The 42,690-nt window shown below is 71.1% G+C and carries 33 protein-coding genes and 1 pseudogene; 11 read left to right on the top strand and 23 right to left on the bottom strand.

Annotated features, from left to right (window positions below):
- From ABZZ79_RS36740 to ABZZ79_RS36670, 15 genes are all read right to left on the bottom strand, one after another.
- Positions 1–617 (bottom strand): adenosylhomocysteinase (locus tag ABZZ79_RS36740; protein WP_356696522.1); only part of this gene is annotated, 617 nt, incomplete at its 3' end.
- Entirely contained in the window at positions 607–1,473 is an 867-nt protein-coding gene (metF, locus tag ABZZ79_RS36735) for a methylenetetrahydrofolate reductase [NAD(P)H] (RefSeq protein WP_356696520.1), read from the bottom strand. The genes ABZZ79_RS36740 and metF, both read right to left, overlap by 11 nt.
- On the bottom strand, positions 1,470–4,973 hold the full coding sequence (metH, locus tag ABZZ79_RS36730) for a methionine synthase (RefSeq protein ID WP_356696518.1): 3,504 nt from the start codon (positions 4,971–4,973) through the stop codon (positions 1,470–1,472). Before metH ends, metF begins: the two co-directional genes overlap by 4 nt.
- Entirely contained in the window at positions 4,970–5,953 is a 984-nt protein-coding gene (locus tag ABZZ79_RS36725) for a carbohydrate kinase family protein (RefSeq protein ID WP_356696516.1), read from the bottom strand. The genes metH and ABZZ79_RS36725 overlap by 4 nt, the downstream gene beginning before the upstream one ends.
- Positions 5,954–6,214: 261 nt before the next feature.
- Positions 6,215–7,426, bottom strand: a complete 1,212-nt coding sequence (gene metK, locus ABZZ79_RS36720) for a methionine adenosyltransferase (RefSeq protein ID WP_356696514.1) — start codon at positions 7,424–7,426, stop codon at positions 6,215–6,217.
- Positions 7,427–7,789: 363 nt separating this feature from the next.
- Positions 7,790–9,376: a class I adenylate-forming enzyme family protein gene (locus ABZZ79_RS36715; RefSeq protein ID WP_356696512.1), complete on the bottom strand. Its 1,587-nt coding sequence runs from the start codon at positions 9,374–9,376 to the stop codon at positions 7,790–7,792.
- A gap of 447 nt (positions 9,377–9,823) precedes the next feature.
- The gene (locus ABZZ79_RS36710) at positions 9,824–10,819 is read right to left on the bottom strand and encodes a class I SAM-dependent methyltransferase (protein WP_356696510.1); all 996 of its coding nucleotides are present in this window, start codon (positions 10,817–10,819) and stop codon (positions 9,824–9,826) included.
- Positions 10,816–11,973 (bottom strand): DegT/DnrJ/EryC1/StrS family aminotransferase, encoded by a 1,158-nt coding sequence (locus ABZZ79_RS36705; RefSeq protein ID WP_356696508.1) that lies wholly within the window; start codon positions 11,971–11,973, stop codon positions 10,816–10,818. The genes ABZZ79_RS36710 and ABZZ79_RS36705 overlap by 4 nt, the downstream gene beginning before the upstream one ends.
- A gap of 5 nt (positions 11,974–11,978) precedes the next feature.
- The gene (locus ABZZ79_RS36700) at positions 11,979–12,536 is read right to left on the bottom strand and encodes a cupin domain-containing protein (protein WP_356696506.1); all 558 of its coding nucleotides are present in this window, start codon (positions 12,534–12,536) and stop codon (positions 11,979–11,981) included.
- A gap of 31 nt (positions 12,537–12,567) precedes the next feature.
- The gene (locus ABZZ79_RS36695) at positions 12,568–13,635 is read right to left on the bottom strand and encodes a type III polyketide synthase (protein ID WP_356696504.1); all 1,068 of its coding nucleotides are present in this window, start codon (positions 13,633–13,635) and stop codon (positions 12,568–12,570) included.
- A gap of 380 nt (positions 13,636–14,015) precedes the next feature.
- A complete protein-coding gene (locus tag ABZZ79_RS36690; protein ID WP_356696502.1) occupies positions 14,016–14,372 on the bottom strand; it encodes a DUF3099 domain-containing protein in 357 nt (118 codons plus the stop codon).
- Between the two features lie 463 nt (positions 14,373–14,835).
- A complete protein-coding gene (locus ABZZ79_RS36685; RefSeq protein WP_356696500.1) occupies positions 14,836–16,596 on the bottom strand; it encodes a ubiquinol-cytochrome c reductase cytochrome b subunit in 1,761 nt (586 codons plus the stop codon).
- A 331-nt stretch (positions 16,597–16,927) separates the two neighbouring features.
- A complete protein-coding gene (locus tag ABZZ79_RS36680; RefSeq protein ID WP_356696498.1) occupies positions 16,928–18,403 on the bottom strand; it encodes an FAD-dependent monooxygenase in 1,476 nt (491 codons plus the stop codon).
- 438 nt (positions 18,404–18,841) lie between these two features.
- The gene (gene pcaB, locus ABZZ79_RS36675; RefSeq protein WP_356696496.1) at positions 18,842–20,281 is read right to left on the bottom strand and encodes a 3-carboxy-cis,cis-muconate cycloisomerase; all 1,440 of its coding nucleotides are present in this window, start codon (positions 20,279–20,281) and stop codon (positions 18,842–18,844) included.
- Positions 20,278–22,278: an FAD/NAD(P)-binding protein gene (locus tag ABZZ79_RS36670; protein WP_356696494.1), complete on the bottom strand. Its 2,001-nt coding sequence runs from the start codon at positions 22,276–22,278 to the stop codon at positions 20,278–20,280. Before ABZZ79_RS36670 ends, pcaB begins: the two co-directional genes overlap by 4 nt.
- A gap of 523 nt (positions 22,279–22,801) precedes the next feature.
- Here ABZZ79_RS36670 and ABZZ79_RS36665 point away from each other — a divergent pair.
- From ABZZ79_RS36665 to ABZZ79_RS36615, 11 genes are all read left to right on the top strand, one after another.
- Positions 22,802–23,431 (top strand): hypothetical protein, encoded by a 630-nt coding sequence (locus ABZZ79_RS36665; RefSeq protein WP_356696492.1) that lies wholly within the window; start codon positions 22,802–22,804, stop codon positions 23,429–23,431.
- Positions 23,428–23,613, top strand: a complete 186-nt coding sequence (locus ABZZ79_RS36660) for a hypothetical protein (protein WP_356696490.1) — start codon at positions 23,428–23,430, stop codon at positions 23,611–23,613. The genes ABZZ79_RS36665 and ABZZ79_RS36660 overlap by 4 nt, the downstream gene beginning before the upstream one ends.
- Positions 23,614–24,046: 433 nt before the next feature.
- On the top strand, positions 24,047–25,039 hold the full coding sequence (mvk, locus tag ABZZ79_RS36655) for a mevalonate kinase (protein ID WP_356696488.1): 993 nt from the start codon (positions 24,047–24,049) through the stop codon (positions 25,037–25,039).
- The gene (gene mvaD / locus ABZZ79_RS36650; protein ID WP_356696486.1) at positions 25,029–26,081 is read left to right on the top strand and encodes a diphosphomevalonate decarboxylase; all 1,053 of its coding nucleotides are present in this window, start codon (positions 25,029–25,031) and stop codon (positions 26,079–26,081) included. Before mvk ends, mvaD begins: the two co-directional genes overlap by 11 nt.
- Positions 26,082–26,083: 2 nt before the next feature.
- Positions 26,084–27,196, top strand: a complete 1,113-nt coding sequence (locus tag ABZZ79_RS36645) for a phosphomevalonate kinase (RefSeq protein WP_356696484.1) — start codon at positions 26,084–26,086, stop codon at positions 27,194–27,196.
- Positions 27,193–28,287, top strand: coding sequence for a type 2 isopentenyl-diphosphate Delta-isomerase (gene fni, locus ABZZ79_RS36640; protein ID WP_356696482.1), 1,095 nt, complete (start codon positions 27,193–27,195; stop codon positions 28,285–28,287). Before ABZZ79_RS36645 ends, fni begins: the two co-directional genes overlap by 4 nt.
- On the top strand, positions 28,284–29,345 hold the full coding sequence (locus ABZZ79_RS36635) for a hydroxymethylglutaryl-CoA reductase (protein ID WP_356696480.1): 1,062 nt from the start codon (positions 28,284–28,286) through the stop codon (positions 29,343–29,345). The genes fni and ABZZ79_RS36635 overlap by 4 nt, the downstream gene beginning before the upstream one ends.
- Before the next feature lie 3 nt (positions 29,346–29,348).
- Positions 29,349–30,524 (top strand): hydroxymethylglutaryl-CoA synthase, encoded by a 1,176-nt coding sequence (locus ABZZ79_RS36630; RefSeq protein ID WP_356696478.1) that lies wholly within the window; start codon positions 29,349–29,351, stop codon positions 30,522–30,524.
- Positions 30,525–30,666: 142 nt separating this feature from the next.
- Positions 30,667–31,656: a ketoacyl-ACP synthase III gene (locus ABZZ79_RS36625; RefSeq protein WP_356696476.1), complete on the top strand. Its 990-nt coding sequence runs from the start codon at positions 30,667–30,669 to the stop codon at positions 31,654–31,656.
- A gap of 45 nt (positions 31,657–31,701) precedes the next feature.
- On the top strand, positions 31,702–32,076 hold the full coding sequence (locus tag ABZZ79_RS36620; protein ID WP_356696474.1) for a hypothetical protein: 375 nt from the start codon (positions 31,702–31,704) through the stop codon (positions 32,074–32,076).
- A 95-nt stretch (positions 32,077–32,171) separates the two neighbouring features.
- Complete coding sequence (locus ABZZ79_RS36615) at positions 32,172–32,762, top strand: malonic semialdehyde reductase (protein WP_356696472.1); 591 nt, start codon at positions 32,172–32,174, stop codon at positions 32,760–32,762.
- Here the strand turns inward: ABZZ79_RS36615 and ABZZ79_RS36610 are convergent.
- The 8 genes and pseudogenes from ABZZ79_RS36610 to ABZZ79_RS36575 form a co-directional block, all read right to left on the bottom strand.
- On the bottom strand, positions 32,749–33,054 hold the full coding sequence (locus ABZZ79_RS36610; protein ID WP_356696470.1) for a DUF6059 family protein: 306 nt from the start codon (positions 33,052–33,054) through the stop codon (positions 32,749–32,751). The two genes, ABZZ79_RS36615 and ABZZ79_RS36610, sit on opposite strands and share 14 nt — an antisense overlap.
- A gap of 83 nt (positions 33,055–33,137) precedes the next feature.
- Positions 33,138–33,278 carry a hypothetical protein gene (locus ABZZ79_RS36605; protein ID WP_356696468.1) on the bottom strand — a complete coding sequence of 47 codons (141 nt, stop codon included), beginning with the start codon at positions 33,276–33,278 and terminating at the stop codon, positions 33,138–33,140.
- A 168-nt stretch (positions 33,279–33,446) separates the two neighbouring features.
- Complete coding sequence (locus tag ABZZ79_RS36600; protein WP_356696466.1) at positions 33,447–36,881, bottom strand: condensation domain-containing protein; 3,435 nt, start codon at positions 36,879–36,881, stop codon at positions 33,447–33,449.
- Positions 36,882–37,263: 382 nt separating this feature from the next.
- Positions 37,264–38,220: an aromatase/cyclase gene (locus tag ABZZ79_RS36595; protein WP_356696464.1), complete on the bottom strand. Its 957-nt coding sequence runs from the start codon at positions 38,218–38,220 to the stop codon at positions 37,264–37,266.
- A gap of 177 nt (positions 38,221–38,397) precedes the next feature.
- Positions 38,398–39,147, bottom strand: coding sequence for a thioesterase domain-containing protein (locus tag ABZZ79_RS36590; protein ID WP_356696462.1), 750 nt, complete (start codon positions 39,145–39,147; stop codon positions 38,398–38,400).
- A gap of 388 nt (positions 39,148–39,535) precedes the next feature.
- Complete coding sequence (locus tag ABZZ79_RS36585; RefSeq protein ID WP_356696460.1) at positions 39,536–40,357, bottom strand: AfsR/SARP family transcriptional regulator; 822 nt, start codon at positions 40,355–40,357, stop codon at positions 39,536–39,538.
- A 271-nt stretch (positions 40,358–40,628) separates the two neighbouring features.
- Positions 40,629–41,428 (bottom strand): annotated as a pseudogene (locus ABZZ79_RS36580) (AfsR/SARP family transcriptional regulator).
- 104 nt (positions 41,429–41,532) lie between these two features.
- Positions 41,533–42,246: a ScbR family autoregulator-binding transcription factor gene (locus ABZZ79_RS36575; RefSeq protein WP_356696458.1), complete on the bottom strand. Its 714-nt coding sequence runs from the start codon at positions 42,244–42,246 to the stop codon at positions 41,533–41,535.
- Positions 42,247–42,690 lie beyond the last annotated feature (444 nt).

Raw genomic sequence — 42,690 nt, 5'->3', positions numbered from 1 at the left:
AGCAGAACCCCGTCCCGCTGCATCTCGTACAGACGGTGCACACCCGTCGTGGTCTCCTCCGTCACACCACGGATCTCCGACGCCAGCTGGGTCCAGTCGAGGGGGCTGTTCTCCAGCAGGGCCCGTACGACGGCCAGTTCCTCGTTCTCGGCGGCGGGCAGCTCGCCGGTCTTCTGGTACTCGACGCCCTTGTGGACCAGGAGGGTGGCGTCACCGCCGTCGTCCAGGATCATGTTGGGGCCGTCGTGGCCGGGCCAGGTCAGCGCCTGCTCGGTGCACCACCAGTACTCCTCCAGGGTCTCGCCCTTCCAGGCGAAGACCGGGATGCCGGCGGCGGCGATCGCGGCGGCGGCGTGGTCCTGGGTGGAGAAGATGTTGCAGGACACCCAGCGGACCTCGGCGCCCAGCGCGACCAGGGTCTCGATGAGGACGGCGGTCTGCACGGTCATGTGCAGGGAACCGGTGATGCGGGCGCCGGCCAGCGGCTGCGTCTCGGCGTACTCCTCGCGGATCGCCATCAGGCCCGGCATCTCGTGCTCGGCGAGGGTGATCTCCTTGCGGCCGAACTCGGCCAGGGACAGGTCGGCGACCTTGAAATCGGTGAACTCAGCAGGCATTGAGGATCCTTGCACTCGGAGAGGCCAGTACGTTGCGGTGGATGTCCAGGGCCGCCGTGGACCTGTTGAGCGTGATGTAGTGCAGGCCGGGCGCGCCTTCGGCGAGGAGGTGCTCGGCCATCTCGGTGGCGTACTCGACGCCGACGCGGTACCCGTCGAGGGCGTTGTCGCGGGCCGCGTAGAGGCGGTCCGCGAGGGCGGCCGGGAACGCGGCGTCGGACAGTTCGGCGAAGCGGGCGATCTGCTTGTGATCGGTGGCGGGCATGATCTCGGGGATGATCGGGATGTCGCAGCCGGCGGCCGCGACCCGGTCGCGCAGCCGCAGGTAGTCCTCCACGCGGAAGAACATCTGCGTGATGGCGTAGTCGGCGCCCGCGCGGCACTTGGCGATGAAGTGCCGGATGTCGGTGTCCCAGTCGGGTGAGCGGGGGTGGCGTTCCGGGAAGGCGGCCACGCCGATCCTGAAGTCGCCCAGTGAGCGGACCAGTTCGACGAGTTCGTAGGCGTTCCGGAAGCCCTGGGGGTGTGCTGTCCAGGGGCCCTTGGGGTCGCCCGGCGGGTCGCCGCGCAGCACCAGGACGTCGCGGATGCCGGCGTCCGCGTAGTGGCCGATGATCTGGCGCAGCTCGGCGACCGAGTGGCCGACCGCGGTGAGGTGGGCGACGGGGCGCAGGGTGGTCTGGGCGGCGATGCGCCGGGTGACCTCCACGGTGTGTTCCCTGGACGATCCGCCCGCGCCGTAGGTGACGGACACGAAGTCCGGCCTGAGCGGTTCGATGCGGCGGATTGCCTCCCACAGGGTGCGCTCTCCCTTGGCCGTCTTCGGCGGGAAGAACTCGAAGGAGAACGTCGTCATGACCGGCCTCCGGCGTTGAAGTAGTTGGCCTCGGGGTGGTGGACGACGATGGCGTCGGTGGACTGCTCGGGGTGCAGCTGGAACTCCTCGGAGAGGTGGACGCCGATGCGCTCGGGCCGGAGGAGGTCGGCGATCTTGGCGCGGTCCTCCAGGTCGGGGCAGGCGGGGTAGCCGAGTGAGTAGCGGCAGCCCTGGTACTCGGTGCGGAGCATGCCGTCGAGGTTGTTGGGGTCGTCGCTGGAGATGCCGAGTTCGCCGCGGACGCGGGCGTGCCAGTACTCGGCGAGTGCCTCGGCGAGCTGCACGGACAGGCCGTGCAGTTCGAGGTAGTCGCGGTAGGAGTTGGCCTCGAACAGCTCGGCGGTGACCTCGCCGATGCGTGAGCCGACGGTGACGACCTGGAGGCCGACCACGTCCACTGCGCCGGACTCCTCCGGGCGGAAGAAGTCGGCCAGGCACAGGTGCCGGCCGCGGCTCTGGCGCGGGAAGGTGAAGCGGGTGCGTTCGCTGCCCCGCTCGTCCAGGATGATCAGGTCGTCGCCCTTGGACACGCAGGGGAAGTAGCCGTGGACGACGGCCGCTTCCAGGAGGTTGTCGGTCTGCAGGCGGTCCAGCCAGCCGCGCAGCCGGGGCCTGCCCTCGGTCTCGACGAGTTCCTCGTAGGTCGGTCCGTCGCCCTTGCGGGTCTGCTTCAGGCCCCACTGGCCCTTGAACAGGGCGCCTTCGTCGAGCCAGGAGGCGTACTCCTTGAGCGGGATGCCCTTGATCACGCGGGTGCCCCAGAAGGGCGGTGTGGGCACCTGGTTGTCGGTGGCCACGTCCGAGCGGGTGTGGCCCTCGGCGGGGCGCTCCTCGACGAGGAGGCCGGCGGTCTTCTTGACGCGGCGCTGCTTGAGCTCGGGCAGCTTGGCTCCGGGCACTCCGCGCTTGACGCCGATGAGGGCGTCCATCAGGCGCAGGCCCTCGAAGGCGTCGCGGGCGTAGCGGACCTCGCCCTCGTAGATCTCGTGCAGGTCCTGCTCGACGTAGGCGCGGGTGAGGGCGGCGCCGCCGAGGATCACCGGGTACCGGGTGGCGAGGCCGCGGGCGTTGAGCTCCTCCAGGTTCTCCTTCATGATCACGGTGGATTTCACCAGGAGACCCGACATGCCGATGACGTCGGCCTTGTGCTGTTCGGCCGCCTCAAGGATCGCGGAGACCGGCTGCTTGATGCCGATGTTGACGACGTTGTAGCCGTTGTTGGACAGGATGATGTCGACGAGGTTCTTGCCGATGTCGTGGACGTCGCCGCGGACGGTGGCGAGCACGATGGTGCCCTTGCCCTCCGCGTCGGACTTCTCCATGTGGGGCTCCAGGTGGGCGACCGCGGTCTTCATGACCTCGGCGGACTGGAGCACGAACGGCAGCTGCATCTGGCCGGAGCCGAACAGTTCACCGACGACCTTCATGCCCTCGAGCAGGGTGTTGTTGACGATGTCGAGGGCGGGGGTGTCCCGCAGGGCCTCGTCGAGGTCGGCCTCCAGGCCGTTCTTCTCGCCGTCGATGATGCGCCGCTGGAGCCGCTCGTCCAGGGGCAGGGCGGCCAGTTCCTCGGCGCGGCCCGCCTTGAGGGACTTGGTGGTGGCGCCCTCGAACAGGGCCATGAGCTTTTGCAGCGGGTCGTAGCCCTCGCTGCGGCGGTCGTGGATCAGGTCGAGGGCGACCTGGACCTGTTCCTCCTCCAGCCGCGCGATCGGCAGGATCTTGGAGGCGTGCACGATCGCCGAGTCCAGGCCCGCCCTGACGCATTCGTCGAGGAAGACGGAGTTCAGCACCAGGCGGGCGGCCGGGTTGAGGCCGAACGAGATGTTCGACAGGCCCAGCGTGGTCTGCACGTCCGGGTGGCGGCGCTTGAGTTCGCGGATCGCCTCGATGGTGGCGATGCCGTCCTTGCGGGACTCTTCCTGACCGGTGCAGATCGTGAAGGTCAGGCAGTCGACGAGGATGTCCTCCTCGCGGATGCCGTAGTTGCCGGTGAGGTCGTCGATGAGCCGCTCGGCGATCTCGACCTTCTTCTCGACGGTGCGGGCCTGGCCCTCCTCGTCGATGGTCAGGGCGATCAGCGCCGCCCCGTGCTCCTGCGCCAGGCGGGTGACCTTGGCGAAGCGGGACTCGGGGCCGTCGCCGTCCTCGTAGTTCACCGAGTTGATCACCGCGCGGCCGCCGAGTTTCTCCAGGCCGGCCCGGATCACCTCGACCTCAGTGGAGTCCAGGACTATGGGCAGCGTGGAGGCAGTGGCGAATCGGCCGGCCAGCTCCGCCATGTCGGCGACGCCGTCCCGCCCGACATAGTCGACGCACAGGTCCAGCATGTGCGCGCCCTCGCGGATCTGATCCCGCGCCATCTCCACACAGTCGTCCCACCTGCCCTCCAGCATGGCCTCTCGGAACTTCTTCGACCCGTTGGCGTTCGTACGCTCGCCGATGGCCAGGTACGAGGTGTCCTGACGGAACGGGACCGTCTGGTACAGCGACGCGGCGCCCGGCTCCGGCTGCGGCGTGCGCTCGGCCGGGGTCAGGTCGCGCACCCGCTCCACGACCGCCCGCAGATGGTCGGGGGTGGTGCCGCAGCAGCCGCCGATCAGGGACAGGCCGTAGTCGCGGACGAAGTCCTGCTGCGCGTCGGCCAGGCCTTCGGGGCCCAGCGGGAAGTGCGCGCCGTCCTTGGTGAGGACGGGCAGGCCCGCGTTGGGCATGCACAGCAGCGGAATGCGCGAGTGGCGGGCGAGGTAGCGCAGGTGCTCGTTCATCTCGGCCGGGCCCGTGGAGCAGTTCAGGCCGATCATGTCGATGCCGAGCGGCTCCAGCGCGGTCAGCGCGGCGCCGATCTCGGAGCCGACCAGCATCACGCCGGTGGTCTCGAAGGCCAGCGACACCAGCAGCGGCAGGTCGCTGCCGGTCGCCTCCAGGGCTCTGCGGGCGCCGATCACGGCCGCCTTGGTCTGCAGCAGGTCCTGGGAGGTCTCCACGATCAGGGCGTCCGCGCCGCCGGCGATCAGGCCTTCGGCGTTCTGCTGGTAGCCGTCGCGGATGACGGCGTAGGAGATGTGGCCGAGGGTGGGCAGCTTGGTGCCCGGGCCCATGGAGCCGAGCACCCAGCGCTGCTGTCCGGTGCGGGCGGTGAACTCGTCGGCCACCTCGCGGGCGATGCGGGCGCCGGACTCCGACAGCTCGATGACGCGTTCGGTGATCTCGTACTCGGCCATCGCCGTGGCGTTGGCGCCGAAGGTGTTGGTCTCGACCATGTCCACGCCGGCGTCGAAGTACGCCTCGTGGACGGAGCGCACGATGTCGGGGCGGGTGACGTTGAGGACCTCGTTGCAGCCTTCGAGCTGCTGGAAGTCCTCCAGGGTGGGGTCCTGCTCCTGGAGCATCGTGCCCATGGCGCCGTCGGCGACGACCACGCGGGTGGCGAGGGCCTCCCGCAGCGCGGCGACCCGCTCGCGCGGTGCGGCGCTCATGACACACCCTCGAGATGCGGTGCGACGGTACGGGCCACCTGGTGGCCGTACGTGGTGTCGAGGCGGGCGAGAAGGTCGGAGGCGAGCAGCTTGTACTCCTGGGTGCCGACCGATTCGAGGACGGTGGTGGCCAGGACGCAGCCGAGCTGGGCGGCCTGCTCGTCGGTCAGCTGCCAGGCGAGGCCGGCCAGGAAGCCCGCGCGGAACGCGTCGCCCGCGCCCGTGGGGTCGGCGACCTTGTCGGTGGGTACGGCCGGCACGTGCAGTCGGTCCTCGCCGGAGCGGGCCAGCGCCACGCCGCCGGGGCCGAGCGTGGTGATCCAGGTGCCTACGCGGTCGAGGAGGTCCTGCTCGCCCCAGCCGGTGCGCTCCTGGAGGAGGGCGGCCTCGTACTCGTTGGTGAACAGCCAGCGGGCGCCGTCGACGAGCCGGCGGGCCTGCTCGCGGTCGAGGCGGGCGAGCTGCTGGGAGGGGTCGGCGGCGACGGGGATGCCGAGGCGGTGGGCCGTTTCGGTGTGCCGCAGCATGGCGGCGGGGTCGTCGGCGCCGACCAGGACGAGCGAGGCGCCGCCGACGCGCTCGGTGATCTCGGCCAGGTCGATGCGGGGGGCTTCGGCCATGGCTCCGGCGTAGAAGGTGGCGATCTGGTTCTGGTCCTGGTCGGTGGTGCACACGAAGCGCGCGGTGTGCAGGGTCTCGCTGACCCGCACCACGGACGTGTCGACGCCGTGTGCCCGCAGCCAGGCGTCGTACTCGGAGAAGTCCCGGCCCGCCGCGCCGGCCAGGACCGGGTCGAGGCCCAGCATGCCGAGGCCGAAGGAGATATTGGCGGCGACCCCGCCTCGGTGCACTTCAAGCCGGTCAGCGAGGAACGACAGGGAGACCCGCTCCAGCTGTTCCTTGATCAGCTGCTCGGAGAAGCGTCCGGGGAACACCATCAGATGGTCGGTGGCTATCGAGCCGGTCACGACGATACGCACAGGAAGTGCTCCTTGAACCTCAGGCGGAACGTTCTGCCGGGGTCGGGCATGACGACTGGGGCCTGCCTGACAGGAACGGTTCGGCAACGCGGCTGGGGGTGCCCCCTCCAAGGGGGGAGTGCGTGTGAGACCACGCGCGGCAGGCGGGAATGTGTCAGGCAGGCCCCAGGGGCGGGCGGTCCGTGGGGAGCGGCGGCACGGGGGACGGGTGGCCGCTCCCCGCCGGTTCGAGCCGCCGGGGTGTCGCCCCGGCGGCGCTCGTCAGCCCTCGCCCGCCGCCTTGCGCAGGGCGTCGGCGCGGTCGGTGCGCTCCCAGGTGAAGTCGGGCAGCTCGCGGCCGAAGTGGCCGTAGGCGGCGGTCTGGGAGTAGATCGGGCGCAGCAGGTCGAGGTCGCGGATGATCGCGGCCGGGCGCAGGTCGAAGACCTCGCCGATGGCCTCCTCGATCTTCGAGACGGCGACGGTGTTGGTGCCGAAGGTCTCGACGAACAGGCCGACGGGCTCGGCCTTGCCGATCGCGTAGGCGACCTGGACCTCGCAGCGCGAGGCGAGGCCCGCGGCGACGATGTTCTTGGCGACCCAGCGCATGGCGTAGGCGGCGGAGCGGTCGACCTTGGACGGGTCCTTGCCGGAGAAGGCGCCGCCGCCGTGGCGGGCCATGCCGCCGTAGGTGTCGATGATGATCTTGCGGCCGGTCAGGCCGGCGTCGCCCATCGGGCCGCCGATCTCGAAGCGGCCGGTCGGGTTGACCAGCAGACGGTAGTCGTCGGCCTCCAGCTTGATGCCCTCGTCGGCGAGCTGGGCGAGGACGTACTCGACGACGTGCTCGCGGATGTCGGCGGCGAGCAGCGAGTCGAGGTCGATGTCGCTGGCGTGCTGCGAGGAGACCACGACGGTGTCCAGGCGGACCGGGCGGCTGCCCAGGTACTCGATGGTGACCTGGGTCTTGCCGTCGGGGCGCAGGTAGGGGGCGGTGCCGTCCTTGCGGATCTCGGTCAGGCGGCGCGAGAGGCGGTGGGCCAGGTCGATCGGCAGCGGCATGAGCGCGGGGGTCTCGTCGCAGGCGTAGCCGAACATCAGGCCCTGGTCGCCGGCGCCCTGCTTGTCGAGCTCGTCGTCCTCGCCCTCGACCCGGGACTCGTACGCCGTGTCGACGCCCTGCGCGATGTCGGGGGACTGGGCGCCGATGGACACCGAGACGCCGCAGGAGGCGCCGTCGAAGCCCTTGGCCGAGGAGTCGTAGCCGATCTCCAGGACCTTCTGCCGCACGATGCTGGCGATGTCGGCGTACGCGCTGGTGGTGACCTCGCCGGCGATGTGCACCTGACCGGTGGTGATCAGAGTCTCGACGGCGACGCGCGAGGTGGGGTCCTGACGCAGCAGCTCGTCGAGGATGGCGTCGCTGATCTGGTCGGCGATCTTGTCGGGGTGCCCCTCGGTCACGGACTCCGAGGTGAACAGGCGGCGGGACATGATTCTCCAAGGCGGTGATGGGTGGGCACTTGAGTACGGTGCAACGCGCCGGCGGTTGACGGCCCGGGCGGCCCTCGGTCTGTGGCGTGAGCGGCAGTTCCTGTTGGCGGGCGGGCGGGCAGTGCCTTGCCGGTCTCAAGGCACTGCCCGCCCGGCGACGGTCACGGCGGAAGCTCCGGGAGTGGTCCCGGGACCGGTCTGTCAGGCGGTCTTCGTCGCGCTCAGGACTGCCTTGAGCTCAGGGCTGCCTGACCTCAGGGCTGCCGGACGCTCAGGGCTGCCGGACGCTCAGGGCTGCCGGACGCTCAGGGCTGCCTGGGCGGCAATGACGTCAGGCCGGATCTCGGCGGGTCCGGTCACTGTTCACACCGGTTCCCGCAGCTGCTCTTCGAACCGTCGGGCCAGCGCGAGGCGCTGCACCTTGAGCGTGGCGGTTCTGGGCAGCTCGGCCTGCGGGATCTGGACGGGCTCGGTGAGCTGGGGGAACTCGACGACGGCGGCGCGCCAGCGGTTGCGGTCCAGCGGCTTGTCGTCGACGGTGCAGATGACCGGGAGCGCCTCGGAGTTCGGGCCCGGCACGACGACGAGTTCGGTCAGCTCGCTCAGCTTGCTCAGTACGACGTCCTCGATCTCCAGGGAGCTGCGCACCCCGGGGATCATGTCGACCTCGCGGTCGAGCATGTGCAGGCAGCCGAACCTGGTGCGGTAGCCGACGTCCCCGGTGCGCCACCATTCGCCGCTGCGGTTGGTGTCGTAGCGGTCCTGCTCGCCCAGGTAGGTCTTGGCGATGCCGTCCCAGGCGACCTCGATGTAGCCGGGGTTCGTCTCGGACGGGGTGTGTCCGTCCCGGCTCACGACGCGGATGCGCGCGGCGCCGTTGGGCATGGCCCAGCCGACGCAGCGGCCGTTGGCCTTGTGGGCGGAGTTGCGGAAGTAGGCGCGGCCGACGGCGGGGCCGACCTCGCTCTGCCCGTAGATCTGGAAGAACAGGGCGCCTCGGCGGTCGGACGCCTTGAGCAGCCTGCTCATCGTGCCGGGGTGGATGGCGTCGAAGGTGCTGCTGAAGACCTTCACCGACCCGAACGGGGAGCGCGGGTCGTCGGCCAGCTCCTCCCATTCCATGAAGGAGTTGGGCAGCGCCTCGATGAAGGCCGGCCGGTGCTTGATGAACTGCTCGGCGACCTCGGCGGGGCCCGTCTCGCGCATCAGCAGGACCGGGTACTCCTTCAGCAGCGCCAGGGACATCGCCGCGACCATCCGCGAGTGCACGAACGGCACGTTGATGGCGACGGTCTCCTTCTTGCGCATCAGCGACAGCAGCCGCCACTGCGGGAGGAGCCGGATGCCCTGGGTGCGGGCGGTGTGCACGACGAGCTTGGGGATGCCGGTAGTGCCGGAGGTGTGGGTGATGACGGCGGCCTCGTCGATGGGCCGCACGACCGGCTTGACGCGGGGCGAACCAGCCAGCTCGGTGAGCGAGACGGAGCCCGGCCGGTGGTCGGCCGAGGTGATCACCCGTCGGGTGAGGCCGGCCAGCGGCACGTCGGCGAGGAGGTCGAGCTTGGTGCCGTCGGTGAGCAGGGTCGGCTGGTCGAGGCGCTCCAGCAGGACGGCGACGGTCTCGGCGTCCAGGGCGGGCGACAGGTTCACCACGACGCCGCCGATGCGGGAGACTGCGGCGGCGAGCATCCAGTGATCGGCGTTGGCGGTCTTGAACAGGACGACGCGCTCGTCGGGCCGGACTCCGGCCGCCCACAGGCGGGCCGCCAGGTCGTCGACGTACTCGGCGTACTGCGCCACCGTCAGGTGCCGTCCGGCCTCGGGAAGGACGTCCAGGTCGTGGTCCAGGGTGATCGGCGTCGACGGGTTGACCGCGGCGGCCATCTCCGGCAGCAGGCCGATGTGAAGCCCGCGCTTCTGTATCGAGCGGTAGGCCACTGAGCCTTTCATCTGGGCTGTCTCCTTAGTGATGAGCGATGAACGTTCGGGCGGTCGCCGGCTCCGTGCGGGATGCGGGGACACGCGCCGCAGGCGCCTTGGCTAGGGGCCTGTGGCGTCGACCGGGCTCGCGTCAGAAGGAGTGCGGACCGAAGCGGCCCCTGGCCACGAATGCGGCGACCGCGAGCAGGGCCGCGTTCACCGCGCTGTACTTCGTCTCGTTGCGGCGGTAGTGCACGACGGCCTGCCGTCGCTCGACCCAGCCGCAGCGGGTCTTGTCGAGGCCGCCGACGGCTGCGGAGCCGATGCCGCTGAACCCCGCTGGGGGAAGCCCTGGCGGACTTCCCCCAGCGATACGGCGACGGCACTCCCAGCAGCCGGGAGACCTCGTCGATGAGCGGGTGGAGGATCTGCTGGAATCAGCGATGACAGCGGACTGAATCGCTGTTCAGCGACTGTTCAGCGGGCGATGACCATCGTGGCGGGCGGCGCGTTGTGGAACGTGACGTCCTCGAAGCCCGCCTTGAGGAGCCAGTCGCGGTAGTCGGAATGACGCCAGGTGCCGCCGATCTTGCTCTTGAGCAGCATCTCCAGGGCGAACAGCAGCGGGAAGGCGGGGGCGCTGCGGTCGTCCTCGACGATGTAGTCGGCGACCACCAGGGCACCGCCGGGCTTGAGGGCCTTGCGGAGCCGGGTGAAGACCTCGATGTTGCTCTCCGCGCTCTCCTGGTGGGCGATGTGGGAGTACACCGCGATGTCGTACTGCTCGATGCCGAAGTCGGTGTTGTGGAAGTCGCCGTTGAGCGTGGTGAAGCGGTCCCCGACACCCTGCTCCCCCACCAGGCGGCGGGCGATGGCGTTGATCGGCTCCCAGTCGAGCTGGTCCGCGCGCGCGGCCGGGTTGGCGTTCAGCCAGATCGAGGAGTAGACGCCCGAGCCGCCGCCGACGTCGAGGATCGAGATCTCGCCGGCCTCGGCGATGCCGAGCGCCTCGACACCGGCGTTGGCGGCGGGAACCGACACCGCGGCGATGGCCGGGACGATGTCCTCCCAGTGCGGGTTGTCGGCCTTCTCCGTCTCCGGGGGCTTGAGCGGCTCTCCGATGCGGACGACCTCCGGCAGGTCGATCACGCTGCCCGTGTGGCTCAGCTTGAGCTTGGCGAAGCCGGCCAGGGAGGCGGGCTTGCCGTCGACCAGGTAGGCGGACGCCTCGGGGGTGTTGCTGTAGCGGCCCTCGTCGAGGGTCACCAGGCCGATGCTGACCAGGCCGTCGAGCAGGGCCTGTGCGCCCCGCTCGGAGATGCCGGCCCGGGTGGCCACCTCGGCGGCCGTGCCCGCGCCGTTCTCCATGTGGGTGAAGACGGAGTGGGTGGCCGCCGCACCGATGACGCCGGTGTTCCAGTAGCCGTTGATCAGCCGCATCACGCCGTCCGGCGCGGGCTGGTTGTTCGTCATGACGCCCCCTTCAGGGCTCCGGTGGGCTTGGCGTTGGCGCGCACCGCGGTGCGCAGCACCTCGACGACCCGCTCGACCTGGCTCATGGTCAGCTCGGCGTGCATGGGGATGCCGAGGTTGCGCCGGAACAGGTCGGCGGAGACCGGGCAGTTCTGCTTGGCGTCGAACGCGGGCTGCAGGTGGCTGGCCCAGGTGCCGTGCAGGCAGCCGATGCCCTGTGCGCGCAGGTCGGCGGCGACGCCCGCGCGGTTGACGCGGGGGTCCAGTGTGACCAGGTAGGACTGCCAGGCGTGGGTGCGGTCGGCCGGTACGTACGGCGTCGTCAGGAGCTCCTCGTCGGCGAGGAGCTCGGCGTAGCGTGCGGCGACGGCGCGGCGGCGGTCCAGCAGTTCCCCGATGCGGCCGAGCTGCACCTGGAGGATCGCCGCGGCGATGTCGGAGAGCTTGAAGTTGTAGCCGATCTCGGTGAACTCCGGGATCGGCATGTCGATGACCTGTGCCTGGTCGTAGATGCTGCCGATGCCGAAGGAGGAGCGCTGGCGGGCGTCCGCGCCGATGGCGGGGTCGGCGGCGATCAGGGCGCCGCCCTCACCGCTGGTGGCGCCCTTGCGGCCGTGGAAGGACAGGCAGGCCACCTCGGCCAGCGCGCCGGCCTCGCGGCCCTTGTAGGTCGCGCCGACGGCGCAGGCGGCGTCCTCGACGACGAACAGGCCGTGGCGGTCGGCGATCTGCTGGAGTTCGGTGTAGTCGGCGGGCAGGCCGAGGGTGTCGACGGCGATGATGCCGACGGTGCGCGGGGTGACCAGCGCGGCCACGGCCTCGGGGTCGATGGTGCCGGTGTCGGGGCGTACGTCGGCGAAGACCGGGGTGCCGCCGACGTAGCGCACGGCGTGGGCGGGGGCGGGGAAGGTGTAGTCGGCGACGATGACCTCGTCGCCCGGCTTGACGCCGAACGCGAGCATCGCCAGGTGGAGGGCTGCGCCGCAGTTGCTCACGGCGACCGCGTCACCTGCGCCGTAGCGCTCCTTCAGCTGGGCTTCCAGGGCCTTGCCCTGGGGGCCCTGGCCGGCCGGCCAGCCGGAGGAGAACACCTCGGCGACGGCGGCCAGTTCCTTCTCTCCCAGGCTCGCGTAGACGAGGGGGATCTTGTCCATGGTGCTCACGCTCCACGCTCTGTTGCCGACTGGGAGGGAAGGTGGACGGGCGGTTCGTAGCGAAGCGGGGTGAGCTGCTCGACGTCGTAGCGCCGGCGCATCTCCTCCACGGCCGCGGCGTCGACCGCCTTGCCCCGCGACCAGATCTCCGCGATCTCCTCGAAGTAGTCCTCGTGGACGGGTGAGGGGAAGCACTGGAAGAGCATTCGCACCGGTTTGTCGGTGGCGTTGCGGAACGCGTGCGGGGTGCCGGGCGGGACGAACATGGCGCTGCCCTCGCCCGCGCGGATCACGCGGTCGCCCTTGGGGGACTGCCAGTTGTGCCAGTTGTCCTTCGTGCGCTCGACCGGCTCGAAGGCCATCAGGTCCAGCTCGCCGTCCAGGACGTAGAAGAACTCCTCGGCTTCGCCGTGCACATGCGCGCCGACGTCGAAGCCGGGCGGCACGACCACCTCGAAGATCGACACGGAGGAGCCCATCTCCTTGGTGGCCTTGAACGTCACCTCCTGCGCCGGGGTGACCAGCTTGCGCCCCGCGCCCGCCGGGACAATGAGGTCGGTCATCTGCTTCGCTTCCTTTGTCCTTGGGCGCGGGTCAGGCGATGGTGCGCGAGGGGTCGGCCGCCCAGGTGCCGAGCGCCATCTCGGCGGTGATGCCGGGGCCGAAGCCGGCGATGATGCCGGTGGCGCCGGGCTCCGGGGGCTCCTCCTCGAAGAGGCGGCGGGCGGCCTCCAGCACGACGGCGCTGGCGATGTTCCCGTACTCGGTCAGGGTCGACCAGCTGTGCCGGAAGACGGTGCGGTCGACCTCGAGGAACTTCGCGAGGTCGTCGAGGATGCGCGGACCACCGGCGTGGATGATGTAGAAGTCGAGCTTGCCGGCGTCCCAGCTGTGGTCCTTGGCCAGCTCGCGCAGCACCGGGGCGAGCGGCTCCATGGTGCCGGGCACGCGGCGGTCCAGCTGGAAGTGGAAGCCGGTGTCCTTGACGGCGTAGGAGATCCAGTCCTCGGTGTCCGGGATGAGGTACGAGGCGTTGCGCTCCAGCTCGATGCCGGTGCCGCCGATGCCGCGCACCACGGCGGCCGCGACGGCGTCGCCGAACAGGCCGTCGGACAGCAGGGAGCCGATGTCGTCGGCGGACGGCTGGTAGCACAGCGAGCACAGCTCGCAGGACACGATCAGCACGTTGCTGCCGGGGTGGGCCATGCAGAAGTCGTGGGCACGGTTGATCGCCGCGCCGCCCGCCGCGCAGCCCAGCTGGGCGATCGGGATCTGACGGGTGTCGGAGCGCAGGCCCATCTTGTTGATGAGCCAGGCGGTCAGCGACGGCATCAGGAAGCCGGTGCACGACACGTAGATGATGGCGTCGATGTCGCGGGCCGCCACGTCGGCGTTCTTCAGCGCCTCTTCGATGACCGCGGGGGTCCGCTTCTTGGACTCGACCTCGTAGATGCGGTTGCGCTCGGTCAGACCCGGGTGCTGGAGGGTCTGGTCGATGGGCTGCACGAGGTGCCGCTTCTGCACTCCGGTGTTGCGGATCAGGCGCAGCGCCAGCGGGAGCTGCGGCTTTCCAGCGTGGACTCGCTCGGCGAACTCCAGAGTCTCTTCCATCGTGATGATGTGTTCCGGCGCGTGCACCGCGGGCTTGCAGAGCTTGGGCATTCTGGATTCCACTTTCTGTAGAGTCTGCCAGCGGGTGAAGAGCTGCCTTTCGCGCACTCCCGGCGCATGACGATGCACCCCGTGGGGCGGTCGCGGACGACGGCCCCACGGGGTGCATCGTGGTGTCGGGGTAGAGGCACGGCATGCCAGGGCGGTCGGCTCGACGCCGTGCGGGAACCTGTACGCAGAACCCTGCTACGAGATGACTGGCACGCGATCGCTCGGCATCCTGCGAGCGAGAGGCCCACCGCCGGACACGGCGGTTTTTGGGCAGGGAAGGCGTGCGGAAATAGTGACACGCCTGGTGTCGCCCCGCCAAGGGTGCATCGAAGTGACCTGGCTCACGCCCGGCGTGGTCGGGTGCGGGCCGAAATCCCTTGTCAGGCAGCCGTGTTGCGCTCCGGCGGCAGAATCTTCGTGGGCTCGAGCACCACGCGAGGGGCGGACTCCGTCCGCACCGGCACCAACACCGGGCGGGTGCCGCGCTGCTGACGCCAGCCGGCCTGGGCGGCCACCACGGCGAGGTACGGGATGAGCGCCGCGCCGATCAGGGCAGTGACCGCGACGACGGGCCAGCGGCTCCAGGTGGCGGCCATGACGACCACACAGACGGTGCGGATCACCATGGCCGCGATGTACCGGCGCTGGCGGCCGCGCAGATCCTGCGTCAGACCGGTACGCGCCCGGGTGATGGACTCGGCCCGGGGGACATCCCGGCGCCAGGGGGTTGCACTCATCGGGCCTCCGTGGACTCTCCGGCGTGGGCGCCGGGACTACCGGACAGGGCGGCGGTTCGAGCTGGCGGTTCGGATCGGCGGCGGACGGTACGGAAACGCGGAGGACGCCGACGGGTGCGCGGGGCGGCGGGCGGCGGTCGTGGGTCGGTGACCGCGGCGGGAGCCAGGAGGTGGCGGGTGATTTCGCCATGGAGGGCCGGTTCGGCGACGGTGGGCAGCGAATGGGGCCGGCAGGCGGCGCTTGGCGGGCGGGGGCGGAAGTCAGCGGGCGGCGGGCCGGTCTCGGTGACGGTCGGCGGTGGTCGGTGGGCGGTGGTCGGGGTGGGCGTTCGGGCTGGGCGATCGGGGGCGGTGACGGCGGTGCGGGTAGGCGACTGAGCCTGGGGAAAAGCGGCGGCGCGGGTGACCGTCCCCTGATCACCCGCGCCGCCTTCGGCCCGCCCTTCAGCGAAGTGCCGTCGGGTCAGTGCGCTTCCTGGTCCGGCTCCCGCTCCTGGCGGGCGCCCGGCACAGCGGCCGTCACCTTGTGGCCGTTGAGCGAGCCGTGGCCGTTGGCCGAGCCGTGGCCGTTGAGCGAGCCGTGGCCGTTGGCCGAGTGCTCGAAGTGCTCCAGGGCCTCGCGCATCTCCTCGACCGTCGGCTTCTCGATCTGGTTGCCGTACAGCCAGCGGCTGAGCTTGTAGCGCAGCACCTGCGTGCGGACCTTCGGGTTCGGGGCGCCGTTGCTGCTCTCCGTCCGCGGCGCCGGCAGCGGCTTGTAGGCCTTCCGGTCCAGCAGCGCGTACTCCGTGCCGCGGTCCAGGCGCTCGTGCACCTCGATGAACTCGCCGTGCGGCAGCCTGCGGATCATGCCGGTCTCGCGGCCGTGCAGGAGCTTGTCGCGGTCGCGGCGCTGCAGTCCCAGGCAGATCCGGCGGGTGACGACGTACGCCAGCGCGGGCACCAGGAAGATGCCGATGCGGATCGACCAGGTGATCGTGTTCAGGGAGAGACTGAAGCGTTCGGCGAGGATGTCGTTGGCGCCGCCGAAGAACAGCACCAGGTACAGGGCCACGAAGGACATGGCGAAGGCGGTGCGTGTGGGGTGGTCGCGCGGCCGGTCGAGCAGGTGGCGCTCTTCCCTGTCACCGGTGACCCAGGCCTCCAGGAACGGCCACGCGCCGAACACGACCATCATCACGGTGGGCAGGATGACGGCCGGGACGAGGACGCCCATGTTGACGGTGTAGCCGCCCCAGACGGTGAACTCCCATGGCGGCATGGCACGCAGCGCGCCTTCGAGGAAGCCCATGTACCAGTCGGGCTGGGAGCCCTGCGAGATCTGGTCGGCGCGGTAGGGGCCGTACTTCCACACGGGGTTGATCTGGGCGATGCCCGCCAGCAGCGCCAGGACGCCGGTGATGAGGAAGAAGAAGCCGCCCGCCTTGGCCGTGTAGTGCGGGAACAGGGGCTGGCCGACGACGTTCTGCTCGGTGCGGGCCGGGCCCCGGAACTGGGTGTGCTTGTGGTAGAAGACCAGGATCAGGTGCACGGTGAGCAGGATGAACACCAGCGCCGGAAGCAGCAGGATGTGCAGCGGGTAGAGCCGGGGCACGATGTCGGTGCCCGGGAATTCGCCGCCGAACAGGAACATGTGGAGGTACGTTCCGACCAGCGGGATGGCGAGCGTGACGCCCGAGGCGATGCGCAGACCGGTGCCGGAGAGCAGGTCGTCCGGGAGCGAGTATCCGAGGAAGCCTTCGAGGGTCACCAGGATCAGCATGGTGAAGCCGAAGACCCAGTTGGCCTCGCGCGGCTTGCGGAACGAGCCGGTGAGGAAGTGCCGCAGGGTGTGCAGCATCAGCGCGCCGATCATGACCAGCGCGGACCAGTGGTGCAGCTGGCGGATCAGCAGACCGCCGCGCACCTCGTAGCTGATGTCCATGGTCGAGGCGAAGGCCTGCGACATCCGGATGCCCTGGAGCGGCTCGTACGAACCGTTGTAGACGGTCTCGGACATGCTTGGGTCGAAGAAGAAGGTGAGCCAGGTCCCGGTGAGCAGCAGCATGATGAAGCTGTAGAGCGCGATCTCACCGAACATGAAGGACCAGTGCTCGGGGAACACCTTCCGGACCAGGAACCGGAAGTGGTAGATGCCGAGCCGCCCGTCCGCCCAGTCCGCGAGGCGCTCACCCTTGGGCGCCTCGGTGCGCGCCCCCGGCGGCGCCGTTTCGGTCGTACTCATACCCGAACGCCCTCCCCTCGCCGCTCGGATGTCACAGGCACACCCTCTGTGGCCGTACGGCCCTCGAAGGAGGAGGCGGCCTGCCGCGGCGCAAGCGGGCCCGTGCCCTGGAGCTGCTGAAACGCTAGCGACGCGCGACGCGGCCCGACAACCGCATTCGAGCCTAAGAAGGGGCTCGACTCTAGTGATTCTTGAGTGAGTTGCGAGTTGCCGGCGTGCATGTCGTCCTTATTCGGGCTCAACTGGGCCGGGCTCGCGGGCTCGTTACGAGTCCGGCGTAACCACAGGCCACTCAAGTTGGCGCCCGTAGAGGCCAGTTGATGTACTCCTGTCATAGGTGAAGGGTATTGCTGCGCTCCGTCCGGCCTGCGGCCGGGTACGGATTGCCGGGGGCGCCTTTGCGGGCGGGTGCTTCCGGGGTGAGGGCGCGGCGGCGCGGGGCGCCAGGTCCGTGCGTCGAGCTGGGCGGGGTGGAGTCGGCGGCCCGGCCGCGTGTGCCGCGCAGGGCGGCGCGCAGGACGGCCGGGCGCAGTGCGGCGACGGGCGGGGCGGCGCCCTGGAGGAGTTCGACGAGCAGGGTGGCGGCCTGCCGGTCGGTGGTGGCGGCGGCCGCGACCCGGGCGGCGTACCGGCGGCCGATGCGGGCGCGCAGGCCGGCCAGCTGGTCCGTCTCGCCGTCCGCGGCGGTCAGGTTGTGAGTGCTCAGCTGCCAGGCCGGGGCCAGCCGGTGGGCGAGGGCGCGGCGCAGCCGGTAGCCGAGGCCGATGGCCGTGCCGTGGGAGGCCAGCATGTGGTCCAGGACGAGGGCGCACTGCACGGCGGTCGTCATGCCTTGGCCGTGGAGGGGGTCGAGGGCGGCGAGGGCGTCGCCGACGACGAGGAACTGGTCGGGCCAGCGGCGCAGTTCCTCGTAGTGGCGCCAGCGGTTCTCGGTGCGGCCGCAGGAGTAGACGGGGCCGAGGGGGGTGGCGGACTCGATGACCTCGCGCAGCAGCGGGTGGCGCAGGGCGCCCGCGGCGCGCACCAGGGCCTTGTGGTCGGCGGGCGGGGGGTTGTCGTCGGTGGAGCAGAGGGTGACGGACCAGCGGCCTCGTTCGACGGGGTGCAGTACGCCCTGGCCGGGATGGTCGGGGGAGGCCGTGATCAGCAGGCTCTTCCAGTCGGCGAAGTGTCCGACGGGCGGGGTGAGCAGGGCGGTGGCGTATGTGGTCCGGGAGGTGGCCACGGTTTCCCTGGGCGGCTGGTAGCCGAGTTCGGTGAGCCATTCGGGGGCGTGTGAGCCGCGTCCGGTGGCGTCCACCACGAAGTCGGCCGAGATCAGGCGGCGGGCGGACCATCCGTCGGGGGCCTTGCGGTCCCGCTCGCGTACCCATACGCCGGTGACGGTGTCCTGGGGGCCTGGCTGGAGGGCGACGACTTCGTGCTCGGGTAAGAAGCCCACGGTGGGGTCGGCGCGCAGCCGGTCGCGTATGAGGGCGTCGATGAGGTCGCGGCTCGCACTGAGCACCGACAGGTCCGCGTCGAAGCGGGGCAGCCAGCCGGCCGGGCCGAGCAGCAGGGTGTCCAGGGGCATGCGGATGCGGTCGGCTCCGGCGTCGGTGAGGTCCTTGCCTATGCCGGGAAACAGCTGCTCCAGGCCGTGCTGGGCGGCGGTGGAGAGGGTGTGGGTGTGCCGGGCCTGGGGCACGCCGCGGCGTCGGCCGGGTCCGCGCGGCACCCAGTCGCGTTCGATCACGGTGACCCGGTCCATGAAGTTGGCCAGGGCGCGTGCCGCGGTGAGTCCGGCGATGCCCGAACCGATGACCACGGCATGGCCGTGGCCCCCGCCCCCGTCGCGAACTCGTCCGTCGAGACTCAACTCGCCTGCCCTCCCCGTGCGTTGTGATTGCATCATGCGGGGAACCCCCTCTATTAGCGCGGGGTTTGCGCCGCGGGGGGCAGGAGTTCGAGCCATGCTCCAGGTGGACGCGAGGGCGACTTGAGCGGGGGTGCGTGGCGGGGCGGGGGCGCGCCCCGCCCGTGGGTGCCACGGCTCCGTGTCCGACCGTGGGCGCTATGGCGTCCGTGTCCAGGCCGGGGGTGCCATGGCGTCCGTGTTCAAGCGGGGGTGTCACGGCCCTCCGTGTCTCACCGGGGGTGTCACGGCCTCCGTGTCCGGCCGGGGCGAGCGGGCGTCCGGCGGTGTCACGGCGTCGAGGTCCGGCGGTGTCACGGCGTCGAGGGTCCGGCGCCCGAGGGGGCGTCTCTACGGCGTCGGTGTCCGTGCGGCGCCCTCCCTGGTCTTCAGGGCCCGGTCGACCAGTGGCCCGGCGAGGCCCGTGTAGGCGGCCGGGTCCAGCAGCGCGGCGGCTTCGGCGCGGGTGAGGATGCCGGCGAGCTGCGGGAGCTCGGCGAGGGCGTCGGCCAGGGGGCGCCCGGTCGCGGCGGCGACCAGGGAGGCCTGGGTGACCAGTTCCTTGGCGGCCGTCTTGCCGATGCGCGGGGCGAGGACGGCCGAGACCCGCTCGGAGACGAGCCCGCCGCCGGTGGCCTCCAGGTTGGCGCGCATGCGCTCGGGGCGGACGGTCAGGCCGCGGGCGAGTTCGACGGCCGTGTGCGCGGCGCCGCCGGTGAGCCGCAGCGCCTCGCGCAGTGGCTGCCACTCGGCGTGCCACACCCCGGCCGAGCGTTCGTCCTCGGCCGGCAGGCACTGCATCAGTACGGCGGCCAGGGCGGGCACCTGCAGTGCGGCGGAGCGGATCAGGGTGGCGAGCACAGGGTTGCGCTTGTGCGGCATCGCCGAGGAGGCGCCCCGTCCTGCGACGGAGGGCTCGGTGACCTCGCCGATCTCGGTGCGGGTCAGGACCAGCACGTCGGCGGCAAGCTTGCCGAGCGCCCCGGCGGTGTGGGCGAGCGCGCCCGCGAGGTCGGCGACCGGGGTGCGCAGGGCGTGCCAGGGCAGGACCGGGTCGGCCAGGCCCGTCTCGGCGGCGAAGGCGGCGCCGAGTTCGTCGAGGACGGTGGCGGGGTCGGCGCCCTCACCGGCGTACTGGAGGTAGCCGGCCAGGGTGCCGGCGGCGCCGCCGAGCGCCACCGGAAGCCCGTCGCGGACCCGTTCGAGGCGCTCGGCCGCGTCCAGGACGAGCTGCCGCCAGCCGGCCGCCTTGAGCCCGAAGGTGGTGGGTACGGCGTGCAGGGCGAGGGTGCGCCCCGCCATCACGGTGTCCCGGTGTTCGACGGCGAGGCCGCCGAGCGCGCCGGCCGTGGTGCGCAGATCCGCCACGATCAGGTCCAGGGCGCGCCGGGCGACCAGCATCGCGCCGGTGTCGAACACGTCCTGGCTGGTGGAGCCGCGGTGGACGTACTCGGCGGCCTCGGGCGAGCGGGCCGCGACCACCGCGGTCAGGGCCTTGACCAGGCCCACGACCGGGTTGGCGGTCTCCCGTGCGGCCAGGGCGAGTTCGCGTACGTCCAGCAGGTCCGCGCGGGCGGCGGCCGTGATGGCCTCGGCCGCCCGCGCGGGCACGGTGCCGCAGCGGGCCTGGGCGCGTGCCAGGCCCGCCTCGGCGTCGAGCATCGCCTGGAGCCAGGCGCTGTCGCCGACGGCCGCCTCGACGGGGGTGCCCGCCCGGACCGGGGACAGCAGTCCCGTGTCCAGGTGGGCGGGCAGGGCCGAGGAGACCGGGGGCGGCGTCTCGTGGGTCATGCGTCGGCCCTCGCGCTGGTGATCGCCGCGGCCAGCTGGTGCGGTACGGCGACTCGTTCGGGGGCTGCCTCGGGGACGGCCAGGACGGCTGCCGCGATGGCGTCGGAGTCCTCCAGCGTGACCGAGCCGACGCCGGGCCTGATGCCGGCGGCGGTCACCCAGTGCACGGACTCGGTGGGCACGCCGTAGGCGAAGCGCCGCGGGTGCGGCATGTCCTGGGCGTCGATCAGGTGGTAGGGCCTTTCGGTCACGGCGAGGCCGCCGGTCTCGTGGTCGGCGCCGCCCGTGCCGGGCCGCCCGGCGGGGATGCGGTAGGGGCGGCACTGCCCGGTGCGCAGCATCCGGCTCATCAGCGGGTCGGCGGTGCGCCGCAGGTCGATCTCGGGCAGCCGGGCCTCGATGAGGGCCGTGGCCCGTACCCGTACGTCCGCGATGGCGCCGGAGGTGCCGGTGAAGCAGGGCCCTTGGGGGTCGTGCGGGTCGGCGCTGATGTCCAGGCCGGGGCCGGTCACCTCGAGGATGCCCGCGTCGATGAGTGCGGTCATCTCCTCGATGCGGGAGGCGGGCGGGCCGATGGACAGGTAGGCGTTGAGTGGGGTGTACCAGCGGTCGAGGTGGTCGCGGTGGGAGTCGGCGGTCAGGCCGGCGTGGTCGACGGCGAGCCGCAGTTCGTTGCGCAGGTCGCGCAGGACGTCGAGGGCGGCCTTGGCCGGCCCGCTGACGTTGCCCTGGCGGGCCAGGCGGACGTCGTCGGCCAGGTGGCCGCGCAGCCAGTCGCGGAACGCGGCCAGTTCGTCGAAGACGCGGTCGCCGTAGGGGCGGGCGACGCGTTCCCAGTCCCAGCGGTCGGGCGGGGCGATGCCTGCCTGGTCGAGGAGGGTGTCCTCGGCGGGGCCCGGTTCGGCGTGCAGATACCGCTCGGTGAACTCCTCGCAGGTTGGGGCGCTGTCGCCGCGGGAGGCGAGCAGGGCGGCGTAGTAGACGCCGCACACCTCCTTGGAGATCAGTGGCCACAGGTCGGCGGCGAAGTCGATGGCCCCGCTGCGGGTGTCGCGGGCGCGCAGGGCGGCGATGTAGCCGGTGGTGAGCAGCCGCGGGTAGTAGCGGCCGTGGGCGCCCTTCTCGTTCTCGCCGCGTGCCTGGTAGGGCACTCCGCGCCGGGAGCCCGCGTACAGGCGTGGTTCGCGGCCGGAGGGGTGGTAGACGAGACGGCCGTCGACGCGGGTGTAGACGCCGCCGCGGCCCTGGGTGAACAGGGCCATGTAGTCGAAGAAGTTGAGCCCGAGGCCGCGCAGCAGCACGGTCTCGCCGGGCCGGACCGAGGTGAGGTCGACGTCGGCCGGGTTGGCGGGCGGCTGGTAGGTCAGGCCGTGCCGGTCGGCGTAGTCGGCCAGTTCCCGCTCGGTGTCGGACAGCTGGGCGGGGACGTGTCCCTGGGCGAGGACGACGGCGGACAGGCCGGTGAGACGGGTGCCGTCCTCCAGGGTGACGGTCTGCGGTCCCGCGTGCCCGGTGCCCGCGTCGTCGAGGGCGACGGCCCGTACCGGGTGGGTGCGTACGGTCACGTGTGCGGCGGCGTTCGCGACGACCTGCTGGAACGCCCAGGTCAGGTAGCAGCCGTAGAGCGCGCGGGTGGGGTAGGTGTCGGGGCCGAGGCGGCGTGCCTCGGTGAGGATCTCCTCGTCGTGTTCGAGCTCGGGGCCGATGGTGTCCAGGGATCTCGACACCAGGGCCTTGGCCCACTGGTGCAGGCTCGGGCCCTCCTCCAGCGGGCCGTCGATGCGGACGCTGGCGTCGGTGTACACGGTCACCTGGGAGGCGACGGTGTTCATCAGCAGGTGCCGGGACTGCGTGGGGCGCCACACCCGTCCCGAGCCCGGCGGATCCGGGTCGACGACATGCACGGTGACGGCCTGCCAGCGGGGTGATTTCCGCTCCTGCGCGCACAGCCGTTCCAGTACGGAGAGGCCGCGCGGACCGGCTCCGACGATGCACACCTGAAGATGTTCGCCGTCGGTGTCACCGGCCGGCAGGGGGGATTCCCGGGCGTCCGGTCGTCCGGGTGAGGTCGGGTCACCCGGGGGGAAATGAATGGCCGCCGTATCGAGCGGCGGCCCTGCGGTGAGTTCGACGCTTTTTGTGCGTTCGCCACCGTGCGTACCGTCCACAGCGCCTCCTTCCTCCGCCACCGTGGGTGCACGGCCTCAACCAAGACTCGTTTTCTGCTGGAAGCCCGCTTGAGAGATGGGGAAGAGCGGGTCGGGAGGCGGGTTCGGTCAGCGCAAACGAGACCCGAACGATGCTGTATCAGGGCTCAAGTGACTGCTCGGTATGTTCTTTATCGGTCTTCTCGCGGGTCTCGTGCAGCCTTACCGGTCAGGGCATGGCTGAATGCGGAGTTCCCGTAAACGCAATCGATCAAGAACAGCAGCAGGACTGAGTCAACAGTCGTAGTCGACACGGGAATTCCATGCGATTCACAGCTGGTTGCGCGGGCGAGCGCCCCATGAAGGAGCGTCGATGAAGGTTCACCCATGCCCTAGAAGCCACACCCAGGAAATCTGCGCCGCCACCGGGTCATACCTCTGCACTTCCTGCGTGAAGGAAGTGGAACGCAACCTGCGCGCTCTTCCCGGCTTGTATCAGGAGTGCCTGCACCGCGCGACGTCGACGCCGCGGCGGACCAATCCCACCCGGGTGTCGGGCAGCCGCACGCGGGATCACCTGGATGTGTCGGCGCTCGACGCCCGGCTGAACATCCTCGCCCTGCTGGAGTCGTGGGCGTGCATGGTCGCGGAGAAGCTGGACACGGCGGCTCCGCCGCGTTCCGTGCCCCAGCTGGCGCACTTCCTCACCCGTCATCTGCCCTGGCTGGCCGCGCAGCCGCCGGCCGCGGACTTCGCCAACGAGGTCGACGGTCTCGTCGGTGAGCTGCGCCAGGTGGTCGATCCCGAGCCTGCCGAGCGTCTGACGCTCATCAGGAAGTGCGTCGTCGACGACTGCGCCGGGACGATCGCCGCCGCGCCGAGGAGCGGGCGGGCGGCGGGAGCGGGCAGCCTCAGGTGTTCTTCGGGTCATTCGTGGGAAATGCGCGAGTGGCTCGGACTCGGGGAACTCATGAAACTGCAGCGAGAGGGTGTCAGCGCATGATCAAGCCTCCGCGCCATCGGCTCGTCGACACCAAGGTGGCCGCACTCGCCGTCGGAGTGTCCGAGGCGACCATCCGAAAGTGGGTGAGCCGCGGGAAGATAACCCGTTACGGAGCGCCGCACTGCCGCTCGGCGTTCGACATCGAGGAACTCAGCGCGATCGCGATGGGGCGTCAGCACTGAGCCCACACGGGGCCGTACCCGCACATCATCCATAACGTACCGACGCACCAGGGCCGGGCCGCCGTACTCAAGGCGGCGCCGGCCCTGGTGCGTTGAGCCGGGCGAAAAGGGAGATCGAGCTCCGAAAGTGACCCAGGTCACGTTCTTCGGGGTTGGCGCGGGGACATCCCGGTGTCACTATCAAAAGACGTCTACCCTGCCCAAAAACGGTTGCAGGGCAATGGATCGCGTGTCGTACCCGCCGGGTCCGAGCACAACGGACCAGGTCCGAAGTGCGTACGACACCAGCCTCCTTCTCATCCGAGCACCCGCGCACCGCGCGGGTGCTTTTTCGTCGTGCCCGCGCCTGTGCCGGCATGCCGAGCGATCCCAGTCACTGGACGAACTCAATGAAGACAAAGGGGAGCTGAGTGCGTTGACTCTACCGACCTCAGTGGAGGGGGTACCGGAAAGCCGCCGCTGGGCCCGATCGGTCGGCATCGGTCGCGCCCATGCCAAGGCCATCCTGCTGGGAGAGCACGCGGTGGTCTACGGAGCCCCGGCACTCGCTCTTCCGATCCCCCAGCTCACGGTCACGGCGACGGCCGGATGGTCCTCCCACGCCTCCGACGACGAGGACGACCTGTCCTACACGATGACCGGCTCCCCCTCGCGGGCGCTGGTGACGCAGGCCTCCGACAGCCTGCGCCACCTGGTCAGCGCGTTCAAGGAGAGCCTGGGCGTGGGCGGCGGGCCGCACCTCGACGTGATCCTCGACGGCGGCGTCCCGCCCGGCCGGGGCCTCGGCTCCAGCGCGGCGACCTCGCGCGCGATCGTCCTCGCCCTGGCCGATCTGTTCGGCCGTGAGCTGACGGAGAACCAGACGTTCGAACTGGTCCAGACGGCCGAGAACATGGCGCACGGACGGGCCAGCGGCGTCGACGCCCGGGCCGTCGGCTCGCCGGGTCCGCTGCGGTTCCAGGCGGGCGAGGTGCGGCAGCTGAGCGTCGCCTGCGACGGGCTGTTCATCGTCGCCGACTCCGGCACCTCCGGCAGCACCAAGGAGGCCGTGGAGATGCTGCGCGACGGCTTCCGCGGCCGGGCCGGGGCGCAGGACGCGTTCGTGGGCCGGGCGACGGAGCTGACCGAGGCGGCCGAGCGGGCGCTCGCCGACGGCAGGGCCGAGGAGCTCGGCGCCCATCTCGTCGACTACCACGAGCTGATGCGGGCTGCCGGGCTGAGCACCGACCGTATCGACGCCATGGTCGAGGCCGCGCTCGGCGCGGGCAGCCTCGGCGCCAAGATCACCGGCGGCGGGCTCGGCGGCTGCGTGATCGCACTGACCCAGCCGGAGCAGGCCCGGGAGGTCACCCGGCGGCTGCACGAGGCCGGCGCCGCCCAGACCTGGGCCGTACCGCTGAAAGGGCTCGACAAGCATGCTTCGTGAACACCAGGCGACCGTGGTCCGGCCGCGGGAGCAGAGCACCCCAGGTGGTGCCACCGCGGTCGCGCATCCGAACATCGCGCTGATCAAGTACTGGGGCAAGCGGGACGAGCGGCTGTTCCTGCCGCGCACGCCCAGCCTGTCGCTGACGCTGGACATCTTCCCCACGACCACCCGTGTGGAGCTCGCCTCCGGGACCGGGCCGGACGAGGTGACGTTCAACGGCGTACCCGCCACCGGAGAGGCGCTGCGGCGTATCTCGGCCTTCCTGGACCTGGTGCGCGAGCGCGCAGGCAGCGGCGAGCGGGCGGTCGTGGACACCCGCAACACCGTGCCCACCGGCGCCGGACTCGCGTCCTCCGCCAGCGGGTTCGCCGCCCTGGCCGTCGCCGCCGCCGAGGCCTACGGGCTCGGCTACAACGCCACCGCGCTGTCCCGGCTGGCACGGCGCGGCTCCGGCTCGGCGTCCCGGTCGCTGTTCGGCGGCTTCGCGCTCTGGCACGCGGGCGTCGAGGACGGCTCCGACGAGGAGGGTGACCTCACTTCCTACGCCGAGCGGGTGCCCGCCGCGGACCTCGATCCGGCGCTGGTCATCGCCGTGGTCAACGCGGGCCCCAAGGACGTCTCCAGCCGTACGGCCATGCGCCGGACCGTGGACACCTCGCCGCTGTACGAGCCGTGGGCTGCCTCCAGCGTGGAGGACCTGGCGGTGATGCGCACGGCGCTGCTGCGCGGCGATCTGGCGTCGGTCGGCGAGATCGCGGAGCGCAACGCGCTCGGTATGCACGCCACGATGCTGGCGGCGCGCCCCGCGGTGCGCTACCTCGCCCCGGCCTCGCTCACCGTGCTCGACAGCGTCCTTCAGCTGCGCAAGGACGGAATCCTGGCCTACGCGACCATGGACGCCGGCCCGAACGTGAAGGTGCTCTGTTGCCGGGCGGACGCCGAGCGGGTGGCCGAAGCGGTGCGCGCGGCCGCCCAGGGCGGTGCGGTGCACATCGCCGGTCCGGGCCCGGGTGCCCGGCTGCTGGACGAGGCCGGATGACGATGCCTGAGCAGACGGTGGTCCGGCAGGCGCCGGGCAAGCTGTTCGTGGCGGGCGAGTACGCGGTCGTGGAGCCCGGCACCCCGGCGATCCTGGTGGCGGTCGACCGGCACATCACGGTCACCGTGTCCGAGGCGTCCACCGCCGAGGTGGTGATCTCCTCCGACCTCGGTCCGCGGCAGGTGCCCTGGCGCTGGCACGAGGGCCGGCTCGTGGTGCGCGGCGCGGACGACGAGCAGCGCGCCCGTAGTTCCCTGGCCCATGTCGTGACGGCGGTCGAGACCGTGGCCCGGCTGCTGGCCGAACGCGGCCTGCCGGTACCCGCGCTGGACATCACCATCGACTCCCGGCTGCACGATGACGGCAGGAAGTTCGGCCTGGGCTCCAGCGGCGCGGTGACCGTGGCGACCGTGGACGCCGTGGCCGCCTTCTGCGGGCTTCGGCTGCCGGCCGGCGACCGGTTCCGGCTGGCCCTGCTCGCCTCGGCCCTGCTCGACCCCAAGGGCTCCGGCGGCGACCTGGCCGCCTCCACGTTCGGCGGCTGGATCTCCTACCAGTCGCCCGACCGGGAGTTCGTCCTCGACCTGGCCCGGCGGCTGGGCGTCGAGCGGGCGCTGCGCGCGCCCTGGCCGGGGCACGAGGTGCGCCGCCTCCAGGCACCGGAAGGCCTGTCGCTCCAGGTGGGCTGGACTGGGGAACCAGCCTCCACCGGGACGATGGTGTCCGATCTGCACCGCCGGACCTGGCGGGGCAGCGACTCCCACCAAAAGTTCGTCAAGACCAGCACCGACCTGGTGCACGCCTGCGTCGAGGCCCTACAGGGCCGCGACCGTGAGGGACTGCTGCACCAGATCCGCCGGGCCCGGCAGGAACTGGCGCGCCTCGACAACGAGGTGGGTCTCGGCATCTTCACCCCCAAGCTGACCTCCCTGTGTGAGGCCGCCGAGGCCGTCGGCGGCGCCGCCAAGCCCTCGGGGGCGGGAGGCGGCGACTGCGGCATCGCCCTGCTGGACGCCGACGCGGCACGGGACATCTCAGAAGTACGGCAACGGTGGGCCGCGGCCGGGGTGCTGCCCCTGCCCATTCGTCCCGCCCTGGAAGGGATCGAGGAATGAGCGGTTCACGCAAGGACGACCACGTCCGGCTCGCCATGGAGCAGCACCAGGCGTCCCGTGCGGGCAACCAGTTCGACGAGGTGTCGTTCGTCCACCACGCCCTGGCCGGCATCGACCGGCCGGACGTGTCGCTGGGCACGGCCTTCGCCGGTATCGCCTGGCAGGTGCCGATCTACATCAACGCGATGACCGGCGGCAGCGAGAAGACCGGCGTCATCAACCGGGACCTGGCCATCGCCGCCCGCGAGACCGGGGTGCCCATCGCGTCGGGCTCCATGAACGCCTACCTCAAGGATCCGTCGTGCGCGGGCACGTTCAGTGTGCTGCGCGAGGAGAACCCTGACGGGTTCGTCATGGCGAACATCAACGCGACGACCTCGGTCGACAACGCGCGGCGTGCCATCGACCTGATCGCGGCGAACGCCCTGCAGATCCACATCAACACCGCGCAGGAGACGCCGATGCCGGAGGGCGACCGGTCGTTCTCCGACTGGGGCCCGCAGATCGAGAGGATCGTGGCGGCCGTCGACGTCCCCGTGATCGTCAAGGAGGTCGGCAACGGGCTGAGCCGGCAGACCGTCCTGGCGCTGCAGAACCTGGGCGTGCGGGTGGCGGATGTGTCCGGCCGCGGCGGCACCGACTTCGCCCGGATCGAGAACGGCCGGCGCGAGCTCGCCGAGTACGCCTTCATGCACGGCTGGGGCCAGTCCACCGCCGCGTGTCTGCTGGACGCGCAGGACGTCGGCATCCCGGTGCTGGCCTCGGGCGGTGTGCGCAACCCGCTCGACGTGGCCCGCGCGCTGGCGCTCGGTGCCTGCGCGGTCGGTGCGTCGGCGGGCTTCCTGCACACCCTGCTCGACGGTGGTGTGCCGGCGCTGGTCGCGAAGATCACCACCTGGCTGGACCAGCTGGCCGCCCTGCAGACCATGCTCGGCGCCCGCACCCCGGCCGACCTGACGCGCTGTGACCTGCTGATCCACGGCACCCTGCGCGAGTTCTGCGCCGACCGGGGCATCGACACGCGGCGACTTGCCCAGCGGTCCAGCTCCATCGACGCCCTGCACGAGATGACGACGGGAAGCACACGATGACTGACACGCACGCGATCGCCGGGGTCCCGATGAGGTGGGTGGGCCCCCTTCGTATTTCCGGCAATGTCGCCGAGACCGAGACGCAGGTGCCGCTCGCCACCTACGAGTCGCCGCTGTGGCCCTCGGTGGGCCGCGGCGCGAAGGTCTCCCGGCTGGCGGAGAAGGGCATCGTCGCGACCCTCGTCGACGAGCGGATGACCCGCTCGGTGATCGTCGAGGCGACGGACGCGCAGACCGCGTTCGTGGCCGCGCAGACCATCCACGCCCGCATCGACGAGCTGCGCGAGGTGGTGCGCGGCTGCAGCCGGTTCGCCCAGCTGATCAACATCAGGCACGAGATCAACGCGAACCTGCTGTTCATACGCTTCGAGTTCACCACCGGTGACGCCTCCGGCCACAACATGGCGACGCTCGCCTCCGACGTGCTGCTCAAGCACGTGCTGGACACCGTCCCGGGCATCTCCTACGGCTCGATCTCCGGCAACTACTGCACGGACAAGAAGGCCACCGCGATCAACGGCATCCTCGGCCGCGGCAAGAACGTGGTCGCCGAGCTGCTCGTGCCGCGTGACGTGGTGACCGACGTCCTGCGCACGACGGCCGCCAAGGTCGTCGAGCTGAACATCCGCAAGAACCTGCTCGGCACCCTGCTCGCCGGCGGTATCCGCTCGGCGAACGCCCACTTCGCGAACATGCTGCTCGGCTTCTACCTGGCGACCGGCCAGGACGCGGCCAACATCGTCGAGGGCTCGCAGGGCGTCGTCATGGCCGAGGACCGCGACGGCGACCTCTACTTCGCCTGCACCCTGCCGAACCTGATCGTCGGCACGGTCGGCAACGGCAAGGGTCTCGGCTTCGTCGAGACGAACCTGGCCCGGCTCGGCTGCAAGGCCGACCGTGCCCCCGGGGAGAACGCCCGCCGGCTCGCCGTCATCGCGGCCGCGACGGTGCTGTGCGGCGAGCTCTCGCTGCTCGCCGCGCAGACGAACCCGGGTGAGCTGATGCGCGCACACGTCCAGCTGGAACGCGACAACAAGACTGAAAAGGTTGGTGTTTAGGGCATGGCCACCGAGTCCCCGATCGGGATACACGATCTGTCGTTCGCGACCACCGAGTTCGTCCTGTCGCACGAGGCGCTCGCCGCGTACAACGGCACGGAGATCGGCAAGTACCACCTCGGCATCGGCCAGCGGTCGATGAGCGTGCCCGCCGCCGACGAGGACATCGTCACCATCGCCGCCGCCGCTGCCGCGCCGATCGTCGCCCGGCACGGCAGCGAACGTATCCGTACGGTCGTGTTCGCCACCGAGTCCTCCATCGACCAGGCCAAGTCGGCCGGTGTGTACGTGCACTCCCTGCTCGGGCTGCCCTCGGCCTGCCGGGTCGTGGAGCTGAAGCAGGCCTGCTACGGCGCCACGGCGGCCCTGCAGTTCGCCATCGGCCTGGTCCGGCGCGACCCCTCCCAGCAGGTCCTGGTCGTCGCCAGCGACGTCTCCAAGTACGCGCTGGACAGCCCGGGTGAGGCCACCCAGGGCGCGGCCGCGGTCGCCATGCTGGTCGCCGCCGACCCGGCGCTGGTGCGCATCGAGGACCCGTCGGGCGTGTTCACCGCCGACGTCATGGACTTCTGGCGGCCGAACTACCTCAGCACCGCCCTGGTGGACGGCCAGGAGTCCATCTCCGCCTACCTCCAGGCCGTGGAGGGCACCTGGAAGGACTACAGCGAGCAGGGCGGCCGTCCGCTGGAGGACTTCGCCGCGTTCTGCTACCACCAGCCCTTCACGAAGATGGCCTACAAGGCCCACCGCCACCTGCTGAACTACTGCGGCCGCGACACCGACAAGGACATCGTCGAGGCCGCCCTCGGCCAGACCACGGCGTACAACACGGTCATCGGCAACAGCTACACCGCCTCCGTGTACCTGGGTCTGGCGGCGCTGCTGGACCAGGCGGACGACCTGACCGACCGGGCCGTCGGCTTCCTCAGCTACGGTTCCGGCTCCGTCGCCGAGTTCTTCGCCGGCACGGTCGTGCCGGGCTACAAGGAGCACCTGCGCACCGACGCCAACCGCGAGGCCATCGACCGGCGCAAGCCCGTCGACTACGCGGGCTACCGCGAGCTGCACGAGCACTCCTTCCCGACCGACGGCAGCGACCAGGCCAACCCGGCGCAGACCGGCGGCCCGTTCCGGCTGGCCGGGATCAGCGGCCACAAGCGCCTGTACGAGGTCCGCTGACCAGCACGTCCCAGGCCGTGAGTGCGCGGGGGACCCCCTTTGGCGGGGGCTCCCCGCGCGCGGCCCGGCCCACGGCGAAGGCCGCGCGTCCGCCGGCCGGCCGTCGTACCGCAGACAACAACGTGAGGGGAGGGCACGCTCAATGAACGACGTCATGAAGGACATCAGGATCATCGGCACGGGTGCCTACGTGCCGGATCGGATCGTCTCCAACGACGAGGTCGGCGCGCCGGCCGGGGTGGACGGCGAGTGGATCGCGCGCAAGACCGCGATTCTCGAGCGCCGCTGGGCCGCCCCCGACCAGGCCACCTCGGACCTGGCCACGGCCGCCGGTCTGGCCGCGCTGAAGTCCGCGGGCGTCACGCCCGAGCAGCTGTCGGTGATCGCGGTGGCCACCTCCACTCCGGACCGGCCCCAGCCGCCCACGGCGGCCTACGTCCAGCGCAACCTGGGCGCGGCCGGCACGGCGGCGTTCGACGTCAACGCGGTGTGCTCCGGCACGGTGTTCGCGCTGTCCGCGGTCGGCAGCACTCTGCTGCGGCGCGGCGGCTACGCGCTCGTCATCGGCGCGGACGTCTACTCGCGCATCCTGGACCCGGCCGACCGCAGGACGGTCGTGCTGTTCGGGGACGGCGCCGGCGCGATGGTGCTGGGCCCGACCGCCGAGGGTCCGCGCGTGCGGCATGTCGCGCTGCACACGTTCGGCGACCTCAGCGACCTGATCGAGGTGCCCGGCGGTGGCAGCCGGCAGCCCCTGGACCACTCCGGCCTGGACGCGGGCCTGCAGTACTTCGCGATGCAGGGGCGCGAGGTGCGCCGCTTCGTCACGGAACAGCTGCCGCAGCTGGTCAAGGGGTTCCTGCACGAGGCCGGTGTCGAACCCGGCGACATCGGCCACTTCGTGCCGCACCAGGCCAACGGGATGATGCTCGACGCCGTCGTCGACGACCTGGGCCTGTACCGGGCCACCATGCACAAGACGCTGACGCACTACGGCAACACCGGTGCCGCCTCCATCCCGATCACGCTGGACGCGGCCGCCCGCCGGGGTGCCTTCCGCCGCGGTGACCTGATCCTGCTGGCGGGCTTCGGCGGTGGCATGTCGGCGAGCTTCGCGCTCGTCGAGTGGTGACCGCAGGGCCCCTCGAAAGCCGGTGGTGAGGTCTGGAGGCTGACAGTGGCGCTGATCGTGCTGCTCCTCGGTGCCGGGAAGTTTCCAGGGATGGCTCATTCGCTCGGCGAGTCCGCCCGCACCCTCAAGAGCGAGGCGCGGGCGATGAAGAAGGAGGGAGAGGCCGCGGCGACCCCGCAGGCCCCCGCCGACGCCGACCGGCAGACCGCGCCGCACACCATCGCCGCCGCACCCGGCGATGTGTCCGGCGCCCGTCCGCTGACCGAGCCGCACCACAGCCGTCCGGAACTGACACCTCACCGGCGGCGACGCAGAAAAAACGGACCTGCTCCCGCCGGCTGCCGTACGTCCTCGCCTGTGCGTCTGTCCGCTCGACGACCGGCGCCGCGCCGCAACGACCCCGACGCCCGGGCCCGGTGACGACGAGACCTCCGTCCTCGGCCCTCACGCCCGAGGCCCTCGGCAGCGCCGGGGACATCATCTGACGAACGCCCCTATCGCAAAGGTTTGCTCCCATGTCCCTCAGCCTCGACGCCGCCGCCCAGGACCTGCTGTTCCGCGAGGCCCGTACCGCGAACACGTTCACCGACGAGCCGGTCACCGAGGAACAGATCCAGGCGGTCTACGAGCTGATCAAGTACGGCCCGACCGCCTCCAACCAGAGCCCGCTGCGCATCACCCTGGTCCGCTCCCCCGAGGCCCGCGAGCGCCTGGTCCGGCACCTGGCGGAGGTCAACCGGGCGAAGACCGCCACCGCCCCGCTGGTCGCGATCCTCGCCGCGGACAACGAGTTCCACGAGGAGCTGCCGCGGCTGTACCCGACCTTCCCGCAGGCCAAGGACGTCCTCTACGGCGAACGCCCGGTCCGCGAGCGGTCCGCGCTGCTCAACGCGGCGCTTCAGGCCGCGTACTTCGTCACGGACCTTCGGGCCGCCGGTCTGGCCGCGGGCCCCATGTCGGGCTTCGACCACGCCGGCGTGCAGAAGGAGTTCCTCGACGACGACCACAGCCCGCTGATGGTCGTCAACATCGGCAGGCCCGGCGCGGACGCCTGGCGTCCGCGTCTGCCGCGGCTGTCCTACGACGAGGTCGTCACTTCTGTCTGATCCGGCCCATGGCCGTGGCGTCGTACGACAGCCACAGCTCGCGGGCGAGCAGCCGTTCCGCCTCCGAGAGCGGAACGTCCTCGCACACCCGCTCGGGGTGGGCCGCCGGCGGCCCGCCCCGGGCGTACCGGTCGAAGAGACCGTCGAGGTGCGAGGCCGACAGCGAAGTGGCCACCTCGTGGTAGACGTGGGGGCCGCACTGGGTCGACCCGAACAGCACCAGGCTCCGCCAGAGGGGGCGCAGAACGTAGTGCGTCAGCGCCCGTCGGCAGACGCGTAGCCACCATCGCATGATCATCCCTCCGTCCCTCGCTCGCGGCTGTCTCCACACCCTGGCAAGACCGGCTAGCGGCTCGGTCGAGAACGCCCGGGACGTCAGTCGATGCCGCGTACGAGGTGGGGCTCCCAGCTGTCGTCCTCGTCGATCCCGGCGAGCATGAGCGGCGGGGTGCGGAGCAGGGAGAGGTTGATCGTCTCCCTGGACAAGCTGCTGTTCTCCTCCTCGGAGTCGGACATCTGATCCTCCTGCTCGGTCGGCTCGGTCGAGGGCACCCGTATCCCAGCACCATGCAGAGACCAGGACGAGAAACGCTCGAAGGCCGATGGGGAGGGCACGGAGGGCGTCCGGACAGGAAGCAGCCGACGCGAGGAGCCTGGGGCCGGCGTCGGGGGGCCTGGGCGGCGTCAGGAGGTGGGGCCGGGTCCGGGCGTAGAGCCGGTGGCCGTCCTGAGGGCGTCGGAGAGGTCGCGGGCCCGCTGCGCGCCGTCCGTGGCGGCGCCGGCGAGGACGACCCGTGGCGGGCGGCCGCCGTCGGCCGCGATGCGCCGGGCGATGTCGCAGGCGAGGGCGCCGGCGCCGGAGAAGCCGCCGAGCAGCACGGACCGGCCGGAGCCGAGCGCGGCCAGGTCCGGCCACGCGGCGTCGATGCCGGTGGTGAGCACCAGCAGTTCCTGGGGCCCGGGATAGGTGTGGGCCAGCAGGTCGTAGCAGTTGCCCGGCGCGCCCGGCGGCGGGATCAGGCAGATCGTGCCCGCCCGCTCCTGGCGGGCCGCGCGCAGGGTGACCAGCGCGGAGTGCTTGCCCGCAGTGGCGGCCTCGGCACGGGCCGGTCCGGCACTGTCCTCCAGCAGCTTCAGGGCCTCCCCCACGGTGGTGTACTCCACCGCGGACAAGGGCAACGCCCGCAGCAACAGGGCGCACTGAGCCAGTACTTCGGCGGCCGCGGCCTCGTCGAGCAGGGCCCGGTCGTGTACGGCCGTGAGGACCAGGCCGCCCGTGTCGTCGTGGTGGGCGAGCAGCCCGATGGGCAGTACCGAGCGGGCCGGCAGGGTGCCGGGGAACTCGGCGTGGATGCCGTGCGCGGCGAGCTCGGCCGCCAGGCCGTCCAGCGGATGCGGTGGGTCCTCGAAGACGATGACGGTGTCGGCGTCCGCGCCGCCCCCGCCCCAGGACCGGATCCAGTCGGCGGGCACCCACTCGTAGGCGGCCATGTCCAGGGCCCGGTCGCGCAGTTGCCGCAGCAGCCGCGGCACCGTGCACGCCGGGTCCACCTCGACGGACATCGGCAGGTGGTTGCGCAGCGGTCCCGGCATCCGGGCCACCCCGTCGAGGGGTATGCCCCGCCCCGACACGGTCACCGCGAAGGAGACCGGGGCGGGTCCGTCGGAGCCGGAGGTCCAGTAGAGCAGCATGGCCCACACGGCCTGGAGCACGCTGCTCTCGGTGGTGCCCCAGGTGCCGGCCCAGTGGGTGAGCCGGGTGGTGTCGACGGGGTCCAGCCGCAGCCGGGCCCGGCCGATGCCGGTCAGCCCGGTCGTCCCGGTGGTCCGGCCCGGTCTGGACGCCGCGCTGTCGGGCGGCGTGCTGTGTGTCCAGAACCCGCGGGCGGGCTCCAGGTCCTGGGCGGCCACCCACGCGGTGTAGTCGCGCAGATCGGGCCGGCGCTCCCCGCCGCGCAGGGTGCCGCCCGCGAGGTAGGCGCTGTAGAACTCGCGCAGCAGGATGTGCGCGCTCCAGGCGTCGAGCAGCGCCCGGTGGTACGTCACCAGGATCCGCGTCGGTACGACGGTGCCGACCGGCTGGGTCGGCTCCGTCTCCAGCAGGGTCAGCCGCAGCGCTCCGGGCCGGCGCAGGTCGAAGCCGCGCAGCCGGTCGCGCTCCAGCAGGGCGGACCAGTCGCCGTCGTGCAGGACCTGGCGGGTGATCTCAGGCGCGACCCGCTCGTGCACAGTGAGCTGTGGCTCGGGGCCATCAGTGAACGCGGTGCGCAGAATCGTTTCGCAGTCGAAGACGGACTTCCAGGAGGCAATGAAGCGCGGGGCGTCGAACGGGCCGTGCCAGACCCAGACGAGCTGCTCGACATGGCGTCCCGTGCCGGGCTGGGCGTCACCGGCCGTGTACAGCGCCGCCTGCTGGGGCGTGGCCCGGAAGGTGGGCGGGTACGGCGCGGCGGGCGTGGCCGCCAGCTCCGCCAGCAGGTCGCGCAGCAGTTGCCCGAGGTCGGCCATGGATGCCTCGGTGACGCCTGCCGCGGGGTCGGGCACCCAGTCGAGGGCGATCTGCAGCCTGCCGTCGACGACCTGGGCCCGTGTCTCGACGCCGTACGCCGTTTCGCCGGGCACGGGCCGTGCGGTGCGGGGCAGCAGCTCGCCGAGGCTGTCCAGGGTCAGACAGGCCCGCACGGGCGGCAGTTCACGCAGGGCGCGGCGCAGCAGCGGATCGGGGCTCCACTCACGGCAGGCCCCGAAGCCCGCTCCGCCCTCGGCCCGGCCGGCGCACGCGGCCAGCGGACCGGCCAGCGCGGTCAGCCGGTCGACAAGCCCGGGGCCGGACTTCACCACGAGCTGCACCGGATAGGCGTCGGTGAGCCGCCCCACCTGACGCCGCAGACCTTTACGTCCGGCCCTCGGATCGCTGCGCACGTCGAAGCCGACCTCGTCCGATTCCTGCCAGCGGGCCAGCGCCAGGGCGAACACCCCGGTCAGCATCTGCCCGGCGGTCAGCGCGAGCCGACGGGCCAGCCCCTGCGTGATCCGCTCGGTCGCGTTCTCGTCGAGAGCGAACTCGACGTGCCGGGCGGAGCCGGTGGCGGGGTACTGCACCTGCACGGAACCGGGCTCTGAGGGCCGTATCTCACCGTCCTCGTTGTGCACAGCGTGGCCCCGCGTCTGACTGCGCGAGGCGCCCCGCACCCCGCCCGTTCCCTGCGAGACGTCGGTCGCCCGGGACCTGCGCTCGGCGACCACGCTCCAGTGCTGGGCCTCGGCGGAGTCGCGGGCCAACTCCCTCAGTTCCGTGACCCAGTCGGCCAGCCCCTCCGGCACGGGCGGCGGCGGTACCGCCGCCCCCTTCGCGGCCCCGGCGAGCGCCGCGGTCAGGTCGTCGAGCAGGATGCGCCAGGACGCGGCGTCCGCGGCCAGCTCATGGACGACCACGGCGAGCCGGTCGGCCCGCGCCACGCCCGTACGGCGGTCCTGGGCGAGCAGGACCCTCAGCTGGACACCGGTGTACGCGTCGAGCGTGCGCCCGGTCTCCTCCAGCAGCGCGGCGAACGCTGCCTCGTCGGTGAACTCGCCCACCCTCACCAGGTCCTGCCCGGCCGCGGCCCCCTCTCCGGGCGCGTCGGTGAGCCACCCGTCGCCCGCGGCGTCGAGGCGACCGCGCAGCTGCGGATGGGCGGCCACGACGGCATGTACCGCCGCACGCAGCGCCTCCACCGTCGGCATGCTCTCCACGTCGAGCAGCATTGCCTCGTGAGCGGCCGTTCCGCCCCGCGTGAGGGCCGCGCCCTGGGCCGGGGTCAGGGGGCGGTCGGCGGCGGCCGGCGGCTCGGTGAGCCGGTCGGCGATACGGCCCGAGACCGAGGCGGTGGCCGCCCCGTGCGCGGCGACTAACCGCAGCGTGTGGTGGTGGGGGCCGTGCCGCACCAGCTCGTGCCGCTCGTCCGGCAGATGCTCGTGCAACAGGGCTTGCAGCGCGGCGGCATCCACCGGCCCGTGCAGCTCGAGGTCCCACGGTGTGGCGTACGGAGGAGGACCCGGATCGACGACGACGGAGATCGGCGTCCGGGGGTAGCCGTGCACGGTCTTGGAATCCAGACCATGCTGCCTCTCTCCCATGAACGGCCTCCGCGCCTGCCTGTGTCCAGTACGGTCAGACCGATCACGCTAATCGCCGTAATCGCCCGGTGTCCGTTTTCCCAAGTGGGTGTGCAGCGGTGCCCGAGCGACGCCCGAGAGCGGCGGCCGTGTGGCGAGCCGTGGAGGGACGGTCAGGGGGCGTCACCCTTCATTGGATGACGTTCGGCGGCTCGTCCGGACCGAAGGCGAGCGCGGCGGAAATCCCGAGCGCCGCCGTTTCGGACGCGCCGATGTTGCTGAACACGGGCAGCTCCTTGCCGTGTGTTCGGACCGCAGGCCACGCTACTGGGCACGCGACAAGGCACTGTCCCTGCTTCCTCCGGGCCTCGACCCACTCACTAGCGGCCCGGCAGCAAGCCCGTCACAGCATGCGGACTGCGGTCTCCGCGTGCTCCTTGGCGAGCGTGAGCAGGGTCAGCGAGTTCCGGCCGAGCATCTCCCGCACCTGTCGGCGGGCGTCCGCCAGACCGGCCCCCTCGCCCAGCACCGCCGCGATGTCCTCCTCGCGCAGCACGACGCTGTGCCGGACGGTGACGGTCACCCCCGTCTCGTCCGGCGCGACGGACCACTCGGTGGTGTGCGCGGCGAGCAGCGCGGGGTTCACGGTCTGCTTGCAGATGATGCGGCCCGCGTGCGGGAAGCAGATCCGGATCGACTCGGTGTTGTGCGTGCCGTACTCGGTCACCGCCTCCATGGCGATGCGCTGCACTCCGGGCGCTTCCTCGGTGAGGTCGACCCGGGCGACGTACGGCACGAGGCCGGGCCAGGCGTCCGCCCGGTACAGGAAGTCGTAGACCAGCTCGGGTGCGCCCTTGATGCGCATCGAGTCCTCGAAGGTCAACGTCAGTTCGTCCAGCCGTGTCCACTGCTCGGCGACACTCTTGAGCTCTCTGAGCTGGGTGCGGATGCTGCGCTCGGCGGCCAATCGCGCCTGCGCCCTGTCGGCGTCCGGGTCGTCGAAGGTGGTGATGTCGATCCCCAGCTCCAGCGTGGTGTCGCGCGGCCCCTGGCTGCGTACGCTCATCGCACCGCCCAGCATTTCCCGCAGGGACGACTCGGGCAGTTCCTGCCGGAACTCGATGCGCCGCTCCACCTGGTCGAGGCGCCGCGCCGAGACCCACGACCGCAACTGTCCGTCCATGAGCGCCCATACCCTTATGCGCTCATGCTGGCCGTCGAACTCCAGGCGCTCCACATGAACGTTGGGGGAGAAATAGAGCGGCCACTTGGACGTATCGGCCATCAGTGCGTAGACCACGCCGGCGGGCGCGGCCACATGGACGTTACGCGTCACCCCTCCCGCAATCTCACCAGACATCTGCACACCTCTCTCTTGACCTTGCGCCGATCGATCGCGATCAGAATTCAGACGACGGCATGAAAACCACTGGAGCACGAACGGAGCACGGGTCGAGCGATGTGATCCACGGGTTTACGAAACCTCTGACGCGTCCTCACGAAACGGCGGCGGTTCACTCCTGGTGGCCGGGACCGGTCAGCTGACGTACAGGGGCTCCCGCACCAGGCGGCCGACGACCCGGCAGGCCCGGCCCACCAACCTGGACAGCCGCCGGTCGTACGGCGAGCAGTCGCCGCCCGGGATGGTGCGCAACCAGGTGGGCCCCGCAGTCCACTGACTCCAGCCGTCGGCTCTCAAGCGCGCGGCCCGCACATCGTCCTCGGCGGCGACGACGAGCAGCGGTGTGGTCAGCGGGTCGGCTGGGGAGGGCTTGCGAACCGCCTCGCGCAGGGCCGCGGCCAGCTCCAGGTCGGCGCGGAGTTCCGGCAGCATGGCCCGCAGGAAGATCCCCTCGTCGCTGGTGGGCGGTACGGCGCCCTTGCCGCCCAGGATCTGCAGCAGATCGGCGTCGGGTACCCCGCGGGCGTCCGGCAGTTCGGAAGGCTCGTGCGGGGGCGGGCAGGCGCCGACGGCGAGGAGCGCCGGGCCGGGCAGGCCCGCCTCCTGCAGAACGCGCGTCACGGCGAGCGCGGCCAGCGCACCGAGGCCGTGCCCGTAGAGGACGTACGGTCCGGGCTGCGGGTCGGTGAATCGTGGCAGCACGTCGACGAGCAGCGCCTCGGCGGTGGTGAGCCGGGGTTCGGTGCGCCGTTGTGCGCCGCCGGGCAGCGGGACCGGGACGAGCTCGGCGCCGGGGGCGACGTCCGCCGCCCAGTCGGCGAAGGCGGAGACGCCTTCGGCGGAGTGCGCGAAGCAGTGGAGTCGCACTGACTGACCGTCCGGCATGGCATCCTCCTCGTCCTCCGCCCTGGTCCCACGGGGCGGGGTTCGAGAATCTCCGGACCTCCTCGAATGCTGCTTGAGACGAGACCGAGCCCCTGATCCACGGCCTCACCGGACGAGGCAGTGCGCTGAGCCGCGCACGGAAGCGAGGTGGCTCACCGCCCACCGGTCGGGGGAGCGGCCCGTGTCTGTCGTCCGGATCATGCCGGCGTCAGGGGGTCCGGCTGCTCCCCCACTGCCTCAAAGACGTTGGGGGAACCCCCGGCCGCATGGGCGTCGGTCCCACCGACCTTCGGCTCCGCTCGCGCGGGAGTGCCCCCACTCATTTCCTCTCGGCTCGGCCGAGAGGCATCGTTCCTTGCGCCGGCCTGCTCCGGAAAGAAACAGGCTCCTAGGCCGCGTACCGGTCGAAGGTGGAGCCGCGGCGCGGGCCGGCCACGACGTCGAGCTCCGGGTCGACCGCGAGCATGGCCTGATGCAGCCGCTGGAGCTGAGGCGAGGGTTCCACTCCGAGCTCCGAGATAAGGCCCTCCCGCAGCTTGCGGTAGACGTCCAGGGCCGACGCCTGCCGCCCCGACCGGTACAGGGCCACCATCGCCTGGGCGTGCAGGCCCTCGTGATGCGGGTGACGGGCGATCAGATCGGCGAGCTCGGCTATCAGCTCCGCGTGTCTGCCGAGCCGCAGATCCGCGTCGATCCGCCGTTCGACGGTCACCAACCGGGACTCCTCCAGCCGCATGACCTCTATCTCCAGGACCGGCCCGAGACGTACGTCCACCAGCGCCGGCCCCTGCCACAGGGCGAGCGACTGCCGGAAGGAACGGGCGGCCCGTTCGTCGTCGCCTGTCTCGAAGGCCTCCTGGCCCTCGGAGACCAGCCGCTCATAGGTGTGCACGTCCACCGACTCCGGTGGTATCTGCAGCACATAGCCGCCGTGTCGAGTGGCCAGAACATTCTTCGCCGCGCCCGGTGAATCGGGTCCCATCGCAGTGCCGAGGCACCGACGCAGCTGCATGATGTACGTCTGCAGTGTCGTCATCGCGCTCTGCGGGAGATCCGTTCCCCAGATCTCTTCCATCAGCGTCGAAACCGGCATGACGCGGCTCGGATAGAGCGCGAGCAGGGCAAGAATCTGCCTGGGCTTCCCAGCTGTCGGAACGATCGATCCCCCGTTCACGGCGGCGCACAGCGGACCCAATACCTGAATCTCCATGGTTCCCTCCGTTCGTCGTCGAGCTCCCCCGATGGCGGAAAGTCGTCGGGCGAACTTGCACGCTAGCCGCACCGGCAGCGGAGGAATGGGTTCCTTCAGCAGCGCTTGAGCAATTCTCAAATAAAAAACAAAGCGGGCAAAGTCCGACCAAATAGGAAAGAAGAGAGATCCAAAGATCCTTTGACTGTTAAACCAGCCATAAAAACTGGTTGCGCACTCATTTATGAGCCGTTATCGACTCAGTCTCGAAAATGATTCCACGCACACTCGATCACACGCCGCCGGCCGGGCCCTCGGGCCCGGAGGTCAGGATGAGCCGCTGGATCCGGCGCAGTTCGACCGAGGGCTCCAGCCCGAGATCGCGCACGAGCGTGGCACGCAGCCGCTGGTACGCCTCCAGCGCCTCACTGCGCCGCCCGGAGCGCTCGAGGGCGACCATGTACTGGCCGCTCAGCGACTCGTTGACCGGGTAGCGGGTGACCAGAACCGTCAGTTCGGCGACCAGCTCGCGATGCCGGCCGAGTCGCAGATCCGCCTCGATGCGCCGGTCCAGGGCGCACAGCCGGGCCTCCTCCAGCTGCTCGGCCGCCATCTGGAGCCGTCTGCCGGTCTGTATGTCGGCGAAGGCGGGCCGCTCCACAGGTCCAGGGCCCGCTTCAGCTGCCGTGCCGCGCCCGCGAAGTCCCCGTCCTCCATCGCCCGGTAGCCCGCGTCCGCCAGTGCCTCGAACTCCCGTACATCACCGACGCCGTCGGCGGGGCGGAGCAGATAGCCGCCCGGCAGGGTGACCAGGACGTCCTTGGCCGTGCGCCGGGACCCCTCCGGCGGCCGGCTCTGCTCCAGAGCGGCGGTGATGAGGTCGCGCAGCTGGAGCACATAGGTCTGCAGCGTGGTGCGGGCGGTGCGGGGCGGCTTGTCGCCCCACAGCTCCTCGAAGAGTGCGGCGGGAGAGACCACCTGTCCCGCGTGGAAGGCCAGCAGAGCGAGCACCTGGCGCGGTTTGCGCGCGGTGGGCACCACCGAGACGCCGTTCTCCCTGACGTCCAAGGTGCCCAGTACCTTGATGCTCACAGGTCTCTCCTGTCCCGGCCCAGCCGGCGCCACAGTCGGTCGGGGTCAAATAAAACCGCGCGGTTCGTATTTTTTTAGTAGCCTACCGCACGCTCCATGCCCCGCTACTGATCAGGGAACGCCCCTCCGGACTGCTCGGGAAACACGCTCTGCGGCGCCTGCCCCTGCGTCAGCATGGACGCGGGCGTCAGGGCGGCCGTCTGCGGCCGCGAGCCCCCCGACTCCAGCGTCTGAAGGTCCTGCCGGTCGGCGAGCCGGGGCAGCAGCAGCTCCCACAGGCCCGTGAGCCGCTGCCGGGACAGCCAGGAGGCGTCCTCACCGCCCAGCACCTCCAGACCCGCGGTGACGGCCACGATGACATGGGCGGCATCCATCCAGGACACCCCGTCGGCCAGCGAGCCGCTGCCGTCGGCCCGGCGGAGGCTGTCCTCGACCCAGCGCTGCCACTCCGCACGCAGCGGGGACTTCGTACGCCGCGCGACACCGCAGGCGAGCTCGAAGCCGCCCCGGACCACGACGTCCTGGACCAGGCAGCGAATCAGCTCGTGCGTCGCGTCCACCACGGCCTGCAAGGAGTCGCCGTGCCGGGCCCGCGCCGCCTCGGTGAGCCGGCGTATGGTCGCGGAGGCCTCTTGCTCCACGGCGTCGGCGAGCGCGTTCTTGTTGGCGAAGTGGAAGTGCAGCGCCCCGTTGCTGACCCCTGCACGTTTACTGATGGCACCCAGCGACGCGGGGACGAAGCCCTCCTCGGCGAACACCTCAGCCGCGGCCTGGATCAGCGAACGCCGCGTGCGAGCGGCTCGCTCCTGCTTGACCATGTGCTGTCTCCTGGGGCGAACGGGACGTCATAAGGGATTGCCGTGGTCCCGAGACGGCATGGTGAGTTCCGTACCGTATGCCCAGAGTAACAAACCGCGTGCGCGGTTTCCATATCCCCGGTTCTCTATGAGACCGGCTGCCAGCACGATCCCACTAAGGCGCTCAAGACTCGCTTGAGTCCGCCTCGCTGGAAGCTGCCCCCTGACCGGAGAACGACTGAGGGGCCGCAACGTGGCGGCCCCTCAGTACTCGTCATGTCCCCGTTCCACGGGGTCACTTCCCCGCTCTACGGGGTCACCGGGTCACTTCACCGGTTCGGGTTCGGGTGTGTGTTCCTCTTCGGTGGTACCGGTGGGGTCGGTGGGGGTTGTGACGGAGTCCAGGAGGAGCTGGGCGACGTCGACGACCTGGATGGATTCCTTGGCCTTGCCCTCGTTCTTCTT

Source organism: Streptomyces sp. NPDC006458, assembly GCF_040612135.1.
Lineage (GTDB): Bacteria > Actinomycetota > Actinomycetes > Streptomycetales > Streptomycetaceae > Streptomyces.
Note: the sequence above shows the minus strand (reverse complement) of the source record. Positions and strands in the feature narration are given on the sequence as shown.

What these genes read in the sequence shown, in the direction of transcription:
- metF (WP_356696520.1), bottom strand. Translation starts at nt 1,473, where the DNA reads ATGACGACGTTCTCCTTCGAGTTCTTCCCGCCGAAGACGGCCAAGGGA.
- metH (WP_356696518.1), bottom strand. Translation starts at nt 4,973, where the DNA reads ATGAGCGCCGCACCGCGCGAGCGGGTCGCCGCGCTGCGGGAGGCCCTC.
- metK (WP_356696514.1), bottom strand. Translation starts at nt 7,426, where the DNA reads ATGTCCCGCCGCCTGTTCACCTCGGAGTCCGTGACCGAGGGGCACCCC.
- ABZZ79_RS36715 (WP_356696512.1), bottom strand. Translation starts at nt 9,376, where the DNA reads ATGAAAGGCTCAGTGGCCTACCGCTCGATACAGAAGCGCGGGCTTCAC.
- ABZZ79_RS36710 (WP_356696510.1), bottom strand. Translation starts at nt 10,819, where the DNA reads ATGACGAACAACCAGCCCGCGCCGGACGGCGTGATGCGGCTGATCAAC.
- ABZZ79_RS36705 (WP_356696508.1), bottom strand. Translation starts at nt 11,973, where the DNA reads ATGGACAAGATCCCCCTCGTCTACGCGAGCCTGGGAGAGAAGGAACTG.
- ABZZ79_RS36700 (WP_356696506.1), bottom strand. Translation starts at nt 12,536, where the DNA reads ATGACCGACCTCATTGTCCCGGCGGGCGCGGGGCGCAAGCTGGTCACC.
- ABZZ79_RS36695 (WP_356696504.1), bottom strand. Translation starts at nt 13,635, where the DNA reads ATGCCCAAGCTCTGCAAGCCCGCGGTGCACGCGCCGGAACACATCATC.
- ABZZ79_RS36690 (WP_356696502.1), bottom strand. Translation starts at nt 14,372, where the DNA reads ATGAGTGCAACCCCCTGGCGCCGGGATGTCCCCCGGGCCGAGTCCATC.
- ABZZ79_RS36685 (WP_356696500.1), bottom strand. Translation starts at nt 16,596, where the DNA reads ATGAGTACGACCGAAACGGCGCCGCCGGGGGCGCGCACCGAGGCGCCC.
- pcaB (WP_356696496.1), bottom strand. Translation starts at nt 20,281, where the DNA reads ATGACCCACGAGACGCCGCCCCCGGTCTCCTCGGCCCTGCCCGCCCAC.
- ABZZ79_RS36665 (WP_356696492.1), top strand. Translation starts at nt 22,802, where the DNA reads ATGAAGGTTCACCCATGCCCTAGAAGCCACACCCAGGAAATCTGCGCC.
- ABZZ79_RS36660 (WP_356696490.1), top strand. Translation starts at nt 23,428, where the DNA reads ATGATCAAGCCTCCGCGCCATCGGCTCGTCGACACCAAGGTGGCCGCA.
- mvaD (WP_356696486.1), top strand. Translation starts at nt 25,029, where the DNA reads ATGCTTCGTGAACACCAGGCGACCGTGGTCCGGCCGCGGGAGCAGAGC.
- ABZZ79_RS36645 (WP_356696484.1), top strand. Translation starts at nt 26,084, where the DNA reads ATGCCTGAGCAGACGGTGGTCCGGCAGGCGCCGGGCAAGCTGTTCGTG.
- fni (WP_356696482.1), top strand. Translation starts at nt 27,193, where the DNA reads ATGAGCGGTTCACGCAAGGACGACCACGTCCGGCTCGCCATGGAGCAG.
- ABZZ79_RS36635 (WP_356696480.1), top strand. Translation starts at nt 28,284, where the DNA reads ATGACTGACACGCACGCGATCGCCGGGGTCCCGATGAGGTGGGTGGGC.
- ABZZ79_RS36630 (WP_356696478.1), top strand. Translation starts at nt 29,349, where the DNA reads ATGGCCACCGAGTCCCCGATCGGGATACACGATCTGTCGTTCGCGACC.
- ABZZ79_RS36625 (WP_356696476.1), top strand. Translation starts at nt 30,667, where the DNA reads ATGAACGACGTCATGAAGGACATCAGGATCATCGGCACGGGTGCCTAC.
- ABZZ79_RS36615 (WP_356696472.1), top strand. Translation starts at nt 32,172, where the DNA reads ATGTCCCTCAGCCTCGACGCCGCCGCCCAGGACCTGCTGTTCCGCGAG.
- ABZZ79_RS36610 (WP_356696470.1), bottom strand. Translation starts at nt 33,054, where the DNA reads ATGCGATGGTGGCTACGCGTCTGCCGACGGGCGCTGACGCACTACGTT.
- ABZZ79_RS36605 (WP_356696468.1), bottom strand. Translation starts at nt 33,278, where the DNA reads ATGTCCGACTCCGAGGAGGAGAACAGCAGCTTGTCCAGGGAGACGATC.
- ABZZ79_RS36600 (WP_356696466.1), bottom strand. Translation starts at nt 36,881, where the DNA reads ATGGGAGAGAGGCAGCATGGTCTGGATTCCAAGACCGTGCACGGCTAC.
- ABZZ79_RS36595 (WP_356696464.1), bottom strand. Translation starts at nt 38,220, where the DNA reads ATGTCTGGTGAGATTGCGGGAGGGGTGACGCGTAACGTCCATGTGGCC.
- ABZZ79_RS36590 (WP_356696462.1), bottom strand. Translation starts at nt 39,147, where the DNA reads ATGCCGGACGGTCAGTCAGTGCGACTCCACTGCTTCGCGCACTCCGCC.
- ABZZ79_RS36585 (WP_356696460.1), bottom strand. Translation starts at nt 40,357, where the DNA reads ATGGAGATTCAGGTATTGGGTCCGCTGTGCGCCGCCGTGAACGGGGGA.
- ABZZ79_RS36575 (WP_356696458.1), bottom strand. Translation starts at nt 42,246, where the DNA reads ATGGTCAAGCAGGAGCGAGCCGCTCGCACGCGGCGTTCGCTGATCCAG.